Below are 57,671 nucleotides of genomic sequence, written 5' to 3' on the forward strand. Positions count from 1 at the left end.
GCGCGAATTTCTGCGCGGGCAGCACGGTTCATGGCATTGGCCTTTTCGGCCTGACGCAAACGCTTTTTGCAAGATTGATGTTGAGGCACCTTATATCTCCGGGTAAAACCTACTTAAAATTTTTTGTAGGGACAAAGATAGTAAAGAATGGGAATTTGTCAAGCCCCCAAATTGGGCGAATTTGCTAAATTTTAGCCATTATGATGCCATTCGTGAACCTGACAGCGCAAAGAGAGGCCTATCGAGAAGAACTCGAGACCGCAGAACGCGCCGTTCTGGACAGCGGATGCTACATCGGCGGGCCGGAAGTGGCAGCCCTCGAGAAGGAACTTGCGGATTATTGCAATTCCGGGAATTCGGACGCCGGAAGTGACGGCGCGAAACCCGGAAAGCAAGGCTTTTTTGGCGGAAAGGAAAAACATTTTACGGGAAAAGACCACGCGGAACCCGAAACCAGGGCCATCGCATGCGCAAGCGGCACCGACGCCCTCACCATCGCGCTCATGGCCCTCGGGATTAAACCAGGGGACGAGGTCATCGTACCCGACTTCACGTTCATTGCGCCGGCGGAATGCGTCGCTTTTTTGGGCGGCACACCGCGTTTCGCGGACATCGACCCCGAAACGCTCCTGATCGACCCGGAAAGCGTAAAGGCGCTGATCGGCCCCAAGACGCGCGGGATTATCGCCGTGGACCTGTTCGGGCAAGTTGCGGATTTCAACGAGCTATGGGAAATCGCCGTCGCGAACGACCTCTGGCTTTTAGAAGATGCAGCACAGGCATTCGGGGCGACATTCGCTCCGTGGGAAGGCATATCCCCAAACAAGCCCTGGCGCGCCGGCACCATCGGCAGCATCTCGATCACGAGTTTCTATCCCTCGAAGCCGCTGGGTTGCTACGGCGACGGCGGTGCGCTGTTCACCAGCGACCCGAAGTTGGAAGCAAAAATCCGGCAAATCGCGAACCACGGGAGCAGGGAACGCTACCTGCACGAGACCGTGGGCATGAACAGCAGGCTCGACGCATTGCAGGCCGCCATCTTGCGGGTCAAGCTCCGCCACCTCGAAGAAGAACTGAAGGTGCGCCGTGAGAATGCCCGCAAGTACGGCGAGTTTTTTGCGGAATACAATGCGGGTCTTCGCGCTTCCGGCGACATTGACGGCGCAAAGGTCGTGCCGCAGAAAATCGAATACGGATGCACGAGCACCTACGCACAGTACACCGTGCTGGCCGACGACCGCAAAGCATTTATCAAGAAGCTGGACAAAGCGGGAATCCCGCACTGTATCCACTACCCCATGCCGCTGCACAAACAGCCCTGCTTCAGGGGGCTCGCACAGGGCAGCGAAAACAGGAACGCCATCATGGCGAGCCAGAAGGCAGTAAGCCTCCCCGTCTGCGCCTTTACCGATGTAGATTTCATCATAAACAAGCTGAGGTCCGTCCTATGAGAAACACAGGCCTGATACCCGGAATCGCCAACGACAAGACTCCCCGCAAGGTCTCTGAGTCCGCGCTGGAATCGCACGCCATCGTGCACCCCGTCGACACGAACGCGCTGAACAACGCCTTCGGGGGCTACCTGATGAGCCTCATGGACGAAGCCGCCTGCATCGTCGCCTTCAAGCACGCAGGCCGCAAGGTGAACACCGTCTCCATCGACGGCGTGCGGTTCTTCCGCCCGACGGCGGTCGGCACCATCCTCAATATCCACGCGAGCATGAACCGCGTGTTCAACACCTCCATGGAAATCGGGCTCAAGATAACCGAAACCGACCCCGAGAACGGAGCCGAACTCCCGGTCGCGCACGCCTACTTCACGTTCGTCGCCATCGACGACAACGGCAGGCCCACCGCCACTGCCCCCGTGGAACCCGATTCCGACGAAGCCCGCCGCCGCTACGAACAGGCGCTTGTCCGCCGCGAAGCAAGGATTGAATTGGGGAAGAAACTCCAGTAAAAGATCCTCGCCTTCGCGAGGATGACATTCCAGTGAGCGAGGATGACGTTTTAAACTGTATACAGGCGGAACCATTATTTATGTTCGGGGCTCTTTCGCGGGCCCCTTCCCATTTCTAAAATTGTGCCATGCGCGGACCCCAAAAAGACGTCAAAGACCGCTCCCTGATAAGCCTTTCCTGGCCGCTTATCCTCACGTTCGCCGTGGGCATGATCCAGCCCATGATGGACAGCTGGTTCCTCTCGCGCACTTCCGAAACTGCAGCCGCCGGCGTCGGCGCCATGCTCCCGATTCTCGGGGCGCTCTTTACCGCACTCCACGCCTTCGCGCAGTCCGGCGCAAGCATCGTCTCGCAGTACATCGGCGCAAAGCAGAATAGCCACGCAAACAGCACGCAGACGATGGTCCTCTTCGGGAGCATCTTGCTCGGGGTCGCGCTCACGCTCGTCATCTTCCCGCTTTCGGGCCATATCCCGCAATGGATGGGCCTCACCGAGGAACCCGCGAAATACGCGATGATGTTCCTGAGCGTCGTCTCGTTCGGGTTCGCCTTCCGTGCATTGCAGACAATCCTCACCGCGCTCATCGCTACGCACGGCCTTACCGTATGGAACCTCGTGGGCAACACGCTCACCATCGCGAGTAACGCCGGCCTGAACGTCGTGTTCCTCGAAGGGTATTTCGGGCTTCCCAAGATGGGTGTTTACGGCGTGGCCCTCGCGACAGCGCTCTCGTGGCTGATATCTTCGGGCATCTTGTGGATGGTGCTCAAGTTCAAGGTAAAGCACCAGAGCAGGGCCCGCGACTGGAAGCGCTCCCGCATACTCCTCCCCGACTGGATCCGCATCGGCCTCCCCGCCGCCGCGGAGCCCATCAGTTTCCAGCTTTTCCAGGTATTCATCACCGCGATGGTCGTGTACGTGGGCACCACCGCGATGACTGCCCGCGTGTTCGCGGGTAACTTCGCCGCCCTTTCCGTGATTCTCGGGGTTGGCCTCGGCAGCGGAAACCAGATTCTCGTGGCGCATCTCGTGGGCGCGCACGATTTTGTGAAGGCGAACCGCCGCGTTTACCAGACGCTCGCCGTGGGCATCACAAGCGGGCTCTTGCTCTCGATAATCGTCGCGCTTTTGGGCGAACACCTGCTACGGCTCTACACCGACAATCCCGAAGTTCTCAGGCTCGGCAAGATTTGCCTCTGGTGCGACGTGGCCGTACAGCCGTTCAAGGCGGTGAACTTCATCCTCACCACATCGCTGCGTGCCGCGGGCGATTCCAAGTTCCCCGCAATTGTCGGAAGCGGCATGATGTGGACGCTCGGGCTTGCGACTTCGCTTATCCTCGCGTTTGTCGTGGGGCTAGGCCTCCCCGGCCTCTGGCTCGGCATGGCGAGCGACGAATTCTACCGCTCGTTTGCCAACATCTGGCGCTGGCGCAGCGGCCGCTGGAAAAGCAAGGCCGTGGTTTAGTCCCTTACGCAGCGGACAGACATTGCACCGCTTTTATAATAATCGCTCCTTTGCGCGCCCATATAATTAAAGCCCAATTCAATATTATATGCGTCAGTACGCAAGATAGCAATATCTCCCAAGACTTCAGAAGCACTCCAATAAAAGGCAAAGCGCCCCACCCCATCAAATTTATCAAAGTTATCCCTTCTACCCGAAGGCCATCCTGAAAAGGCATAGGCATCTATACCAACTATGTTATCATCGTAAACAAACCATTCTGTAGTGGTCTTTAGCATTCGACCCGCATAATAGTCACCACCGACATAAGCAACCATATCGTCCCATTCACCTATACTAGGCAGGTGCCAGCCTTTGGGGCAAACGCCTCGCACGGGATATGTCGATGAACAAATACTCTTATAGCCACATTCAGCCCCATCTGCACTAAATACCGCAACACTATCCATTGCAGCACTCCATATGTACAGCCGACCATATCTTTCACAATACTCGGCAGAATCGTTATAGCAAAAACTACTTGAATCCAGCTCAGTTGTTGGTTGCAAATATGCGTAATTCAAGTTCTCCGCCATCCACCACTGGTCACCAATTTTTACCGTCTTGTATGTCTGACCATCACGGTCATCCACCAACTCGCCGTATTCGCAGTTGTCTTCCGTTTCTGTTTTGCAGCCTATTCGTGAACTAGACGAAGACTCCACAGAACTGCTGCTGGATTTAGTACTGCTACTGGACCCTTCGACAGGCTCAGGGACCTTTGAGGAACTGCTCGACTTCGGTGTGACGCTGGACGAAGACCCGTCATCGCAGTCCTCGCACACGCTCGACGACGACCCGTCCGAAGGCCGAGTCGCGAAACTGCTATCGTCGTCGCCACAGGCGACAAAGAAAAGCGCCAAGAAAAGCGCAAATACAAGATGCATGGATCCTCGCCGGAGCCTGTCCTGAGCTTGCCGAACGGGCGAGGATGACCGCAATCCAGGATGACACCACAAATTCTTCATAATTTCTCCTAATCCTTGACGCAACGGACCGCAACCCCGAAGCTCTTAAAGTGGCTGTTCAGGTCCGCAATGTCTTTGTCGTAAAGCAAGCTCATAAACAACGCATTGTTGGGGTCGTTTTCAGAAGAACTCCAAAAAAATGCGTTATTGCCCTCACGAAAGTGGTAATTCATATCGTAGTCCATGATGCCAGTAGAGATTGCAGAAAACCCGAAATCATCCGTGCCGTTGCCACCATCATACCAACTGGACGTAGCCTTTAATTTCAAGCCTCCAGTTGAAGAACCCCCGACCGCCGTGAACAGGTTTTCGAATTCGGTTACACTAGGCAAGTGCCAGCCACTAGGGCAAGCGGATGACGCCGCAGCCCAAGTGTAGAGGCGACCATACATGGTACAATTGCGTTCCTCATGGTCGAAGCAAAAACTAGAGTCCGTTCTGAAGTTGAGATTCTCTGCCATCCACCACTGGTCACCAATTTTCACTGTCTTGTAAGCCTGACCATCGCGCACATCCACCAACTCGCCGTATTCGCAAGTGTCCGTGCTATCGGTTTTGCATGGAGTCGCCAAAATGACCGAACTAGACGAAGACGGCTCCACCAGACTGCTGCTGGACTCTTCGACAGGCTCAGGGACCTTTGAGGAACTGCTTGACTGCGGGGTAACGCTAGACGAAGACTTTGAAGCATCGTCCTTGATACAACGGACCGAAACAGGATAGTCCTTACTGCCGGTAAACTTGGACATTTCCGCCTTGTCCCATTGGTTGCACAAGAACACTTCATACGCATCAAGGCTCCTGCGCTGTACAGAACTCCAGAAATACGCGGCTTCGCCTTCGTCGTAATACCCATCGTCACCCAAAAGGCCTGCAGGGAGCGCCGAGAACCCAAAATCATCCGTGCCGCCGCCTTTTTCACCTTTGTAATCATACCAACCAGACATGGACTTGAGTTTTTTACCAGCGATTTCTCTACCGCCAACCGCGGCAAGTAAGGTTCCCCATTCCGTTGTGTCCGGCAGGTGCCAACCGTTAGGGCATATCCCGCGCACGGGATAAATCGGCGAGCAATCCTTCCCAAAACGGCCACAACCCTTGCCGTTCGTGCTCCATGTCCCTGCACTATCCATTGCATCACCCCAAGCATAAAGGCGCCCGTACTTGACGCAATTGGGATTTCCATAACTGAAGCAATCGCTACTTCCAGTTTCGTAGTTCAAGTTCTCCGCCATCCACCACTGGTCACCAATCTTTACCGTCTTGTATTTTTTGCCATCGCGGTCGTCAGTTAATTCGCCGTATTCGCAGTTGTCTTCTGTCTCTGTTTTGCAGGGCGTTGCCAAAGTGACCGAACTGCTGCTGGATATAGTACTGCTACTGGACCCTTCGACAGGCTCAGGGACCTTTGAGGAACTGCTCGACTGCGGTGTAACGCTGGACGAGGAACCATCTTCGCAGTCATTGCACACGCTCGATGAAGAATCGCCCGAAGGCGGGGTCGTAACATCGCTATCGTTGTCGCTACAGGCGACAAAGAATGCAGCCAAGATAAGCGAAAGTACAAGATGTATGGATCCTCGCCAGAGCCTGTCCTGAGCTTGCCGAACGGGCGAGGATGACCGCAATCCAGGATGATACCACAAATTCGTCATATTTCCTCCTTTTTCCATTATCTGCATAAAATATAAGATATCCTTTTACGCTCAAAATACCGAAGTGGCGGTGAAATCGGAACTTTTTTGCTATTTTCACCGCCATTTTGTTAGTTTATTTGCAAACATTCGGCAAAAAATGAAGTTCTTCCGCAAATATTGGCGGTGAAATTCGCATTTTCTACCCCATTTCACCGCCGTCAACACCCTCCGCGACAAGAAAAAGATACATTTCAATACACACAAGTTAATTTCTGGCGGTGAAATCGACACTTTTTACTCCATTTCACCGCCACTTTCACATTTTTTCATATTTTTCTGATTGTGTGAGCATGCGAAGCGCCCCTCGTAGCAAACATTACCTGAATAAAAGCAGTTTAATCTTTCCCCTGCAGTTTAAAGGAAATTCGAAGTGACTAACAGTCACGAGGATTTCCTCCCGCCGCTCATTCCCTACATGCGCCATAGCAATAAACTATTCCCAAACAGAGACTTTATCGTTTTTTTTTGCGGAGAGGGGCAATTCGCAAAGCGAACACTGGAACGAAGTGATTGTGTGAGCGTGCGAAGTGCCCCTCGTAGCAAACATTAATCAAACAAAAAAACTATCTTTGGCGCATGCCCTTTTACCCGGAAGATGTCATTCAGCAGCTGAAATCGCAAGCGGACATTTCGCTTGTGATTCAGCAGTTCTTGCCGCTGAAACGCTCCGGCACAAACCGCTTCGTGGGCGTATGCCCCTTCCACGACGACCACTCCCCCTCCATGACAGTAAACCCGACGCTCGGCATCTACAAGTGCTTTGCCTGCGGTGCGGGCGGCGACGTCTTTAAGTTCGTGCAGGAACACGAGAAAATCGACTTCAATGGCGCCGTCGAGTGGGTCGCGAACTTCGTCGGGTTCAGCCTTCCCAAGTTCGCATCAAAAGAAAACGCGGAAGTGCAAGAAGAAAAGGGCATGATCCGCAAGCTGAACGAACTTGCCTGCAACTGGTTCGAGCAGCAGCTCTCGCTGAGCGAGAAAGCCCTCGAATATCTCGCAAAGCGCAACATTTCGGAACAGACGCGCAAGCAGTTCCACATCGGCTACGCCCCCGACAAGCGCGAAGGTCTCATCGCCTATGCGGCAAAGAACGGCTTTTCGCCCAAGGACTGCCTCAGGGCGGGCCTCGCCGTCGAAAAGAAGAACGGCGGAATCGACGACAAGTTCCGCGACCGTCTGATGATTGCCATCCAGAACCAGTCGGGGACAGTCGTCGCATTCGGGGGCCGCGACCTCGCGCCCAAGCAGGAAGGCTTCGAACGCCCGAAGTACATGAACAGCCCGGAAACGCCCCTCTACAACAAGAGCGAAATCCTCTTCGGGCTCAACCACAGCCGCACTGCCATCGCAAAGGAGAATGCGGTCATCATCGTGGAAGGCTACTTCGACCTCATCAGCCTCTATCAGGGCGGCGTGCAGAACGTGGTCGCGGCATCGGGCACCGCCCTCACCGAATTTCACGCGAATATCCTCGCCCGCTACGCGAAAACCGCATACCTCGTGTTCGACGGCGATGAGGCGGGGCGCAAGGCAACACACCGCACCATCGAGATTGTGCTCCCGAAGGGAATCGTACCGCGAATTTTCGCGCTCTCCCGCCCCGACGGCACAAAGATTGACCCGGACAACTTCGTGAACGAGCAGGGCGCCGAAGCGTTCCACGAGCAACTAAAGGGCGCAGAGGACTGGCTCAGTTACCTTTCGCACAACAGCGACCTCCAGGGCATCGAGGACCGCGCGAAATTTATCACTTACGTGAAATCCGTCGTCAAGAGCATCCAGGACAAGGAACTCCAGAACCAGTACGTAGAACTCATCGCCGAACGTTTCAACACGAAGCCCACGCTGGAAGGCATCCAGGGAATCCGCCCACAAAAGAAACCCAAGACAGCCGCACCCCAAGCCCCGCAAGATATCGCGGAATACGCGGAGTACGGCGACGTGCCGCAACAGTCTGCCGAACCCGAACGCGTCCCGTGGGAACTCCTCTCTCCGCTCGAGGTGCGCTTTGCAAACCTGCTCGTACGCAACCCCACGCTTTTGGACCGCGCCTGTGAATACTTTGACGTGGAACTCGCCGCAAGTGGCATACAGTTCTTCGAATCGAGCATCATCGACGAGTTCGTGAACACGGTCATCGCGGGCTACACCGAAACAGGTTATTTTTCGCCCCAGACGCTCTACGAGCAACTTTCCCCGCTGCTCAAGCAGTTCATGGAAAACCTGCCCGAAGAAACGTGGACCAGCCCGAAAGAAATCTACGAATTCTACGAAAGCCTCATGGTGTTGAACCTGCGGCTCTGCGACCGGTTCCGCAAGGGTATTGCGCTCGACACGCCCGAAGGCGTGCAGAAAAGGCTCGACCTGAACAAGTTCATGCAGAACATGGAAAAACTCTACAGCCTCTACAAGCAGGGCAAGCTTTCGCTCGACGCACTCGCCGACCAGCTTATAAAAAGTAAACAACCGCTATTACATATTCTAGCCGCCACGCAAGGATAGCCCTATGTTATCAATCAAGAATCTCAAAGCAAGCATCGAAGACGGTACACAGATCCTCAAGGGAATCAACCTCGAGGTGAAACCGGGCGAAGTCCACGCCATCATGGGCCCGAACGGCTCGGGAAAGAGCACGCTCTCGAAGGTCATCATGGGCCACCCCGCCTACCACCTGGACGAGGGCAGCGTAGAACTCGACGGAAAGAACCTGCTCGAGATGGACATCAGCGACCGCGCAAACTCCGGGCTGTTCATCAGCACGCAGTACCCGACCGAAATCCCAGGCGTGAACAACGTGGAATTCCTGAAGATGGCGCTCAACAGCAAGCGCGCGTACCTCGGCCAGCCCGAGATAAACGACAACGACTTCAAGAAGCTTTGCGAAGAAAAAATGCAGTTGCTCGAAATGGACGAGCGTTACCGTGAACGCGGCGTGAACGACGGCATGAGCGGCGGCGAAAAGAAGAGGAACGAAATCCTCCAGATGGCGATTCTCGACCCGAAGGTGAGCTTCCTCGACGAGACGGACTCCGGCCTGGATATCGACGCACTCCGCATCGTGGCAAACGGAATCAACCACATCATGAGCCCCGAAAAGGCGGTTATCCTGGTGACGCACTACCAGAGGCTCCTGGACTACATCAAGCCCACCTACGTGCACGTACTGCGCCACGGCAAAATCATCCTGAGCGGCGGGCCCGAACTCGCCCTCAAGCTCGAAGAACAGGGCTACGACTGGATCGAGGAATAACGATGGACGCCATTACCCGCATAAAGCAACTGGGAATGCCCCGCAGGAACAACGAACTGTGGACGTTCTTCCCCGTGGCAAAGATTCCCGCGCCCGAATTCCCCGACGCGTGCACCTGCAGTGACGACTTTGCAGAAGAAAACGACTTCGCGGCACTCCTCCCGGTGGCGCAGAACGCCCGCACGATGGTCCAGAACATCGCCGACGGTTCCGAAGAGATGGCGATGCTCAAGTGCAACAACGACTTCGGGCATACCGTGCTGAACATCGGCAAGAACGCAAAAGTGAGCATCGAGATTCTCGACAACAAGGTGATGCACCCGATTTGCGCGGAACGGTTCGACGTGAACGTGGGCGAAGGCGCCGACGTGGAGATATTCTTTGCGAACCCCGCGAACGACCTGCCGCTCACCTTCAGGCATTTCCGTATTACGCAGGCAGCCGGCAGCAACGTGCGCTTTTCGGCCATCGAGCGCGGGAACGGCATTACCCGCGTGAGCATCGACGCCTTCCTGAACGCAGCAGGGGCAAGCTTTGACGCACGCACGCTGAATATCCTCGGCGGGGAATCGTCGAGCCACCACAGGCTCCACATCTACCACAACGCCCCCGAAACCACGAGCACGCAGCTTTCGCGCAACCTGCTCGACGGCAACGCAAACGCCAGTTACGACGGAAGCGTCATTGTGAATGCGGACTGCACCAAGGCCTTCTCGAGCCAGCTCGTGAACACCATCCTGCTTTCCGAAAACAGCAGCGTTTCCGTGAAGCCGGTGCTGAAAATCTACCACGACGACGTGGAATGCACGCACGGCAATACCGTGGGCGAACTCGACGCCGAGCAGATGTTCTACCTGGTAAGCCGAGGAATCCCCGAAAAGGCGGCCCGCAAGATGCTCATGAACGCCTTTGCGTTCGACACCTTTGCGCCCCTGCCCGAAGGCCCCGCAAAAAAGCGCCTTTTACAGGAAATCTAAGCGAAAACTTCGGCAAAAAAGTTTGCCTCGCGCCGAAATTCTCACAAAAAAAGGCCACCTCTCACGCAAGAGGCGGTCTTTTTTAGGAGTCGATTGGAAATTTTATGAGAGAGTATTAAGAAGGTAGAGTGTTACGCCCATGAAGGCAACCATGAAGTTCGCGAAGAACGTTCTAGACGCGAGATCTTTGAGAATTGTTGTCATCATTTTATCCATCCCTTATCCTTACGCTCCATAATATAAAATGTAATATTCCATTTTCAAAGTAATGAAAATCACACTGCGATTTGCGTCACGCGAAATGCGAACGATCCTTGACAAGCGGGAACCAAGTTCCCAATTTTTCGCTACTTCTTCTCGTTCTCGATAATCTTGATGGGTTCGTCCATCATCTTCTCGGCAATAACTTCGGGCGTCTCTTCGGCAATCGCGGCGTTGGATTCCTCGGGCATCCAGGGCTTGTCGAGGCTCTTTTCCCAAGAAACGGTGGGCGCCTGCGGAACCTCGTGCGAGGCATCCACCACAGGCAGGCCAAGCAGTTCACGCGCACGGTTGAGCGCCGCGTCGATGTTCCCGAGGGCATTTTCTTCACCGAGTTGCTTGAGCACGCCGGCACGCGTCAAGGCCACCACGGGCTGGGCATGCACGCCACTGAGCAGGAGCTGCGTCCCTTCGCGGTTGCAGCGGTTCAGCAGGTCCTCGATCATCTGGATGCCTGCGGCATCGATGCTCGACACGCTACGCATGCGCAGAATAAGAATCTTCGGCTTGTCCGAGATGCGGGCCATCGTGTCCTTGAACTTGTCGACCGCGCCAAAGAACAGCGAACCGGCCAACTCATAAACCACCACGCCCTTCGGCACCTGGCGGCTGAGCTCGTTGTGCGCGGCCTCCTCGTCGTCATCCTTGAGGGCCTCGGTCACCGTTTCCATCTCGGACACATCGCTCATGCGCTTGATAAACAACACCGCCGCAAGCAACACGCCCACTTCGATTGCCACAGTGAGGTCGATAATCACCGTGAGGGAGAACGCCACGAGCATCACGATAATATCGCTCTTGGGCGCCTTGAACATCTTGATGAAGCTCCGGTAGCCGCACATGTTGAACGCCACCTGGAAAAGCACTGCAGCAAGCGCCGCCATCGGGATCATTTCGGCATACTTGCCGAGCACGAGCATAATGAGCAGGAGCACGACCGCATGCACCAGGCCCGAAACCGGGCTCACCGCGCCGTTACGGATGTTTGTCGCGGTACGGGCAATCGCGCCCGTCGCGGGGATACCGCCAAAAATCGGGGAAAGGATATTCGCCACGCCCTGGCCGAAAAGTTCAGTATTGGAGCGGTGCTTGGTGCTGGTCATACCGTCGGCAACGACCGCACTTAGCAGGGACTCAATGGCACCGAGGATGGCAATCGTCAAAGCCGGCTGGAACACCTTCTGCATCATCTCGATGCTTATGTTGGGCAGGTGCGGCACCGGGAACCCGCTCGGGATATGGTTCTTCATGCCGATGGTCACCACGCCGTGGCCCGTAAGCGGGTCATCCCAGCCAAGCACCTTCACCATCACGGTCGCGACGACAATCGCGACAAGCGAGCCCGGAATCTTCGTGGTGATCTTCGGCCACAGGATGCAGACCGCAAGCGCCACGAGACCCACAATTACCGCATACATGTTCACGGTATCGAACGAAGTCGCATACAGCTTGATTTTCCCGATGGCATCGGCCGGGTCCTTCGCGAGGAAGCGGAGCCCGAAGAAGTTCGGGACCTGGCCGAGCGCGATGATGATGGCGATACCCGCGGTAAAGCCCACGGTTACCGGGTACGGAATGAACTTGATTATTGCACCGAACTTCGCGATGCCAAAGATAATGAGCAGGATACCCGCGAGGAGCGTCGCGGAAGCCAGGCCGTCGTAGCCGTACTGGCTTACGATACCGTAGACAATCACGATGAAGGCACCCGTGGGGCCGCCAATCTGGAAACGGCTACCGCCCAGCAGGGAAATTGTAAAACCCGCTATAATCGCGGTGTACAGGCCCTGTTCGGGGCCCACGCCCGAGGCGATGGCGAATGCGATGGCGAGCGGGAGCGCGAGGATTCCCACGATAAGGCCCGACATCAGGTCGCTCACGAAGTTTTTCTTGGTGTAACCCCGGCGGAGTACCCGGACAGATTCAGGGGTTACGGTCGCTTTTACGCCCAGTAGGAAGTTCTTGAACGATTCCTTGGCGTGAATATTGGTCATCTGGCACTCCGTGATTTAAAGACGGCGCCAAATTTAGAAAAATTTACACGTTTTGTGTAGGGGGATTTTACCCGCAATTTTTTTGTACTAACGACTGTTCAGGTACTCGAGCACCTTGTTGGTCAGGTCGTTTTCCTTCTTCCAGAAGAGTACCGCACCCGTCGCGCGGTCCACGACCATATCGTAGCCTTCCTGCAGGGCAATCTCGTTCACCGCCTTGCGGATAAGCTGGATAATGGGCGCGCTCACCTTCTCGTTCTGGGTCACAAGTTCGCCCTTACGGCCATACACGCGGTCGATAAACGTCTTGAGCTCGATATCCTTCTTGTTGTATTCCGCCTCGAGTTCGCGCTTCTTTTCGTCGCTGAGCATCAGCAACTGCTTGTCGAGTTTTTCCTTGATGGCGGAAAGTTCCTTCTGCAAGAGGTTCGCCTGCTGTTCCCACTTGGCCACCTGGCGGTCGTATTCTTCCTGCGCCTTCTTCGTGCCCTTGTAGCCGTCGAAGATGAGCTTGGAATCCACGTGAGCGATGCGCAGGCCGTCTTCGGCGAAACTCGCGCACGCGAAAACCATCATCAAAGCGATTAGAACCTTGCGAATCATAGAGCCTCCCGATTCCTTAGAATCCCTGACCGATGACAAAGTTGAATTCCATGTCGCCCACCTTGCTGCGCTGCAGGCCCGTGTAAGTTTCGCCCACATCGAGCGGCCAGGCGAAGTCAAACCCGATAATACCGAGCATCGGCACCACCACGCGGAACCCGAAACCGATATCCTTCTTGAGGCTCGTCGGGTCCCATTCGCTGAGCGGGTTCCTGCTCGGCTTTGCGACCTTCGTCTTGGGGTCATAGCGTTCACCGAACACGTTACCCGCGTCAAAGAAGAACGGCAACAGGTAGAACACCTGCGGCACAATGCCGAGCTGGAGTTCTGCACCCGTGTACTGGTAGCTGCGGCCCAGGCGGCGGTAACCAATGGAGCCCGAGCTGTAACCGCGCATGTTGCCTTCGTAGCCCATCACGCCACCCATCGTGAACAGCGTGCGGTACTGCAGCTGGTCGCCGAACATAACACCGTACTCGTTGGTAAGCGCAATCGCGAGGCGGTCGCGGAACAGCGGGAACCACCACTTGATGGTGAGTTCCGTCTTGATGAACTCGAAGTCGCTGAACAGCGCGCCATCTGCCACCTGGATATCAAGCTGGTAGCGGGAACCTTCCGTCGGGAACTGCGGCAGGTTCTTGTCGTCGCGCACCAGTCGGAAGTTGATGGCAGATTCGATACCGGTGTAAACCACGTAGCTGCCGTCGATGTTGGGGCCCTGCTTGTTCATGAGCCAGCTGTAGCCGACCTGGCCGTAGAAGTAGTCGTCGGGCCACTTGAGGCGCTTGCCCAGGTACACGGAACCGCCGTAGCGGGTAATGTTCGGGTCGCCGTAATCTTCCATGTTCCACCAGGAGTAGCTGAGGCTTGCACCGAGCGTAATCGGCTTGTCGAGCAGCCAGGGTTCCTGGAAGCTGATGGAGGCGCTCTTCTTGTCGGCACCGTATTCCACGCTCAGGCTTGCGGCCTGGCCGTCACCCATACAGCAGTTCGGGATAGAGATGCTCGCCGTACCCACAAGGCCGTCGCTCTCGCTGTACGATACACCCAGGCTGAACTGGCCGGTACCCGCTTCCTTCTCCTGCACGGTGAAGTCGAGGTCCACTTCATGCTCGCCGTAAATCTTGATATCGGGCACGACCATGTCGAAGTAGTTGAGCTGCATGATTTCGCGGAAGCTGCGTTCCAGCAGGGACTGGCGGTACGTATCGCCCGGGTACAGGCGCACCTCGCGGCGGATAACCTTCTCGTTGGTCTTCGTGTTGCCGTGGATATAAACCTTGTGGATGCTCGCGGGCAGGCCTTCGCGCATGCGGTACGTGAGATTCACCACGGAATCGTTCACGAACGTGCGTTCCTCGTCGAACTGAGCAAACAGGTAGCCATCTTCGCGGTAAACTTCAAGCAGAGCCTTCCTGGAGGCATCGTAGAGGTACTGGTCGAACACCGCACCGCTATCCAGGCGGAACGCATACCCGAGCACCTTGTCGTTCAGGACTTCGTTCCCCGAGAAGTGCACGTTGCCCATGTAGTAACGGCGGCCTTCCACCATGCCGATATGGATGCATATATCGCTCGAAGTGTGGATGTTGTCGTACTTGTTCAACAGCGGGAACATGTCCTCTATCATGTAGCGCACGAGCAACTTTTCCTCGTATTCCGAGAGTTTCTTGATTTTCTTGAGCGAATCGATTTTCGGGTTGTTGAACTTGCGGCCTTCCACAATCTTGAGCCATTCCTTGCGGGAATCCTCGTAGCGGATAATGTCGTTTATGAGCTTGAGGGCGTCTTCCTCTTCCTTGACCTGGGGGAGCGGACGGGTCACGTACCCGTGGTGCGACATTTCCTTGGAGGCACGGAAGAAGTGCGAGACCTGCATCGTGGGCTTGCCCGCCATCTTGTACATGGCAGTCGCCGGGTCGCCCATCGCGCGGTTCAACTGGTCGTAGAGCGGCTGCAGACGTTCGCCCACCGGCACCATGCGTCCCAGGTAGAACAGGCAGCTGGAATCCGGCAGGTATTCGGCACGGTATTCGGTCAGTTCCGCATCCAGGTAGCCAAAGTGGCGGATGGCGTTCAACACCGTGTCGCGGTCGGCCTCAAATACAGTCTCCTTGAACTCGCCACCACCGTACCACTGGTCCACCTTCGTGAGCATGTGGTCGGTAATGTCTATCGCGGGCACGTTGTCGTTACCCGTAATCTTGATATCGCGCACCTTCACCTTCTCGCCCTCGCGGATAATGAAGGTCACCATGTTCTTGTTGTCGTCTACGGGAGTCTCGCGGTAGCCCACCTCGGCAAGCAAAAAGCCTTCGGAATGGTAGTAGTCGATCATCGCCTGGCGGTCACGTTCCAGCTGGCTCTTGCTGTACACCTGGCCCGGAATCAGGCGCATCTTGAGGCGCAAGTCGTCCTCGGAAATCTCGTCGTTACCGTCCAGCACCGCCGTATCGAGGGCGGGCAGTTCCTTAATCTTGAATATGAGGTCCACCTCGGTGCTGTTGTCGATGTAGTCGACCCATGCAGAAACGTCGTCGAAGAGGCCCGACTTGTAGAGGGCGGACACCGCCTCCTGGACCTTGTCAGAAAGGATCGTGGGCGAAAAAGTCTGGCCGTCGCGGATGCCGATTCGACTCAACACCGCACGCTGGTCCATGTTCACGTTACCTTCGACCTTGACCTTCCTCACCTTGTTTTCGGCCATATAGTCCACAGGCATCTGGGACATGTCCAACAGCTGGGCCTGCACAAGACCAACAATACACAGAATCAATAAAAACAGACGGGTACGCAGAATAAACCTACCTATAGATTCAAAAAAACTTAAAATACCGCACAAAAATACAAAAATTGAAACTTTCTGCCCAACCGGATTTGCCGAAAAACGCACTTTGTTCGTCAACTTTTCACGTAATGTAAAGAAAGCGGTGCCAAGCGCAAGAAAAGCGGCGTCACAGAAAATATTTTCAAAAAATTTTCTTTTTCTCAGCCATAAAAAGACTAAATTACTTTCCGTAAAAATTTAAACCACTCTTTATTGAGGATTATATGCGTTCAACCGCCTGGAATGACGAAGAAAACAAGGTCCTGCCCGAAATGGCGCTGGATTTTATGCCCGAAGAAAAATTGCGCGACCTGCAGCTGCAGCGTATGCGCGCCACCGTGAAACTTGCCTACGAGAAGGTCCCGCTCTTCCGTGAACGCATGGACGAGAAGGGATTAAAGCCCGAAGATATCAAGACCCTCAAGGACGTGGCCAAGCTCCCCTTCACCATGAAGAAGGACTTGCGCGACACCTACCCGTATGGCCTGTTCGCCGTAGACCTGAGCGAAGTCGTGCGCCTGCACGCAAGTTCGGGCACCACGGGTAAGCCCATCGTGGTCGGCTACACCAAGGAAGACATGGACGTGTGGGCCCAGGTCGTCAAACGCGGCCTCCTCGCCTGCGGCTTCCGCAGCACCGACATTGTGCAGAACTTCTTCGGCTACGGCCTGTTCACCGGCGGTCTCGGCATCCACGGCGGTTTCGAAGCCCTCGGTGCAACCGTCATCCCCATCAGCGGCGGCAATACCGAACGCCAGGTGATGCTCATGAAGGATTTCGGGGTCACCGCGGTGGGCGGAACCCCGAGTTACTTTGTCCGCATCATCGACGTCGCCGAAAAGATGGGTGTCGACATCCGTGACCTGAAGGTCAAGCGCGGCATCTTCGGTGCAGAACCGTGGAGCGACGGCATGCGCGACTACATCGAAGAAAAGACCGGCATCAAGGCGTACGACATCTACGGCCTTTCCGAAATCGTGGGCCCGGGCGTGGGCTGCGAATGCGAGTGCCGCGACGGCATCCACATCTTCGAAGACCACTTCTACCCCGAAATCGTCGACCCCGAAACGCTTGAACCGCTGCCAGACGGCGAAGAGGGAGAGCTCGTGCTTTCTACGCTCAGCAAGAAGGCCATGCCCATCATCCGCTACCGCACCCGCGACATCACCGCCATCGAGAAGACCAAGTGCAAGTGCGGCCGCACCATCCGCCGCATCCGCCGCATTGGCCGCCGCAGCGACGACATGATTATCATGCGCGGCGTGAACGTGTTCCCGAGCCAGATCGAGACGGCACTCCTCCGCGCAGAGAAGGCACTGCCGCACTACCAGATTGTGCTCGACACCAAGAACAACATGGACACGCTCGAAGTGAAGGTGGAAGTCTCCCGCGACATGGTGAGCGACTCCATGAGCGATATGGAACAGCTGAACAAGAAGTTCAAGCACTCCATTGAACAGATTCTCGGCATTTCCGTCATCGTCACGCTGTGCGAACCCGATTCGCTGCCGCGTAGCGAAGGCAAGGCCAAGAGAGTTATCGACAACAGGAAGAAGATGTAAGGAGGTACAACATGAAGATTCCGCAAGTATCCGTATTCGTTTCCAACCGTCCGGGCCGTCTCCAGGCGGTGTGCAAGTCCCTTGCCGACGCCGGCGTGAACCTCCTTTCGCTCACGCTTGCCGACTCCGGCGAGTTCGGGCTTATCCGCCTTATCGTGAGTGACCCGGAAAAGGCCGTAGACGTGCTCGCCAAGGCAGGCCTCAGCGCCACCATCACCGACGTGGTCGCCTGCCCCGTGAACGCCGCCATCGGTGGCCTCGCCGAACTGCTCTCCACTGCGGTCGGCAGCCAGCAGATCGACTACATGTACGCCTACCCCTCCACCCTGAACGGCTCTAACATCATGATTCTCCGCTTCCAGGACGTGGATAAGGCTATCGAAGCCCTGAAGGCCACGAACTTCAAGGCCATCAGCAAGGAAGAACTGCTGGGGTAACGAGCTGCACCGAAAAAGCCCAACGTTGTCATCCCCGCGAAGGCGGGGATCTTTTTTTGCAAAAAAGCCTCCCGAGGGAGGCTTCAGTTTTTCAGATATCCTAGGTGCGCACAGGGCGCTACGCGCTAGTTGTCCTGGATGCAGCGGACGGAGTTAGCCGTTTCATCTCCAACCGCAGAAACATATCCGTCATCAGCAATATTCATAAAGTGCAATGCATAATAACTAAGTGCAGAAGAAGTCGTTGTAGACCAAAACCATGTATCGTAATTTACTTTAGCATAACTTCCGTCATTCTTTCTTTGACCTGCAGGCAAAGCCCTGAAAGAATAACGATCTGAGCCATTCCCACTCATTCTTTCTTCAACCCAACGTGTCGTCGACTTCAGTAAATATCCAGCATAGTCGGAACCGCCTACTGAACTAACCAGCGTACTAAATTCTGTTTGATCTGGCAAATGCCATCCTTTGGGGCAAACTTGACTTGCTGCACCATGTGTATAAAGGCGACCATATATATCGCAGTTTGCAGCATTTTCCTCATAGCAATAACTACCATCTGTTACGCGATTCATATTTTCCGCCATCCAAAGTTGGTTCCCTATTGCTACAGTCTTATAGCTATGTCCATCAGTATCCTTAAGCACCCCCGTTACATACTGCGGATCAAACGATTTCCATTCCGAATTAACACATTTTTTGAAACTCCCTTTTACTTTATAAATACTATTTTCAATATAGCCAACACAAACTCGGCCAAAATCAATTTCGCCACTATTTGCCGGCCTAAACAATCCATCTTCACACACATACTTATTTTGTGTATTCACTCGACCGATAAGAATATTACCATAGCCATATTCACCAAATTCCTTACATTCACCCTGCATTTCCCAAGTATCATTGAATATATCAGAAGCAACGACCCACTTGCGCACGGTATCCGACGCAACCTGGTTCGTACACACATAATACAAGCCATCGTACTTGGCAGGCGTAGAATAATCACCATCTGTAATACAAGCCTTCCCTAGCAGGCTATCCAAGGCTGTTCCGTAACGCCAACCTTTATCCTGGTATACATAGTACATGTTCGGATTCAGCGGTCCCCTGCGAACAGTCGCTTCATCAGGATTCTTGGGTAACTTCGTGACATCCTTCTCTATATCGGTCGCCTCGCGCCAAGCACAGGGTAACAGTTTATTATTCATTAAAACAACTTGGTCAGAGGCGCAAGTGTACCAGACTTGGGTTTTGCCAACCGTAACACTCCTAGTCTTGTTCAAGTTATTTTTTGTGCAGGGACCCAGGCTATCCAACATATCCAGATTCGTTCCGCGGCGCCATGCATAACCGCCCTTTCCCGAAGTATCTTCATAAACGTAAACATGGGATTCGTTCACATTGCCGATTTTTGCAACTTCCCCATCGGGGGTGCCGAAGAGCGCCGTGTCGGCCTCGGCGGTAGTCGCCTTGCGCCAAGCAGTGGGCACCAAAGCGTCATCACTATCATCGCAGATGTACCACGTCGTATCGTGCTTCACGATTACGCTATCGGTTTCGCCCCTATTGGCGAATACGCAGGCCTTGATTCTTGCATCGAGTTCGGTGCCGCGGCGCCAGCTGCCGTTCTCCTTCACGTAGACGTTCGTCGTGTCGATGGAACCGTGCTTTACAGTGTCTTCATCCGCGGCGTTAAAGGCGGCAACGTCCTTCTCGAGGTCGGTTGCGAATCGCCATGCACCAGAAGCGTCACAAATCAGGCGCGCCAGGCTGCTGTCGCCTTCGGTATATGCAGAGTCGTTCGCTGCATAGTAGGCGGAGTACGCGTTCTTCGTGGCGAAGATAGCGCCTTCGTTACCCTTTGTACAGGCGGGAACATCCAGTTCCTTCATCCAGAAATTGGTTACATGGCCTTCGAATGCGGGGGCCTTGCTATCGGCGAGTTTCCAGCCCTCGATATTCGCACGGATAGTGGCTAGACGGCCATCAAGGTCAGCCTTCATCGCCCAGTCGGCAATCTGAGCGCGGCGCAGGGAATCGTCCCACACGCCATTGTCGCCCAGGTCCACACTCAATGCTGCAAGTAGGGCGGTAAGTTCGGACTCGTTGCGATCGCCCTGGAGCATCGCAGAAATAGCAAGCAGTGCGGCGTTGCCGTCACCTTCCTCAAGGATATTGAGGTCTTCGGCATAGTCGTCGAAGCCAGAATTGTCTATGCAAAACGCTGCAAAGAGGGAAGTTTCTGCATCGCGTTTCGCTTCAAACACAGACTTATTCCCCTTGGTAACAAGGCGCTGCACGCGGTCGTATTCCAAATGGGTCACCAGGTTGATGTTCGCCGTGCTTCGGCCGTCCAGGTTCGTGAGGGCACGAAGTTTGATGGTTGACGCACTGTTCTTGCCCGTCACCTCGTTGCGGTAGAAACCATCGGCAACAAGGTACGTGTAGGTACTCCTGAGCTTTACAGTCCTGATGTTGAAGGAGCCATCCTTATTCTCAATCTTGCCGCCGAATGTCTTACCCGTCTGCTTGAGGGACTTACCATTTTCCAATTCATAAGCCGTGACGTCGGTACCGCTAACGAACGGTCCTTTCTGCGAAACGCCGCTGAGTTCCACGTCGTCCATGGGAGTGCACGCTTCATCATCCGGGTCACATTCTTCAGAGACACTTGCGGAACCCGTAAGGTCCATCGTGAAGGTTTCCGAACCGCAGGCGATTGTGGCAGTAAGCGCCGTAGATTCCTGAATCTTACAGCCGACGCCGTCCTTGCCATTTGTTCCATTTGTGCCGTTGGTGCCATTAGTACCATTCGTGCCGTTATCGCCCTTGTCACCTTTCTCGCCGGTATCGCCCTTTGCACCAGGTGCGCCATCGGCGCCGTCTTTTCCGTTACGCACCGTACCGATGGATTCCCCGTTACAGAAAATCTCGAAGCCTGAGTCGTCGCTGAGGCTCTTCGACATACATACGTTGTCACCCACGCTCACAGTGCTTGCACTCAGTGATAGCCATTCCTTGCCGTCGCAGCCCAGGAACTCGTGTGTTTCGGAGATAAATGCGGTTTGCCCCGCAATTTCCTTGGTGCACTCGGGCAAATCCTTGCTCGTTTCCACCGCACCAACGTTCGCGTTTATCTGCTCGGTGATGTCGTCACCGCACGCCGCGAGAAGGAAAGCCGCAGGGATTGCAATTCGGGTTAAACACTTCATAGAATAGTCCTCATAAGGATGCTAACTTTCATTTTACATACAAATGTAGTAAAAAACGCCGAGCGATGCCCGGCGTCTTTTTTGTTACTAAGTGCTAGTTGTCCTGGATGCAGCGGACGGACATGGCATAGCCCTCAGGATAATCTCCCTGACTTACACTTGAGGCAAGGCCAAATCCTACATAATATGCTTTATCACCAGTGTACTTCTCTGTAGAAGTCCAGAAGAAAGCTCCATCGCTACCGTCAATATAGTGGGTTCCGTCGGGTTTCCAGTAACCACCAGGGAGTACCGTAAAGTTGTACACATCGGTTCCGTTTCCGTCGGAACCATACAAATTAATCCAATCACTCTTGGCCTTTAGAACCTTCCCAGCAACATCATTTCCTCCTACAGCAGCAAACAATTCACTCCACTCGCTACTGCTCGGCAGATGCCAGCCAATAGGGCATACAGTCATAGCCGTTTCCCAGACATACAAATGACCACGACCCTTGTTACAGTAATTACTATAAGTCTCAATATAGCAAGAACTGCCATCCGTTACATAATCCATGTTTTCCTTCATCCATTGCTGCGCTCCAATTACAACTGTCTTGTATTCACGTCCAGCCTTGTCCCTCATTATCCCGGTGGTATCCTTATTGTAAACAGAATACCATTTATTATTAGAGCACTTACGGAATGAGTCATTCACTTTAAATGTCAGCCCCTGGAGGTAACCCACACAGACCCTGTCATACATCAATTCCGTACTTGTTACCAGCCTGAACTTGCCGTTTTCGCACACATAGCTATATCCGGTGCTTACATCCAGACCTTTCACTATATTACCAAAGCCGTACGCACCTAATTCTCTACACTCGCTACGAAGATCCTTGGTCGTATTGTAGATATCCGGAGCAACCACCCACTTGCGGTTGACAAACATTCCGGCAATGTTCTCGAAAGTACATACGTAATACAGCTTGTTAACCTTGTTTTTCGATGTATCCCCTTCTACTACACAGCCCTGCTTTAGCAGGCTATCCAAGGCCGTTCCCACGCGCCAGGCGCCATCCTGGAATACGTAGGGCTGTTCCGTATTCACCTTTCCGTTGCGGACGTCACCCTTCTTCCACCCTCCGATGGCCGCCCAGCCGACAGTATCCTTCTCTATGTCGGTCGCCGAACGCCAAGAGAAAGCCACACGGAACGTATCGATAACGGTGCTGATATCGTTCGAGCACTTGTACCAGCTTTCACCAGCCCCAACAGTAATTTTTTTGACAGCATCATTTTGGGCTTCGGTGCACGCACCAAGTTCAGTCCTTTCCAAATCCGTCGCAGGTCTCCAATAACCATTTTCCTTCACATAGTACAGATTCTTATTTACATTGCCTTGCTGGTAATCGCCTAGCGTTCCTTCAAGGCCATATGTATCCTTTTCGTAGTTAGTCGCCTCGCGCCATTCCGTAGGCACAGGCTCGCCTTCTACGAGCGTGTTCCCGTCATTGACACACTTGAACCACATATTTTTAGAAGATCTGACAACACCGTCAACCTTATCCGACGTGCAAGGGCCCAAATCGCTGTCAAGGTCCAAGACCGTGCCGTAGCGCCACTTGGCATTACCGTTTCCGTCAACATCTTCAAACACATATACGAGCGACTTGTTCACGTTTCCAAGCTTTACAATCGCATCGCCCTCGCCGGGGGTGCCGAAGAGTGCAGTGTCGGCCTCGGCGGTAGTAGCCTTGCGCCAAGCAAAGGAATCGGACGCGTCATCGTTTTTGTCGCAGATGTACCACACAGGCTCGCGCTCTACTATAAGGCTGTCGGTCATGCCCTTGTTATCAGCAACGCAGGCGGCGTCAAGGGAGGCATCCAGTTCGGTGCCGCGGCGCCAAGCGCCATTTTCCTTCACGTAGACGTTCGTCGTATCGACGGAGCCTCGTTTTACAGCACCATCATCCGCAGCGGTAAATGCGGCGACATCCTTCTCGATGTCAGTTGCGAAGCGCCATGCGAACGAATCGCCGGAAGCCGCGCAAATCAAACGCACCAGGCTGCTGTCGCCGTCGGTATATGTGGAATCGTTCGCTGCGTAGTAGGCGGATTTCTTGTTCTTCGTTGCGAAGAGCGCACCTGCGTTACTGGAGTCGCACTTATCCACGCCGAGTTCCTGCATCCAGAAGTTCGTCACGTGCTGTTCGAATGCAGGGGCCTTGCTGTCGACGAGTTTCCAGCCCTCGATATTCGCACGGACGGTGGCAAGTCTGCCTTCGATGTCCGCCTTCATCGCCCAGTCGGCAACCTGAGCTCGGCGCAGGGAATCGTCCCATTCGCCGTTGTCGCCGAGGTCAACACTCAATGCAGCCAGGAGTGCCGTGAGTTCAGACTCGTTGCGATCGCCTTGGAGGAGAACGGAGACCGCGAGGAGCGCAGCATTACTGTCGCCTTCCTGGAGGATATTGTAGTCTTCGGCGAAGCCACGGAAATTAGAATTGTCGATACCGAACGCTTTGAAGAGCGACTTTTCAGCGGCACGCTTCGCCACGATCACGGACTTGTTCTCCTTGGTGACGAGGCGCTGCACGCGGTCGTATTCCAGATGGGTCACCAGGTTAATGTTCGCCACGCTACGGCCGTCCAGATTTGTGAGAGCACGTAGCTTGATCGTAGCCGCACTGTTCTTGCCCGTCACCTCGTTGCGGTAGAAACCGTCGGCAACAAGGTACGTGTACGTACTCCTGAGCTTTACAGTCCTGATGTTGAAGGAGCCGTCCTTATTCTCGATCTTGCCGCCGAATGTCTTACCCGTCTGCTTGAGCGACTTGCCGTTTTCCAATTCATAAGCAGTAACGTCCGTACCGCTCACAAACGGGCCCTTCTGGCTCACGCCGCTGAGTTCCACATCACCCGAGGGCACTGTGCAGGCATCATCAGTGGCGTCGCATTCTTCGGGCACGTCTACATAGCCAGTCAAGTCCATCGTGAAGGTCTCGGAGCCGCAGGCGATAGTCGCCGTAAGCTCGGTAGATTCCTGAATCTTACAGCCGGCGCCGTCCTTGCCATTCGTTCCGTTCGTACCAGGTGCGCCATCCTTGCCGTTCGTACCGTTAGTGCCCGGCGCGCCGTCCTTGCCATTTGTGCCGTTGGTACCCGGAGCGCCATCCGCGCCCTTGTCACCGGTATCACCTTTGTCTCCCTTTTCACCGTCCTTGCCATTCTTGACCGTACCGATGGATTCCCCGTTACAGAAAATCTCGAAGCCCGAGCCGTCGCTGAGGCTCGTGGAGGTACACACGTTGTCGCCCACGTTCACCGTGTTGGCGCTCAGCGTCTGCCATTCCTTGCCGTCGCAGCCCAGGAACTCGTGAGTCTCCTTGATGTATGCCGTCTGCCCGGCAATGTCTTCGGTACAAGCCGGCAGGTCGTCACTGGACTTAACCGCGCCAACGTTCGCGTTGATTTCAGTGATGTCGTCACCGCACGCCGCAAGAAGGAATGCCGCAGGGATTGCAATTCGGGTTAAACACTTCATAGAACAGTCCTCATAAAGATGCGAACTTATATTTTACATACAAATGTAGTAAAAAGGCGATATTTATGACAAATTCGCTTATTTCACGGTATAAATCGTGAGGGTCTTGCTGTATTCGTAACCGACAACAAGAAGAGCTGTGCCGTTCGGGCTCTTTTCGGCGGGGATAAACAGCACGCCTTCGGGGCCACGGTCGCTCGGGTCAAGGTAATAGTCCACAAGTCTTGGCGAGGGGTTGCTTGTCTTGCCGAAATCGGTAATGTCGAATACGGCAATACCGCTCGTGCGTTCAAGCCCCACGAAGGCATATCGTTTACCCGCGACCTCGCCCACGGTCACATTTTCGGGTTCGCAGCCCTTGTCTTCGCTGCGGGAATCCATCTTGACCTTGTTCTTTTTCGCGTTCCAGTTAAAGTAATCGGGAGCGACCTTCGCAATCATCCGTTCGAGCATATCGCCGCTATCCCAGACAAGCGCGCCTGTCGCACCGTCGAAGATGCTCACGCTGCGGGAACCGAACGTGTATGCGTACGGGCAACGGCCACCGGGCGCCATATCGGGCACGGCATCGCAACGTTCCAGGTTGCTCACGGAAATCCCGCCCAAATCCCTGACCAGCTCCGGAGTAAACACCTTCGGGTCCAAACGCCCCTGCTGCGAAAGCATCACGAGGCTCGTCACATCGGTCCAGGCCTTGTAATCGTTCACGGGAGCGCCCTCGTTCGCCGTAACCACAAAAGGCCTGCCGTTTACAACAAACGAAGAAATGCCATCGGGTTGGCGCAGTCCACGTAACGGGTAGTTCGCAATTTCAACTTTCGAATTCTTCTTGGCGTCGAGCCCGAACCCGGGAACGGAATGGTCGACAAACCCGAGCGGGTACACGTTCGTGATTTTCTTTGCGGCAATGTCCACGACCGCTATAGCATTGTTCTCTTGCAGGCTCACCCACGCCGTCTTGGAATTCGGCGAAACGGTGATGTACTCGGGCTCGAGCGACTTCACGAACCCCTGTGCTCCGGTCCTACGGACCCCCTGCGCCATCAGCGACGCGGTATCGAGCCCGTCAAAGCCCGCAACCGCAATCTCGAGGCGTGACCACGGACCACTCTTCGGGGCGGTTACAATCGCGACACCGCCCTCGGGATCTTCGTGGAAATTCATGTCGGGAGAGCCCTCGCAGGCAACCAGGAGTGCCGAGCCATCGGGCGTAAACGTGAGCATGTCGGGCTGGTGGCAAACCTCGAAGAACCCGAGAACCTCGAGGCTGTCGGTATAGCGCATCACCTGCACATGGCCCTTTTTCCATTCAGGTGCGTTCAGCAAGCTCACTGCGAAAAGGTTCCCGTTCACAGTCACGCTCGAGGCATCGCCCCCCAGCGAAACTGTCCTTACGACCCTCGGCTTCGCCACGTCGGAAAGGTCGACAATTTCGAGAAGGTTATCGCCACCCACGACAAACAACTTCTTCTTTTCGGGCATGTACGCCGATATTTCCGCAGACTTCATGGGAATTGTCGCGAGCGGCTGCAGCGTAGCCCCCAACTGGAACTGGCCCGCAGGCGCATCGCCACCCTTCGCAAGGCATAGCCCCGCACCCAGCAACACCCCCATAACAGCACACAGTCCAAGTCTCATACGGCCTCCGTCAGTCAAAAATCAGCCAGAACAGGAGCGCCCCGACAAGCAGGCCTCCCATAAACGAAGACGAGCTCATCACGGCCGCCTTGCGGCGTTCCTCGTCGGCACGGTCCTTATCCTTCTCGCTCGCCTCGATAGCAATCCCGAGAGCCTTCGCGCAAACCTCGTTGTTCTGCTTCATGGTCTGGTAGCTCTGTTCCCAGTTGGCGCACTTGGCCTCTTCCACGACAACCGTCTTGCGGAGCGAATCCTTTTCCACCATGCACAGGCTGTCGCGCACCTGCATCACACTATCGCGCAGGGCGAGTTCCTCTTGCATCACGTCTACCGGGACCATTTCTGCAGGGGCGGCGGCGGGCGATTCACCCGCAGGCTGTGCGGGCACGGCTTGAGAATTCGCAACTTGCGCATTGCCTGCATTAGACGGCGCATTGCCTGCATTAGACGGCGCGGCAAACGCGAACGTAACTGCAAAAAGTAGAACAGCGAAAGACTTCACGAACATCGGTTACAACCTACCTGGGCAACACGGCAGTCTTGTGCCACTTGCCGTCGGAATATTTCATGTAGTAAACGCCCGGAGCGAGCGTAGCGGAATTCTTCACGATGGAGCCGTCGAGGGTACGGACCTGCACCACGCGGGCCGTTGCACCCTGGGCGGGAGCGGTCACGAGACGCGTAGAACCCTCGGAAGAACTGGACGCAGGTTCGGTTCCCGAAGAAGAACTTGCGGGTGCATCGCCGGACGAAGACGTTCCCGGTTCTGCAGAGGACGATGTCTCGGGCTTCGTAGAAGAGGACGTGCCGACCACGCTCGAAGAGGATGCATCCAACCCGTGGCTGGACGAGGATTTTTCTTCGGAAGAGGTCGGCCCCGGAGTCCCGCTGGACGACGAAACAACAGGTGTCTCGCTCGAAGAAGACTTGCCTTCGGAAGAGGAACTTGCAGGCGGATTGCTCGAAGAAGATTCGGGCAAGAGCGGCTTTCGGGAATCGACAAGCACTACCTTGAGAGCCTGGACGCGGACATATTCCGAGCGTATAGTCCTTGTCGGCTGGGAAAAATCCATAGCGTTACGAGCAACCTCGAAAACATGCAAGGAATCCATGCCAATAGAAGAGGAATAGGACCTGCCCGTCGCTCCGTAAGTATTACCATTAATAACCGTATCGAAAACGAACTCGTGGGTAAGCCCGACAAACCACCATTCAAAGGCGAATTCGAACGTCTTGGAAGCCAGCATGTAACCAGAATTGTAGCTATTGTCTTCAGGAATCTTTGCGGGAGCCATACCCAGCAAATTGTACGTATTCGTAGAATCGTAGCCATCCAGTTTCATGTTGTGAATATCAAAAATGTATGTAGCAATGCCATCTTCCGAATTCTCTTTCCTCTGCTTGCTATTATTCCATGTCGCATACTTGAACTCCGTACCTCGCCTTTCGCGACACTCCGCACTTATCGAAAGCGGAAGCTTGTTTGCGAACGATTTTGCACTGACCGTCACCGTCCTATACGATTCATGCCGCGTGGAGTTAGAGGAATCCTTCGCCCAGGTGTGCGGATTGCCGTACCAGTTCGATTCTTCAATATAGGCAGGCACAAGTTCAATCACAGGCTGTTCGCCAAGCGAAAGGGAATCGCAGACGTTCCGATACGGCGTATCATCTGCCGCATAGAGGGCGGGCACCATCGCGAGTGCCACAAGAGCAAGGAAAAACTTCTTCATAAAACCTCCCTTTTCTCCTAAATATATATCGTTTTCGCGCGAATCGTTAGCAGGCAGGGCTCGCCGGCAACCAAATCTGCAGGCATACTACCCGCGGGCAGCCAGAATGCGCTTCCAGCCGTCTTCGGGAATCTGCGCGCCCATTACCTGCACCACCTCGTTGGAGACGACGCTCCCGAGGTTGCCGCTGCGTTCCATATCCCAGCCGTTCATGTAACCGTACAGGAATCCCGATGCCCACAGGTCGCCGGCACCAGTCGTATCGATGGCCTTCGCGGGGCCAGCCTGCACGCGGGTAACCTTGCCGTCCTTCGCAATGAGGGCGCCACGCTTGCCAATCTTCACCACGGCAACCTTCGCCTTCTGTGCAAGAACATCAAGTGCAGCCTCTTCCTTCACGCCCGCATACGCATACGCCTCGTCCTCGTTCGCGATGATGATATCAATCATCTTATCGGCAAAGAGTTCATCGAACAGCTTGCGGCAGGCTTCCACCACGCCAAAGCTGCTAAAGTCGAGCGCGGTTTCCACGCCCAGGCTACGCGCCAGCGTAAACGACTTCTTGAAGCAATCCGCATTGAAAGCGCGGTAGCCTTCCGCATACAAGAGGCCCACGCCGTCGTAGAGTGCAGGCACAAAGTCCTCGCTCACAAGGAAGTCAGAAGCGCCGAGGTACGTCCACATGGAGCGCTGGGCATCGGGCGTTACCGCTGAGAACACGCAACCCGTAGCCGCATCGCTCATCCCGAGTTTCGATTCCACGCCGTTGCGTTCCAGGTGCTCACGGAAAATCTTCCCGAGTTCGTCATCGCCGACCTTCGAGATAAACGCAGCCTTGCCGCCCAGGCGCGAGAGCCCGACCATCGTATTGCAGGTAGAGCCACCCGGCACGTGCAGCGGGTTCTTGAGCGCCGCAAGGAACTTTTCCATCTGCGGCCAGTCCACCATGTTCATGCCGCCCTTCTGCACGCCCTGAGATTCAATCCATGCGTCATCCACGTTCGCGAGAATATCAACGAGGGCAGCGCCCATACCAAGAACTTTCTTCATAACATTTCCTCTAAAATTGCCCTGAACTAAAAGCCTCCCCTACGGCGGCGCAACTTTTCGCCCGCGCGCAGCAGGAACTGCCGTTCGGATTCGGTCAGCGAGTTGATTCCCTCGCTATTGACCTTCTTCAAGATTTCGTCCATGCGCTTCTGCTCATCGACGTAAAAGACCTCGCCCTCGATAGGCTCGTCACTGCGGGCAGGGCCATTGCGGTAAACGGTACCCTCGCCATCGTTACGGCCACCCTCGTGAACCTTAAAGCGGCTGCTGCGGATTTTTTCTTCCATACTGCGGCGCATACCCGCAAGCGTGTTCCCGAAACCCTTCTCGTAAAGGAACATGTACAGGAAACCGCCCACGACACCGCCCAGGTGGGCAAAGTGCGCCACGCCATCGCTCGAATGCGCCATGAACACGTCTACCGCGACCATGAACCACATCGCATACTTGATGCGCATCGGGAAAAAGAAGAACATGAGTAGCATACGGTCAGGGAAGAACTTGTAGTAGGCAACGAATATGCCCATCAACGCGCCCGAGGCGCCGATAATCGGGGCGTTCGTCATGCCGAGCCAGTACATCGCGAGGCTGAACACTGCGGCAAAAATCCCGCAGAAGAAATACATCCCCGTAAAGTGCTTCGCGCCCATCATATCGGCAACATCGCTACCAAACATCCAAAGCATGAGCATGTTGAAAAGGAAGTGCCAGAAGTCGACATGCACGAACATGTAGGTCACAAATCGCCACGCCTGTTCCGGAGCGAACGGCCAGAAGGCGCCAAAGTACGCGATGTAATCGGCAAGGCTACCATAGCCGAGGCCAGGCAGGTTCAGGTGCAAGCCAAGCAACTTGCCGCCTACGAAGGCAAGCAAAAAGACAACCGCATTTACAATCAGCAGTGTCCGCAGGACTTTAGGCAAAAACTGGAAAGGTCTCATATAATTAAACGCCCGCCAAGATCATTGGCACAATACTTTCAGGTACATACTTCGCGAGTAGTTTGCGGCCCTCTTCATCCTTCGCGATTCCCGCCTTCAAAAGTTCTCGCACCACCGTGCTCGAAATCATCAGGTGCTCGGGAGCGCTGGAAAGGAAAACCGTCTCGCATTCCGGGTAAAGCATCTTGTTGTTCCACGCAAAGGACTGTTCAAAATCCAGGTCGGCAGCGTTGCGGATTCCGCGCACCATGTATTCCACGCCGACTTCCTTCATGAATTCGGTCGTGAGCCCGTCGAACGCATCCACGTACACATTCGGGATTCCCTCGACAGCCTTCTTGATCATCTCCACACGCTGCGATTCGGAGAACATGTAGTTCTTGGAAACGTTCTTCGCCACAAGCACGTACACGTCACCAAAGCACTCGGAAGCACGCCTCACGATATCAAGGTGCCCGAGGGTAAACGGGTCGAACGACCCCGCGAATACGACATTTCTCTGCATGCCGTAAATATAGAAATTTTGCGATTATTTTCTTTTAGCTTGTATCTCAGCGTTGTTAGTCCAGAACATACGTATAACACTCGCCGAGTGAACCTAGTTTCTGAATAAGAATATCGCCCGTAGTTCCGGCCTCGCCCTCAAACTTCAGCTTGATTGCGGCGACCTTTTTTAAGACATCCTCTATAGAAGGGCCAGGACCCCAGCCACTCTTGAACTTCGCCCAAGGAAAGTCAACAGCGGTTATAGTACTTGACGCAGAAACCGAGGCACGATAATTGACGTATCCAGTCAATGTAGCCTCGTCTTCCACACCGAGTTCAATAACGAACGGAATCGTAGACTGATAACTGATGCACAAGCCTCCCCATTCCGAAACATCTACACCTTCCTGATTCTCGCTCCATACATTGAAACCGAGCCCCACATAGGGGTACTCATAGCCCTCGTCCAGGATCACGCTCGCCTTGATTCCGGCATACGCCTCGATAAGCGGGCCAAAGAAATTGTCGTAAGCGTTCGGTTCCACATCCGGTGGGAAAATAAACCTGGATGTCCCACCTTCATAGTCATCGCTGTAATTAAACCAGTAACCGGCCGTTTCTTCCGGGGAGCCGGTTTCAACTTTACCTTCGGTATCGGTGGTCCCATCCCATAAGAAACGGCTGTAAACATTCTTCCCGCTAGAAGAAGATTTAATTGCAGAACTCGATGACGATGTTACCGAAGAACTCGATGCAGCAACAGTATCCGCAGCAACGCTGCTACTGGATTCCGAAGAGTTTGATTCTTCAACAGGCACAGGTGCAACACTACTACTAGAATCCATGACGACATCGAACATTGCCGAAGACACATCGTCATTACAGGCAGAGCAGAAAAAGGCAATAGCGCCTAGTCCTAGTAGCAGAAACTTTATCATCGCAAGATTCCTCACAAGTAATATACACTATTCCTTGCGAAATTGCAAACCAGTTTTTCAGATATTAAGAGTAGATCCCCGCCTACGCGGGGATGACATTGCGGTATATCACGAGCGAGGATTCGCCGTAGCGGCGGACCTGCACAGTTCCGGCCTCGTCGGCCTCTTTCACCCATGCGGGGAGGTTCTTGCTCGGGGCCTCGAACACGGCGACACCCCCCGGGTTGAGCCATTCCCAGTACTTGCGCAGGTCAGGGTATTCCCTATCCTTGAACGGAGGGTCCGCATAGATAAGGTCAAAGCCCTCCGTTGCGCAGAGCGATTCCTTCTCGAGCATGAGGGCGTTCTTTTCTAACAAAGTAACTTTTTCGGAAAGGCCGAGCGCCTTGTACGCCTGGTACACGAGCCTCGCCTGCGAATGCACGAGTTCTACCGCTACAACGCTTGCGGCCCCGCGGCTTATCGCCTCGATGCCCATGATTCCTGAACCCGCAAACAGGTCGAGCATGCGGAAGTTCTCCACTCCCTGCAGAATGTTAAAGAGGGCTTCCCTCGTGCGGGAAGCCGTCGGCCTGGTCTTGTTGCCCTCCGGAGAAGGAACGTTCCTTCCGCGAAGAGCACCTCCGGTAATGCGGATAGACATGCTTACGGGGTGACAAACATCACCAGCGTGAATGCCGATGCGATTGCGCGCTTGGCGAACTTCATTTCGGCCTTCGTGACACCGATGCGAATCGGGGATGCATCGAGGGCGCTCATCAGGGACTGCAGTTCCGGGAAATCGGAGTTCGATGTCACCTGGTAGGTAAAGCGCTTGTACACGCCGAATTCCTCGACGGCAGGCTTGTCGAAACCGTTGAGCGTTACTTTGTTCGCAGCAGCGAGAGCCTTGAAGGCCTTGACTTCATCGGCAACCTCACCCACGTTCACGAACTTCGAAACGGCAGCCTTGTTTATGTTGTTCACATTGAACAGGCCAAACGCAGTAATGTCGGTCGCGGGAGCGTTTTCGGGCAGGGGCGGAGTCCTGAAATCGGAACTCACCTGCTTGATACGTTCAAGGAAGCTACGCTGCGACGTGGGCTTGACCGACACGCCACGCACGTAGAAGTAGTTGGGCGACTGGAACACGCAGTCCGAGAACCCGACATCGTCCGGGGTAGCCGTCGTGAGGAACGTAAAGAACTGGTTGATGGCGGCGCGCTGGAACGAAATCTTTTCCATCGGGAGGAACGAGCTGTAGTCTTCGCGCTTGTTGTTGAACAGCACCTGCGGCTTGACCTCGCCCACGACCTGCTTCACGGTCAGGGAATTCCTGTGCTTGATGGCCTCCTCGGCTGCAGCGTTCTGTGCCGCGAGCGAACCACCGGCGGAGGTCTGCTGTCCGCTGCTCAGGGTAAGTGCGGTACGGCTCGGGTCCTCGGCGCCAATGAGCGAGAGGTACGGGCCTGGCAGAACACCCTGCAACGGCTTGGGAAAGCCGAACACGCTGATAAAGCAGCTGAAGGCAACAAACACGAACAAGGCGGCAAGCAGCCCGACCAAGGTTTTCTTCTTGGAGGTCTTTACCTGCGCCGAAACGTCGGTCACGCGGACCGGGGTAACGATATCGACGGTGGCCGCGCGTTCGGCGGCTTCCATCAAGTTCAAGCGAATCATACACCCTCCATCACGCTGAGTGCAGTCCCGATAGCGCCGGCGCAGTTAAGTACCGCGGCAGAATCGGCCTCGTCGACCGGGAGCCTTAAGTTGGAGAACGAATCCATCAGAATGAGCAGGCAGCTGTCCGTAAGCTTTTCGCGGAGTTTCTGGACGAACAGCGGTTCCATAGCCATTTCGCCGCAGATATTCACCTGCTTCACTTCGGGCACGGAGTTCTGTTCCTTCGCAAGCTTCATCTGTTCACAAATGCCGTTGGCAAGAATCTCGGCAGCCTCTTCCATCGAGGCGTTCACGAGCGAAAGCGTAGACACGCAGCGGAGCGCATGCAGGTTGTCCTTGCTGAGCCAGAGCATAGTCACGCCAAAGTAGTCGGCCTTGATGACGCACTCGACCTGGTTTATGCCGTCGGCCACGTCCATGAGGTTCATGAGCGAAAGCACGTCCACTTCCATGCTCTTCGGCACGAGGCTCTTGCTGCGGAAGCCCTTGCGGAGCGCCTCGGCCCATTCACGCCGGACCGCGATAAGCAGAACGGTCTCGCCCACGGAGGCGTCGCCGCTCAAGACCTTGTAGTCGAGGATATAAGAATCCTTGTCGCCGTTGGTGATGAGGCCCAGGTACCACTGGACGTAGTCGTCGATGTTCGCGACGGCCTCGGCAGGCACGCAGATCTGGCGGACTATCGACCTGAAGGCGGGGACAGTCACCGAGATGGCCTCGACATCTTCCAGACCGTTTTCTTCCATCCAGCCCTGGAGGACGGTCTCGAAAGTGAAAATGTCATCGATGGGGCTCGTTTCCGTCTGGAGCACGGCAGTCTTCAAGACGCGCTTTTCGGCAGCGTCCAAGAGGGCGACTTTCAGGGAAACATCACCGACCTCAATACCTAGGTACAATTTCGTATCACTCATATACTCAACGACTTATGAAGATTTTGACACCCTAAAACTAATCAAAAATCACCCACGGGAGAATGCCCTCCAGCTTTTTTTTACCGATTCCGGGTACTTTTTGCAGGGAGGACGGCCCTCCGAAGGGTCCGTTCGCCTCCCGGAAGGCGATAATCTTGTCGGCGAGCTTGGGGCCGACCCCCTTCAGGGCGCAAAGTTCATCTGCCGTGGCATCGTTGATACGCAAGGGAAAGCGGACGACCGCCTTCTTTTTCTTGCCCCTTTTCGGGGGAGATTTCGCCTGCGGGTCGCCGGCGCTCTCGGCCACGGCGGGCACGTCCGGGGCACTCTCCCCCGCATATTCCAACCTGGACTGTGCCACGCCCGAAACTTTGCTCGTTTGAGCATACTTCTGACGGTCTGCAATGTCCACGTTCTCGATGGCGGGCAGCCCCCAGGGGGCAAACCTCACCAGCGTACCCACCGCAAACAGGAATATTGCGATGCGCACGACTTTCTTTTCGGCAGCATTCATCGGACCCCTCCAATTTTAATTTATCTGCTTCCGCGGTTCAACATCTCTTTTTCTATCAGCGCCTCCACCGTGCCCGCGTCAGATGGGACATCCACCGACACCGACGGGTAAGGGCTCTGCACTATGCGTATCGGGCGCCTGCCCAGAATGCGCATCTGCTCCAGCGAGCGCTCCTTCTCCACGGCGTTCTGCGGGAGGGAGGCGAACTCGTCCCGCGACACGCGGGAATACGCGTATATTCCCTGGTGCTGGAACCAGCGGGGAGCATCCGCCGGAGCCACGTTGCGGGTAAAATCTACGGCAAGGTCACCTTCCACGCGGACCTTGACTACAGTTTCCAGAGTCGATTCCGCAGGGTTCAGCGGGCAGGCGACGGTCACCCAGCAATCGGGGTGCAGGGCAAGTTCCTGCGCGACATCGGAAAGCACGGAAGGTTCCACAAGGGGCTCGTCGCCCTGAAGGTTCACCACAAGGTCCAGGCCCAGCATGCGGGCGGCCTCGGCGACGCGGTCGGAACCCGTCGCTGCGGGGCCGGTCATCACGAAGTCGAAACCCGCGTTAGATACCACCTCCGCAATCTGCTCGCTGTCGGTCGCGCATACGATACGCCCGAAACAGTCCGCAAGGAGCGCGCGTTCCAGCGTCCTTACAATCATTTCCTTGCCGCACAATTTAAAAAGAGGCTTCCCGGGAAACCGAGAAGACCCAATGCGTGCGGGTACAATGCAGTGTACATCCGTCATAATTCTAATAACGCCACTTAGGGCAAAAAGGTGCGACTAGCCGCCGATGACCTTCGGGATGGCGAAGTGGTCGTTTTCCACGGCGGGAGCGTTCGCGAAAGCCTGGTCAAGGGTAAAGCCCTGCACCGGGACGTCTTCGCGGAGAATCGTGGCGCCGTTTTCGACCGCAGTCATCGGTTCGACATTCGAAAGGTCAAGAGCCTTCAGAGCCTCGAGATGGCCGAGCATCTTGTCCAGATGCCCCTTTACCGCAGGGATATCCTCTTCTGCGATACTCAGGCGCGAAAGCTTCGCCAGTTTCAGTACTTCATCATTCTCTAACATATAACCTCGTTACTTACAGGCAGTAAAATAGCAAATTATTTTCGCAGGGACAAGTAGCTAGTAAAAGATCCCCGCCTTGGTTCGGCGACGCTCACCACAGGTCGCGGGGATGACATAACGCGGGAATGACGTGACGCAGGGACAACCGCTAGCCGATAATCTGGAGGGCGGCGTACTTGAGGACGATGGTCCTCGTGGTCCCATCACTGTTGAACCGCACGTCCACGCGGGCGTTATCGCCGGTGCCGTAGCACTTGACGATGGTCCCGATGCCATACTTCGCGTGACGCACGCGCACTCCTGGGTGGAACGGGTTCTCGCTGAACTCGTCGTAGACGACCCGCGGGCCACTCGGCACAGCGGGCTTGGGCACGTTGTTTACCTTGATGGGGTTACGGTAGACGATACGCTGGTCGTTCTTGCGGACAGAAGAGGGTACGGACGGTTTGGAGAACGTGCCCCGCGACATTCCGCCTCCAAACGAAGAACCGCGCGATGCCCCCGGGAAACGGCTTGCACCCGGGAACTGTCCGGAGCGCGGGTAAGGCGCACCCGAGGAGAACCCCTGCGACATGCCGCCGATGCAGGGCGTGAACTCCACCACCGACGGGTCGAGTTCCTTCAGGAATCTCGACGGCAAGAACGGGCGGATAGTCCCCTGGAAAAAGCGTCGCTCCGCATGGTACAGATAAAGTTTCTTTTCGGCGCGGGTGCAGCCCACGTAGAACAGTCGGCGTTCCTCTTCCATCTGTTCACGCATTTCCTTATCCGTCGCAAACGAGGAACCGCGGACCAGCGGGAAAATTTCCTCATCACAGCCCGCGATATGCACCGTATTGAACTCCAGGCCCTTCGCCATGTGGATAGTCATGAGCGTCACCGCGCCCTTGGAGGTATCTACCTTCTTGTCGGCATCGGTCAAGAGCGATATATCCTGCAGGAAGGCGTCGAGGGTCGCATTCGGGTGTTCTTCGTCAAATTCGCGGATGGCGTTCACCATTTCGTCGATGTTCGCGATGCGCTCGTCCGCCGTAAGTTCGTCGTCCTTGCGCAAGAACTCCTTGTAGCCCGTATCGGCAATAATCGTTTCGGCAAGGATGGGGAGCGGCGTCTCGCCCGCCTTAACCAGTTCCTTCCATTTCAGAATCATGTCGGCAAAGCCCTTGAGTTTCGGGGCGCCACGGCCTGCGCCGTTAGCCTCCGCCACGAGCATCTGCCAGAAGGTTCCTTCGCCCCTGCGCACGCGTTCGAGAATCGACTCTACGGTAGTTTTCCCGATGGCGCGGGACGGGGTGTTGATTACGCGCAGGTGTGCGGCATCGTCCTTCTCGTTGGCAAGGAGCCTGAGGTACGCGAGAATGTCCTTGATTTCCTTGCGGTCCCAGAAGCGCGTGCCCCCGAAAATAACCGAAGGAATGCGCATGTCGTTGAGCGCCTTCTCTATCACGCGGGACTGCGCGTTGGTGCGGTAGAAAATCGCCGTCTTCGAGAAGTTGCTCATGCCCGCGGCGCTGATGTTTTCTGCAATCTGCTGCGCCTCGGAGCGGTCATCCATCATGTGTCGCACGCGGATCGGGTCGCCCGCCTCTTCCTTGGAGAACACGTTCTTCTGCATTTCGACAGGGCGGATGTTATGCGCAATTACGGAACCCGCGCCCTTCACGATGTTGCTCGTGGAGCGGTAGTTGCGTTCGAGTTTCACGATGGTCACCGGGGCGAAGTCGCGGTGGAAGTTGCGAATAATCTTGATGTTCGCGCCACGCCAGCCGTAAATACTCTGGTCGTCGTCGCCCACCACGGTCACGTTCTTGTTTTCGTTTATCAGGAGCTTCAGCAGTTCGTACTGCACGTCGTTCGTATCCTGGTATTCGTCGACCACGACAAAATCGAAATGATTCTTTAACTGGTTGGCAAGTCCCGGAACCTTCTGCAGCATCAGGACCGTGTTGAACAGCAGGTCATCGAAGTCCATCGCGTTCGATTCACGCAGGCGCTTCTGGTATTCGGCATAATAGCGCGCGCGCTTTTCTTCGTCGGCAAACTCCGCATGCGCCATCGCCACCTCGGGCGTCTGGAGGACCGCGGAACCAAACTCGTAGAGCACCGTATTCTTGTAGCGCGAAATGGCCCCGTGCACGCGCTTGATTTCGGCGGCATCGCAGTCGTCGCCTAGATCTTCCTTCAATATCTGCTTCAGCAGGCGTTTCTGGTCGTCGTCATCGTATATCGAAAAATTGCCGTCGTACCAGGTACCACCAAATGCCTGGAGAGCCTGGCTCGTGTTGAGGCATTTCTTGAGCAAGCGCAGGCACACGGAATGGAATGTTCCCATCCACGAAAAGCGCAACGGGGCATCGAGCAACTTCTGGATACGCGCGGTCATCTCGCGGGCAGCCTTGTTCGTGAACGTCACTGCCAAGATCCTGTCGGATTCCACGTTGTGGTACGACACCAGGTGCGCAATCTTGTACGTGATGGCACGGGTCTTTCCCGAACCTGCACCCGCCAAAATCAGCATAGGGCCTTCAATTTTCTTCGCGGCAGCCGCCTGTTCCGGATTCAGCTCGCTATCCAACACACTCGCATCGACAACACGTGCCATTAAAAACTCCCAAAAGACTCAAAATATCGTTTAATCTATAGCGCGCAAAATATAAAACAATGTCACCTTCTTTGTAGAAGAAGGCGATTAAAATTCAGGTATAAAATTCACGCGGGAGGGGCCCCAGCTCAGAGTTGCGAAGGCCGCACGGGCCCCTCCCTGCACCCTTCCCATCATGGCGCAAGCGCCAACCTTACGGCTCGGCCATAGCCATACAAGTATGGCTGCGGCACTCGCCTTGACAGGTGGTGGCCGACGCTTATGCATACATTAAATACGTTTATTTCAAAATAAAAAGCGTTTCTTTCAATAAAGAAACGCTTATTTCAGGAATTTAGAACAGCATCATCGGGGGCCAGTGCCCGGACTTGGGGCGTTCCTTGAACGTCGCCTTCGGCAGGAACTCCTTGAGTTTCAATGTCATCGCGGGCGTCACGTCCTGGTCCATGCGGCCGTAGAGCACCTGGATGTCGTCGCCGTTTTCAATCACGCGGTCAATCCTGTTCTGCACCATGAACCTGAGCCCTTCGGCAAGGCTGTCCGGGTCCATTTTCTGTGCGGCCTCGAGCCATTCGTCGGGCCAGTCGCTGAACTCCTCGCCGAACTGATCCTTGAACGCATCCAGGGCGACATTCTTCGAGCCGTGCATCTCGCGCGCCTTGAAGAGAATGTTCTCGGAATTCCACGGGCCGTCCTCGTCGCAAAAGTCGGCGAACGGCGAAAGCAGAATCCACTTCTGCAACTTGGGGCGCTTGGACTGCGCACACATGAGCAGGAGCGCGCCCAGCCCCCAGCCTACAACGGTTTCCGCCTTCGGCATGCCGTCGATGGCGTAGACGTTGCCGAGGTTAGCGGCCATAGTTTCGTAGGGCACAAAGACATGGTCGGCAGAAGCATCCGCATCTGTCAGGTCGTCTTCCCAGAGGGAAAGATCCGAGGCCCAGTCGGGCAACCATATCCATTTTTTACTCATACCACAAATGTATATATGCAAATTCAAAAAAGAAAACTTTTTTCAAAAAAAAATTAATTTTTTTACAGATACTATATTTTGGAATAAGCAAATTGTAATTTTTTTGAACAGAACAGCAAAAAATAATATAGATAGGCCACCCATGCGACACCTTGCAATCACTGCAGCTTTCCCGATTATACTCGCCGCCTGCGCCGGCGCACCCGAAGTCGAAACTGAACCCGCAACCGACACCGCGGCCCCTTCGGCAAGCTCAGGGACCTTATCAGTAACCGACGAAACCGCAGCACCCCCCGAACCGGCGAAGCAGCTCCCGGACAATTCCTCACTCCCGAGCATCCTCGTGACCCCCGCCCAGAACGGGAAGGGTATCTCGGAACTGCAGGTAGTACAGAACAACCCGATGGCACGCGCCATGATGGAAGCGGTAAACGAGTACCTGACCAAAAAACTCTACGACGTGAAGTCGCTCGAGGGGGACGCAAACCTCAACTCCGTGGTGCAGATGCAGAACGACATCGCCGAGACGGACGAAGACCTCTCCTACCTCGCGAGCCTCGCCCTCGGTGCGGACGTTTACATCAAGTTTTCCGGCAACGTGAAGCCCGGTGCCATCTCCGTCGACCTGAACGCCTACGAATCTTCCACCGCAAGGCTCCTCGGGAGTGAATCCGCCATGGATGACGACTGCGGCGGCAACGACCAGACCGCTATCGCCGAATGCCTCCACAAGGCAGCAAGGCGCGCCATGCCCCTGCTCGAAAAGAAAATCAAGGCATACTGGCAGAAAGATTTAGAACAGGGAATTCAGTACAAAGTAATAATGAATATCAAGGGAGAATTCGACGAGGAAGAAATCGAGGACCTGCACGACGATATCGCCTCGGGGCTCAAGAAGGCGTTCAAGCGCGTAAACGTGAACGTGATGACCGCAAAGACCATCGACGCCATCATCTACGCCGACGGGAACGAGTTCCCGGATTCGCAGAGCGTGTACAGCGCCATCCGCGGTATGCTCAAGGGCAAGACCAAGAAAATCAACCTCACGAGAAAACTCATCCTGATGGATATCGAGTAGGTGACCCCGAACCTGAAAAACATTCTCGCGGCAACGCTCGTACTGTGCGCAATCGCGCAGGCGCTCCCCTCGCGGCCCGAAAACAGCCATATATACGACGAGAACCGCCTGGTCCCGGCGCAGCAGCTTGAATTTTTTGACCGGATCTCGGACGAAGTCGCGAACGAGACGGGAATCAGCATCGATGCCGTGCTGCTGAACGACATCGGGGAGCGCGTCGCTGCAAAATACGCCGAGGAGATTGCGGAAAAATGGCAGGCGGACGCCGGCCGTGAAGGCGAAGTCCTGATATTCGTCGCCCAGAAGCAGAGGCGCAAGCTGGTAGTGACCCGGGGAACCGCAAGCAGTATCATTGACGAGGCAAAAATCCGCAAGGCCGAGCAGGAATTCCTTGTGCCGAACTTCCGCCAGGAACGCTACGGTGACGGCATACTTTCGCTTGCCGGGTGGCTCACATTCGCCATCAGCGACAGCACAGGGAAAAAATTTGACATCGACATGCAGGAAGCACCCGCCGAGGAAGGCATGACCGTGCGCGGGTGGCTTTTCGTCGCGGTCGTGTTCGGCCTGCTCATCGCCTTCGGGAGAAAGGGCCGGAGGTTCGGGTTCTTCGACAACATGAAGAAGTTGCTATGCGTTAGCGAAATTGAAAAGTCGCAGTGGCCGGGAATCTTCCGGGACGCCTTCGGCGACAACCTCGTTTCGGCGTTCATCTCGGGCAGGTGCCTCGTGGAAGGTTTCGACGCGCTCGCAACGCCCTGGACTATAGACTTTATCCTCAGGGACAATTCGCCCGAGGTAATCACGAAGCTTGACGCCTTCCGGGAAAAGGCCCGCAGGGAGAACATCGCGTTCGGGCACTTCTACACCCCGGCAGAAATCGCGCAAATCCGCGACCCGCAGGAACTTGAATACCTACAAATCGCAAGCAGGAACGCGCCCCTCTGCGGCGTTCAAGATTTCGGCGTTCAAGATTTCGGGGTTCAGGATTTGGGGGCTCAAGATTTGGGGGTTCAAGATTTCAAAAATTTCTGAAAAGTAGGACTAAGTGGGCGATTTTTTGAGGTTTAGTCCTATCGGCCTGTGCAAAGCCCAGCCGACAATAGGACTAAATCGCGGCAAATGTGAGGTTTAGTCCTATTTTGCTTGGCGTTCAGTCCTATTTTGCTTGGAGTTCTTGAACATTTACCAGTAATTTGGGGAAATTTTTTGCACGATGCAGAATTAAAATAGGACTAAACGTGCGAAACTTTGGGGTTTAGTCCTATCGGCCTGTGCAAAGCCCAGCCGACAATAGGACTAAATCGCGACAAATGTGAAGTTTAGTCCTATCTTGTTTGGCGTTCTGTCCTATTTTGCTTAGCGATCTCGACCATTTACCAGTAATTTGGGGAAATTTTTTGCACAATGCAGAATTAAAATAGGACTAAACGTGCGAAACTTTTGGGTTTAGTCCTATCGGCCTGTGCAAAGCCCAGCCGACAATAGGACTAAATCGCGGCAAATGTGAGGTTTAGTCCTATTTTAGCGCTTGATTACATCACGCGCACCCTAATCGCGGAGCCTTCCCTAATCTCATTACCTCCGGCGGATTGCGCCGCCGAAGCCGCCACGCGAAGACCCGCGGTCATCGCGGTCCTGGTCGTCCCTGCGCGTTGAAGGTGGCGGCGGAGGCGGCGTGGACGAAGAGCCCGAAGACTGCCTGCGATTGTTCGCGATATCCATCGGGTCGTAATCGCTTCCCCGACCGTTATCCCAGCGGTCGTCCCGCGGGCTCTGCGCCCTCGGTGGAGGCGGAGCCGCCTGCATGTTCCTGCGGGTAACGTCGTTACGCGAGGTTTCGCGATACACCTGCGACTCGCGGGAATTCAAGTCCACAGGGCGCGTTGCCCCCGAATGGCGCGACACCGCTGCCGCAGGCCTTGAGGCCTGCGGGGCAGGCCCCGCCGAAGAACGGCGATTCAGGTCCGGCCCGACGGTATGCCTGTGGCGAGGAGGAGGCGCATAGCGGTGCGGGTGCCTGGGCCCGCGCCTGGGCGCGTGCCAGCGGTGGTCGCGCATGTATATTGCGCGCGCATTCCAGTCAAACCAGCAGGAACCCCACCCCCAGTACCCGTAATGCGTGCCGAGCCATACTCCCGGAGCGTAGCTTACACGCACGTACCCGTCGTAATAATTGTAATAAACGACATACGGATTGTACACGGGAACGTAGACGTATTCCGTACGTACCGGCATAATCGTGATGTTCTCGCCAGTCGTGACCTTCACGTAGTCGTCATTCCGCAAGTGCCCGCGCTCGTTTGCCGCCCTACGCAAGCGCTGCACCGCCTGCATAACGTCTTCCTTCTGGATAAACACGGCATCGCCAAGCTGGTCGGTCCATGCGGCATACCTATTCATCATCGAGAGCACGCGCGGGAACGGGATAAGCGCCTGGACGCTCGCATCGTAAGGCAGTTCTGCGGCCGCAATCGCATTCGAAAGCGCGTCGCCCTTCAGGTGCTTGTGCGCATTCGCCCATTCGCTCGCGGGGGCAATCTGTTCGCCGTAAGTTGAAGCGGCCAGCACCTGCACCAGTAGCGGGTCCGGGTAAAGCGCGATATTCGCCACCAGCGTGTCCAGTTCCGAAGCGCTGAAGTAAGCCTGCGCGCGGCCAACCCCCGGCAGGCAGAAAACCGCCGCCAGCAAGAGAATAGGCCAAATTTCGGAACGTTTTGTCTCATTTCTAGACATAGGAACCTCCTTCCCTATCAATATACAACTATTTGATGAACGGGAAAACCCTTCGGTTTCAAAAAAAATCGCCATTTTTCGCTTTTTTTTGAGTTGTAAGCAAAAACAACGCGTAAACGACAATTAACATAGAGTTTAAACATATATCATATACTTTTAGTCTAGACAAATGAACAGGTTTGGTTGGAGGTCTCATGTCAAGCCTAAAAAAACTCTCTCTCGCTGTCGGATTCGGCCTAGCAGGCGCTTTCGCGCAGACATACGATTTGCCCATCGTGTTCATTGACACCAAGGGCAAATGCCTAGACAACACTGTGAACGACAAGATGCCCGCCACGATGAGCGTGCTGGACGCGGCAACGAACAACGTAGCCGACAGCGCCAAGGGTACGCACTACGACATCGGCATCAAAGTGCGCGGTCAATCTTCGGCCAAGTTCCCCAAGCCCGGCTACAGCGTGGAAGTCCGCGACAACCAGGGCGAAGGCATAGACGTGAGCATGCTCGGGCTCCCTCCTGCAGACGACTGGGTGTTCCACGGCCCGTACGTTGACAAGAGCCTGATGCGTAACGCGCTCGCCCACTGGCTCTTTAGGCAGGCTGGCCACTACAGCCCCCGTACCAAGCACTTTGACCTCTACATCAACGGCGTGTACCGTGGCGTGTACGTGCTTATCGAAAAAATCAAGCGCGGCAAATATCGCGTGAATGTAAGCAAGCTCAAAGAAACCGACATCAGCGGCGACGACGTGACCGGCGGCTACATCTGGGCATTCGACAAGACCGGCACCAATACCGGCGGCATGGGCAACGAAGACATCAACAAGGAAGGCTTCAAGACCGCCGACGGCCTGAACGTCATCATGCACTACCCCAAGAAGGAGAACCTCCAGCAACAGCAACAGGCCTACTTGAAAAAGTACCTGGAAGATCTCGAGAACCTGTTCAAGAACGGCAAGAACGGCAGCGGGTACGAAAACTATGTGGACATGACTTCCGCGCTCGACTACGTGCTGCACGAAGAAGTGACCAACAACTCTGACTCCTACTGGTGCAGTTTCTTCTTGCACAAGCCCAAGGATAGCAAGGGCGGCAAGGTGACGCTTGGCCCGGCTTGGGACTTTAACCTCGCCATGAGCAACGGAAGCCAGCCCGAGAACGGCGGTAACAATAACGGCGGCAACAACGGCTTCAACTGGAATATGTGGGGCGGTGGCGGAATGGGCGGTGGCGGAATGGGAAGTTCCGGCACCACCGGCTGGCAAATCGAGAGCAGCATGAAAACCGGCATGAGCGGGCTCAAGATTCCCAACTGGCTGCTTGGCATGTGGAAAGACAGCCATTACCAGAGCGAACTGAAAAAACGCTGGGCGGAACTCCGCAGCGGCGTATGGCACTCCAAGACCATGGACGTGTATCTCGACTCCATGAAGACGTACCTGACGAAGGCTGCCGACAGGAACTTCAAGCGCTGGCCGAACTTGGGCAAGTCTAGCGGACAGGGCGACAGCGACCCGCAGCCGATGAAATACTGCAACCAGGGCGGTGGTCAGCAAGGCATGTGGGGCATGAACATGCCCATGGGCGGCTACAATGCCGACACCTGGGACGGCGAGTTCGAGCATCTCCGCAAGAAGATGAAGGAACGCATGGCCTGGATGGACCAGCAGCTCGGATTTACCGAACCTGCGCAGCCCATCGTCACCGAGCCCGTAATCCACGTTCCCGACTGGGCGAAGGATACCGTATCTAAAGTCGAGCCCCCGGAGCCCCCGACCATTGCCCTGGACGATTTCAGCAGGCTCTCGCCGACAAACTTCTTCAACGTGAACGGCGACAAGATCGAAATCATGACAGACCTGGGCGGAACCTTCGCGCTAGTCGACCTGAACGGCACAACGCTGTTCAAGACCAGAATCAAGAAGGGTGTTACGACCCTGAAGGTGCCGGAAAGCGCTCAGGACAAGCACTGGATTGCAACGCTCAACGGGAAGATGCTAAGCCGCTAAAGTTTTTACCGCGGCGCACGCCCCAGAAATTGTCGTGAACTTGGTGAAGTGTATTTTTACCGTTCACGACGATTTTTATTTCTAGGCGCGAGATGTAGACGCCAGTCCCGACCAGGCGGCCGCTATTGGAACGCATGTTCCATGCAAGGAAGATATTTCCCTTGTTCTTGAGGCAGCCCTCTTCGCCGTACACGCCCTTGTCGGAGCACCTTATCGTATTGGACGTTCCGCCCACGTACTCGCCGAACTGACTGTAATAGAACGTGCGGTAGTGCAGTTCCACGGCATCGTCAGATACAATCGTCCTTTCGCCGCTACGGTACTCTTCGAGATTGAATTCGGTCACCTCGCCCGCCTTTACGGCATCGACAAGTTCACGCGCAACGCCTGCTTCTGCAAGTTCCGCATCTAGCCTGCCGCTACGGATGGCATCGAAGAGGTCGGCCTGCGTCACGGTCTGGACATTCCCTATGGTGATTACCGTATCGCGGCTCGCCTCGATATTCGCCTCCGCCATTTTCGCGAAGAGCTCCAGGTCGCCCTCGCCGACAACGGACCTGTAGTTGTCCTCGGTAATGGAACCGTCCAAAATCCCGTTGATGGCCTGCTCGCTAAAACCATACGAGGTATCCACCAGGTTCACGCGAATGTCGTTGAACAGCTGCGTCAAGGCTTCCTGCTCGCTGATGCCGACAATCGTCGTGTCGTAATCCGTCTCGCTCCCGACACGCGACTTCACGAAGGCGTCGAACTTCTCGACCGCATCCTTCGTCTGTTCAACCATAATCTTCGCGATATCGAAATCGACAAGCGAGCCCTGCACGCCGAGCGAATCCGCTATCTGCTGGGCGCTCTGGCTTATATCCGTAACAAGCTTCACCTGCGTAACCGTGTCGTTCCTGACAATGCCATAAGGGTCTTCTCCCAGCGAGACTACGCCCGGGTTCTCTACACCGAGTTCCTGGTCGCCCGTAATGGCAACCCACGGATTGTCCCTGTGCGGTACATTCCCGGCAAGGTCCTGCGCACCGCCCTTGGGCGCGAACCTTACCAGATCGCCGTCCGTCGGCAGTACAGCCCCGTTCCCGCCCGAGGTATAGATGAGCGTCATGCGCGCTCCCGTTCCGCCCTGCTGCAGAGGCCTTTCGGGCTTCTCGTTTATCCCCGAGCGCATGCAGGTGTATTCAAAAATCTCAGTAAACAGGTGCCGGGACTCTTCAGAAATCGCCTCGCTGAAGGTAATGTCTATAAGCCTGCTCCCGTCCTTGCTTATCTTTTTCGAGGCCGAAAGCACGATGGGCCCGACTCCGTCGGCAACCTGCTCGTTCTCGATAAAGAAGTTGCTGACCTCGCCCTCATTTTCGTAGGTAAACCAGTTGTTCAGGCTTCCAGAATAGATTCCCGACGCATCTCCGGTAAACTGCCTACTGCCAAAACCGCAAACCTTCCCGGTACATTCCGCGCCAAGGTCTTCGGCAGTAAGCACGATGTCGGTCTCGTTCACAATCTTGAATTTCGACGTCGCCACGAACGTTTCTCCGAAAGTCAACTGGATAGAATCCAGACGGCTCTTGCCATTGACGGCGCGTTCAAAGTGAACGTACAGGCTGTCGGCACGCCCGTCCCCGTTCCGGTCCATCGCAATAGCCTTCTCCACGCGCGGTGCGGGAGGTTCGGCAAACTTCAGGTCGGTCCATACCGAAACGCCCGCCGCGGCGCCTTTCGCCGTGAGCACGGCTCCGGACACGGGAGCATTCGCATGTACGTAGAATGTCGCACGCCCATCCTCGTCCAGGTTCACCGCGCTGATTTTCTTTCCGCCCGGCGCATCCAAGATATCTATCGCCGCATTCGAGAACGATAGGTTTATCTTGCGGTTGTAATTGTTGACGACGGCCCATTCCTCGAAGAACGTGATATTCACCTGGTAAGTCGCATACGCCCAGGGGCCAATCTGCGCCGTATCGCCAGAGACCTGCGTACCGAGGACAGTCCAGTCTTCCTTCGCGAACGCGACGCTCGGCACGGAATAGGACGGCACGGTAATTTCCACCTTCGTCACCTGGCTCGGGTCAGCCTTCAGGGTAATTTCCAGGAAGTAGTGCCCGGGAGCAAGCGCATAGTTCGAAACAATCGCTGCAGAATCTATCGAGAACGTGGAATCGCTCGTAATCTTGATTCCCTCGTAATGGGTACCGACCCCGAGTATCTCGGGCCCCGCGAGATTACCGCCGGTAAGCTTGAAGGTCGACGCGCCACCGGTCGTATCGCGCTCGGCAGAATTCGCGTCGAAATTGCAGGAAAGCTTGCTCTTCTTGTTGATCTGCCATACCTCGTAACTCATTCCGGAGCCGCGCCTGTCCGAAGTCAGGAACAACGACGCCTCGACCTGCAGGTCAATAGAAGTGCGCATGCGGAAATTCGACGAACCGGTATGGCGCTCCACGTAAAAGATATGGAAGTCGTACGTCTTTCCCGGAACAAGCATGTCGCCGGTATTCTGCCCGATGGTATCGAGATCTACAGCACCCGCCACCTGGCCATGCTGCCCACCGATATCCACCGCAAGGCGATTGTCGATAAACACCCAAACATCGTCGTCGCCGTAAAAGTCGAAGTACTGGCCCGGGACATACTCGAACGTCGCCTGTATTTTTGCGGCATACCCGAAGTTGTGCTTCCCTATCTTCGTTCCCTTCAGCTGGTCGTAGTAAGGGTTCGGCACCTTCTCCGCATCGTCGAGAAACTCGAAATCGTCCAGCAGGAACATTCCGTCCGAATTGGCCTCGTTGCCTTTCGATATCTGGTCCTTCGAAACTTCCGCAAGCCAAAAGCCCTCGTCGTCCATAGATACATACAGGTCGCGGCAGGTCATGTTCGTGTATTCGTTGCCCGCACTGTCCTTGGCGACGACCTCGGGCAGGAACCAGCTGTCAAGATGCTCCGTAATCTTGCACTTTTCCGGGAAGGGGTCCGCACGCACGGGAACCCCGTTCGCACCGAGCCTGTATTCGACCATACCCGTAATAGCCTTGTCCTTGCCGGAGCACCCGCCCGAACCGAAGTCCGCGCTGACGCCGTTTGCGGGGTCACCGTTTTTTCCGCTTCCGTCGCCATCGCCATCGGTACCGTGCAGCCAGTCGTAGACGGTCACGGGAATCTTCTTGAGCGGGCAGTCGCCAAGCACGCCGGGGTAACCGGAAAACAGCGCGGGAACATCGGCCTTGTACCCCTGCACCCAGACCGTATCGGAGAGGGCGGCAACGGAATCCAGCAATATCTCGCTTGATTCCGTAGGTTCCTCGGCGACCATGCCCTCGGCACCCACGTAGTTGAGGCCGACAGTCTGCTTGAAGTAGACCCCGAAGCCCTCGGCGGGCGCATCCACCGTCGCCTTGAACCAGCCGCAGTAATTTTCGAGAGGCGTCATCGTGGCTACGGAATCGCCCCCTACGAACAGCACCGCGTTTGTGTTCGACCACGGCGTAAAGAAAACGACCGTCTTTTCGGCATGAGCCGTTCCGAGCGCCAAGACGGCAGCCACGGCCAGCATCCTGCCCTTTTCTACCCAATTCACCATAACATCCATCCCTGAGATCATCTACAATGTTCTCAAATTTTAGAAACAAATATAACATCTTTACAATAAGATATATTGTTTTTAAACAAAATTTTACCATTATTTAATAAAGAATGTTCTCACTTTTTACAAAATGTTCTCATTTTCCCTCAGAAACGACTGAATAAAAAAAAGGCGGCGCAAGGCCACCTTATTCTCCACATCTTGCTAAAAGCAAAAGGGACGTCCGATGGACGCCCCTTATTTGTTACTTCTGATTTGACCAGATGACGTAATCCCCGAGGGCTTCTATCTGCTTTTTATCCAGGTAGTAAGCCAGCGAGGGTTTATTCGGAAGAATGATTTCGTACATGATAAAGGAATTGATCTTCCCTGCCGAAAGGGCCTTGTCCAGGCGGGTAAGAGTCTTTGAATTCGCCTTGCGTTCATCAATTTTCGGCAACAGGCCGGCAAGGCATTCCTTGATCATCGCCTCGCCCATGTCCTTGTTTGCCTCGGCACGCTTCTTGTACTCGGGTTCGAACTTCCACGCGGCCTCGATAAACGCGTAATACATCCAGAGGGTATCGGCCTCCACCACCACGGAACCATCGGGTGTCTGGAGGACACGTGCCTGCGGGTTGAACGCCCAGTGGCTTGAATCGAGCCCGTTGGCCGCATAGATTTTCTGGCGCAGGGATTCGAGCCGCGGGTTGTTGCGGTTCAGCACCTTAGCGATAGAAATCTCTTCGAGGGCCTTTTTCTGGTCGCCCTTGTTGCGGTAAACGTCAGCAAGCAGCCAGTGCGCAAGGTAATCGATGTAGTTTGCCTCAATCGCCTTCTTGTACCAGGACTCAGCCATGTCCCAGTTCTGCTCTATACCGAAGGTCTGCGCGATGTAGGCCATCACGATGGTCGCATTCGGGTCAAGCAGCAGCACGCGCTTGTAAGCATCGCGGGCTTTCGCGTATTCCTTCTTGGAAAAGAGGGCCTCCGCCTTGTCTAAAGCCTTCTTCACGTCACCCTTGAACTCGAATGCGGTCACCTTGTAACCTCCATCCACAAACCTGCGGTAGGCGGGCATGTTCAGCAAGTTGCTGCGGTCCGGTTCCGGGAAAGGTTTCTTGAGTTCCTTCACGGAATAGGGAATCTTGGAAACGTTCAATGTCTCCATCGCGCGCTTCAAGGGGTTGTCGTTTTCCGCAAAGGCAACTGCGGCAGATATGCAAAGAATGAGAAGCGTCTTGAATTTCATACTGTAAGTATAAAAAAGTTAATCCTTTACGCAGCGAACGTAGCAACCGAATAGTTTCTCGTTCTTACTCATGCTCGCATAATCACTGCCAACATACAAATAATAGGCAAAACGCGGAGAAACGTCGTAAGAAGCCCAAAGACATGTGGAACTGCCTGTTTGCTGATTATTGAAGACGGGTGGCAGAACCATCCCGCCAGGCATCAGCGAAAATCCGTATTTATCACGGAAAGCACTTTCAACGGTTCTAGAATCATTCTGCCACAAGTTAGACGCCTTCAAGTTGCTATTCCCGGAATGCCGTTCATTGACTGCGTAGAGCATAGTCTGGAATTCAGCCAAATCCGGCAAATGCCAGCCTTCCGGGCAAATTCCGCGAACATCTCTCGCTCTTGTGCAATATGAATCATTGCCACAGCCGACCGCATCATCGGAAAACTTGCCCAGGTAGTCCATGGCCGCAGCCCAGGTATATCCATATCCGTACTTGGCACAGGAATCCTTGTCATCCTTGATGCATCCTGCCCCTTCCGGATAATCAAGCCTCAGATTTTCCGCCATCCATGTTTGATCACCGATCACGACAGTCTTGTATTCACGGTTGTCGCGACTATCCTTGAGTGTCCCGTATTCGCAGTTGTCCTCTTCTTGCGTCTTGCACGGTTCCAGTTGCGCGACATCCGCAGAATCGGGTATCACCTTATAGAAATCGTCATCCTTCACGCACCTTACGGCCATATAGCAGCCACCACTATTGTCTTTCCATTCCACCGGTTTTTCTGCTTCCAAGTTAAAGGAATACAGGCTACCGTACTGGGCATAGTCTGCCGACATGTATATGGCTTTCGTATTGGACCCTCCGCTACATCTCATTCCCGTGGGAGTCGCGGCAAAACCATAAATGTCCGTATCGCCCTGCCTATCGTACCAGGCGTCGACAGACCGCAGCAACTTGCCTGCGGAATCCGGGCCGCCAACAGTCGTCACCAGCTTGCTGAAATCCATAAATCTCGGAAGATGCCAACCCGCGGGGCACGATACTTTCGCATCCATGTCCCAATAGTAGCGCCATACATCAGTGTCGGCAATGTCCGGGGTATAATTATATGAATATTTCGTGGCAGTATCCGTATAGTTCAGGTTCTGCGCCATCCAGGTCTGTTCCCCGATGACCACGTACCGGTAAGCCTGCCCGTCGCGTTCGTCGATAAACACCTGCACGCTGCTCGAACTCTCGGGTTTCTGCGAACTGCTGGATTCTTCTACCGAGCTACTCGATACAGAACTGCTAGACACAGAACTGCTCGATTCCTCGATAGAACTGCTAGAAGCTTCTTCGGAAGAACTTTCCACGGAACTGCTAGATTCCGGTTCCGGGTAATCGAGCGACGACGAGCCGTCATCGGAACACGCCGCCATCGCCAGCGCAACAAAAACACCCGTCACACATTTCTTGAAATTCATTTGCCTCTTCATTGAGGAACCTCCTATTCAATCTTTTCCAAAGATATATTAAAAGGCGGCACTAGGCCACCCTTTAGTTTGTTTTTAACACGCAGTATCGCGATGCGTTATAATTCGAATTACTTCGCGACAGTTTTTGCGAAAGAATCCTTCAAATCGACAGTCCTATTAAAGACAAGATGGCCCGGCTTGGAATCTTCGCTATCGAGGCAGAAGTAGCCCTGGCGCATGAACTGGAAGCGGTCTTCCAGCTTGGCGTTCGCGAGGCTCGGTTCCACCTTGGCCTGCTTGATGACCATGGATTCCGGGTTCAGGTAGTCGTGCCAGTCTTCGCCCTCGGGAACCTGTGCCGGGTCTTCCAGCGTAAACAGGTTGTTGATGAGGCGCACTTCGGCGTCCACGGCATGTGCTGCAGAAACCCAGTGGATGGTGCCCTTGACCTTGCGGCCATCGGGAGTCTCGCCGCCCTGGCTCTGCGGGTCGTATTCGCAGTGGATCACCGTCACCTTGCCGTTTGCATCCTTCTCGACGCTCTTGCAGGTCACGAAGTAGGCGCCCTTCAGGCGGACTTCGCCATCCGGCTTGAGGCGGAAGTACTTCTTCGGCGGTTCTTCCATGAAGTCGTCGGCCTCGATGTAGAGTTCCTTACCGAAGGGGACTTCGCGGGTACCGGCGGCGGGGTCGTTGGGGTTGTTTTCCACCTTGATCATCTCCACCTTGCCGTCTTCCCAGTTATCAATCACGAGCTTCACCGGGTCAATCACCGCCATCACGCGGTTCGCCGTCTTGTTCAGTTCTTCGCGGATGCAGAAGTACAAGAGGTTCACGTCAACCATGGAATCGGCCTTCGACACGCCGATGCGGTCACAGAACTCGCGGATGGAACTCGGGGTAAAGCCACGGCGGCGGTAACCGCAGACCGTCGGCATACGCGGGTCGTTCCAGCCCATCACGGCCTTCGTCTCCACCAGTTCAAGGAGCTTGCGCTTGCTCATCATGGTGTAGGTCAGGTTCAGGCGGGCAAATTCAATCTGCTGCGGGCGGTTGTCCAGGCCGAGCTCAATCAGGAACCAGTCGTACAGCGGGCGGTGCGCCTCGAATTCCAGCGTACAGATGGAGTGGGTAATGCCCTCAATCCAGTCGCTAAGCGGGTGGGCAAAGTCATACATCGGGTAGATGCACCACTTGTCGCCGGTGCGGTGGTGGGTGCAATGCTTGATGCGGTAGATGACCGGGTCGCGCATGTTCATGTTCGGGCTAGCGAGGTCCACCTTTGCGCGGAGACACTTCTCGCCATCGGCGTACTTGCCGTCGCGCATCTCGCGGAACAGCTTCATGTTCTCTTCGATGCTGCGGTCGCGGTAGGGGCTCGGGCGGCTGGGCTTGCCGGCGTCGTTGCCGCGGTATTCCTGCATTTCGTCGCGAGTCAGGTCTTCCACGTAGGCCTTGCCCATCTCGATAAGCTTTTCGGCAAAGGCGTAAATCTGGTCGTAGTAGTCGCTCGCGAAGTATTCGCCGCCCTTCCATTCAAAACCGAGCCACTTCACGTCTTCGCGGATGGAGTCCACGTATTCCACGTCTTCCTTGGAGGGGTTCGTGTCGTCAAAGCGCAGGTTCGTGATGCCGCCGAAGTCCTTGTACTTGATAGCGGTACCGAAATTCAGGCAGATGGACTTCGCGTGCCCGATGTGGATGTAGCCGTTGGGTTCGGGCGGGAAACGGGTATGCACCTTGGTGCGCTTGCCCGTCTTGAGGTCGTTGACGATGATGTCCTGTACAAAATTCGAAGATTCGGGAATATCCATTGTGGCATCCTTTAAAAAATTACGGGGAAAATTTAGTAAAAAAACGCCCTAGTCCTTGAGGCAACGAACAGAGAGACCGTAATACTTATAATGATCTCCTAGATACACATACGCTTCCCAATATCTCAAGCGCGCATAAGACGCACTTTCACTATTAAATTCGTCGGCCATCCAAAAACTAGCTTCATCTTCACGATTATTAAAATAACCTTGATCATAGTTGCCAGCAGGAAGCACCGAGAACCCGAAATTATCCGATCCATTGCCATTACCATACCAACCGGATGTAGCCCTGAGAACCGGACCAGCAGTCGATGCACCCCCAACTGCAGTGAATAGGGTATTCCACTCATCATAGCTAGGCAAATGCCATCCACTCGGGCAAGCGGATACCGCCGCAGTCCACGTATAAAGCCGCCCGTACGTGGTACAATTGGTTTCATTGTTGCTATAACAGAAGCTTGAATCCGTTTTGAAGTTGAGATTTTCCGCCATCCATGTCTGCGAACCAATTTTAACCGTCTTGTACGTTTGGCCGTCGCGAGAATCTGTCATAGTTCCGGTCGTCACTTCGGCAGGCTCAGTGACCTTACTCGATGAAGATTCAACTTTTTTTGAACTGCTCGACTGCTGTGTGACGCTAGAAGAGGATTGTACAGTCTCGCCTTCGTCCTTGAGGCAACGGACAGAAAACCCGTAGTTCTTGCCGTCGTTGCACAGGTACGCACCGCTGTCGTCACAGTGCAAGTACATGTCGTATGCGTCGTCGCTACCGCCCTCTGTAGAACTCCAGAAGCCCACGCGAATGCCCTCGCCGCTGTATTCCCCGTAGCTGAGCCTGAGGCCGGCAGGGAGCGCGGAGAAGGCGAAGGCATCCGAGCCATTGCAACTACTATCCCATCCGGAAGTGGACTTGAGCACCTTGCCTGCTGTTGATTGACCGCCGACTGCCGTGAACAAAGTTTCGAATTCCTCTTCTGTTGGCAGATGCCAGCCCTCAGGGCAAGCCGTTGTCGCGGCAGCCCAGGTGTAAAGGCGGCCGTACTTGGTGCAGTTGCTTGCACTGTCTTTGTAGCAGTAGCTGTTCGCAGTTTCGTAGTTGAGGTTCTGGGCCATCCAGGTCTGAATGCCGATGGTGACAGTCTTGTACGTCTGGCCATCGCGGGAGTCTGTCATAGTTCCGGTCGTCACTTCGGCTGGTTCGACAGGCTCACCAACCTTTGAAGAACTGCTCGACTGCTGTGTGACGCTAGAAGAGGATTGTACAGTCTCGCCTTCGTCCCTGAGGCAACGAACCGAGCGCCAGTCGACACCATCGTAGTAATCCAGACGAGCAGAGTCAGCAGAGTAGTAACCCAAAGCAGAGGCGTAGTAGTCATCCAAACTAAGGAAATACGCGCCACTGCTACCGTACTCAGTAGAACTCCAGAAGTACGCGGAGTAGCCGTTGCCGTATTCCTCTTTGTTGCCATCCCTGTAGCCTGTTGGAATCGCCGAGAACCCAAAGGCATCCGTGCAGTTACCACTCTTACGCCAACCGGATGCAGACTTAATAGCCTTGCCCGCTGTTGATGCTCCCCCAACTGCAGTTAATAGAGTATTCCACTCGTCCTTACTGGGCAGATGCCAACCTGCGGGGCACACGGTTTTCGCAGTATTCCAGTTGTAGAGGCGACCATACGTAGAGCAGTTTTCCGATTTTCCATCGGGGCAGTAGGTATCATCTGTTTCGTAGTTGAGATTTTCCGCCATCCAAGTCTGCGAGCCAATTTTTACAGACTTGTATGTATGGCCATCGCGGGAATCGAGCAATTCTCCATATTTAATATCAGGATTAAACTGATTAGAACTGCTACTTAATTCTTCTCTGCTCGAAGATGACTGGAGATCACTTCTAGATGTCTGCGCAGAATCGGAGGATTCCCTAGCCTGTTCAGCCTTCCAGTCCTCAAAATCGCCTTCCATCTGGTCGACATAGTCTGTACAGGCGGCAAGGAAAACGAGAGCGAAAAATAATGCTATGGATCCTATCGCCCCTACGGGGCTCCAGGATGACAATTTTGAGTGGTTCCAGGATGACATTTTTGAATTACTCATCTTTTCCTCCTAGAACGCGAAGCTTATCCCAATGCCGACGGCACCCGCAATTGCAAGCCCGATACCAATAGTGCGTAGTGTCTGCCCCGACTCGGCATCATCATGGTAGCGTTCATATTCACTTACTGTCGAGTACTTCTTCTCGGACGCGTCCTTCGCCTGGCTATTGCCCACTACAGCAAGAACCGCACCCGTCACAGCAGTAGCGACGCTTATACCAAGCACCACCCAGCGGGCAACGTGGCTTTCCTTTTCGCTTTCCACGTTAGCAGGCACGCTCTCGCCCACCTGCGGGCCAGACTTGCCGTCAAGTTCATCGTAAGCCGCAGCAGCCTTTACGCGGGTCGTATCTTCTGCCGGTGCAGCAACCTCTGCAAGGGCAGATTCTTCCACAAGAGCAGAATTTTCCACAGAAGCAACTTCCGCAACAGCAGCGTCCGGCTGCGCCTGAGGTTCAGCGGGTTCTGCGGGAACAGGCTCCGGTGCAGGAGCAGGAGTTTCCATATTTTTCACCACCATGAAGAAATCCGGGGACTTCTGCTCAATAAGCGCAAGCAACTCCTTCAAGTTCGTTCCGTGCCCGTTGAAACTGGCAATGAGTTTATTCCCCGCCGTCTCGTACAGTTCCACCGAAAGAGTGAGGTCACCGGCAAAACTTCCGATACGCGCCTGACAGATGTAATCAGCAGCAATGTTCTTGCCGGTTTCCACAAGGCAACTGCCCTCGCAATCCTCGATGGCCTTCCCGGGTGGCAGCATCTGCTGGATATTCTCACGGGTCATAATCGTGTAGTTCTCTGACGCAGGGAGTTGCTTCACGGCCTCCTCGCGCAACACGTTCGTGAGGTACTGACGGTCCGTGGCTGGCACCATCTCCTTCGCTACACCATCGGCACCCGTCTCGAGCACGGCAACATGCGTCGCCGACGCCCACGCCACAAGGCAAAACAAAAAGGTAAAAGCAGATTTCAAGTATTTCATGTATCCCGCCACGTTGCAACCAGTTCAATATTAACAAAAATATACAATAAAAAAAACGGGAGGTCAGAAAAAAAAAGCGCCGTTTTGGCTCATTTCCGCCGCGAAACCGTTTTATAGTATAGATGGGGGCATTTTTCCTGTTCGCGAACGCCGACGCTCTTCGGTACGGAAAAAAGAAATGACAAGAAAAGAATTCGCGAAGTTCATCGACAAACTCAAGGAAGCCGAGAATCGCGGCGATGACCTCGACGCCATCGTCAAGGAACACGAAAACGAGAACGTCTACGTCTATAACGACGCCTGTTTCAAGAAGATTTTTGCAAGCGAGAAGAACACCGCGCTTACGGCCGACCTCGTGAATGCGGCCCTCGACTTGCACGGGGACGACCGCATCGAAAACCCGCAACTCGTAAATCCCTTCATCCCAGGCGAGGTGGGGTACCGCAACTCCGAACCCGATTTGTTGCTGACGAACGAACGCGGCGGAAAGCGTCCCCGCGACCGCATCTCTATCGAAATTCAGCACGAGGACCGGACGCTTTTCAAGAACCGCGTCGTGCTTTACGTGGCGCGCCTCACTAGCAATATGGTGAAGAAAAACGAACCGCCCGTCCTCGAGAACCTGAACCTGCTTGCGTTCCAGTTCTTCAACGCGTTCCCCTGGAAAAAGTCCCGCAAGTACCGCCACACGGTGCAGCTCCACAATCAGGACATGCAATTGTATTTCGACAAGCAGGCCATCACGATTGTCGAGGTGCAGAAGTTCTACCACCATGTCGAGGCCTTCGCAGATGACCATAGCCGCCTTGCCCAGTGGCTCCGTGCTATCGACACGCTCAATCGCGGGGCCGATTTCAGCGAGTTTGCGAACGACCCCGTATTCAGGATATTGCAAAACGAGGTGAAATTGTGTAATTTTAGTTCTAGGTACCTCATGATGGAGGGAATGAATATGGTTGACATGGCACTTGAACGCTTTGAAGCCAAAGTGGAAGTTGCGAAAAATCTCCTGAGAGACGGAGATCCCGCCGAGAGGGTTGCCCGGAATACCGGCATCCCGCTGTACACGGTCCTCGACCTGAAAAAGAAGATGCGGAGACGGCGCGCCACACGCTAGCCTTTTTTTTCAGGAAGTGTCTGACCACCACGTTTACGATGCCATTATGGCTGAGGCCCGCCTCGCCGCCCTTTCGTCGAAATAGTCCATAAATCTCTTTGTCGAACCCGACTGATAAGCGCATCTATAAACACACTTGCCTTGCTAACGCAAGGCAAGTGGTGACGAAGGAATGTGGCGCAGGCTATTTCGGCATCTGGGCGCCGTAGCCTTCCATGAGGCCAAACAGCAGGAGAGATTCTTCCATCGGGTACTTGTTCATGAACATGG

At 54.8% G+C, this 57,671-nt stretch carries 44 protein-coding genes (2 of these 44 cut by a window edge); 13 read left to right on the plus strand and 31 right to left on the minus strand.

All coding sequences use genetic code 11. From position 1 onward, the window contains the following. Positions 1–89 carry the 5' portion of a 30S ribosomal protein S20 gene (gene rpsT, locus BUA44_RS02415; RefSeq protein ID WP_072808151.1) on the minus strand. It extends 172 nt beyond the left edge of the window, so the window shows 89 of its 261 coding nt (coding positions 1–89); it begins with the start codon at positions 87–89; its stop codon lies off the left edge, out of view. Positions 90–200: 111 nt separating this feature from the next. Here rpsT and BUA44_RS02420 point away from each other — a divergent pair, with 111 nt between their 5' ends. From BUA44_RS02420 to BUA44_RS02430, 3 genes are all read left to right on the plus strand, one after another. Next, the gene (locus BUA44_RS02420; protein ID WP_072808154.1) at positions 201–1,451 is read left to right on the plus strand and encodes a DegT/DnrJ/EryC1/StrS family aminotransferase; all 1,251 of its coding nucleotides are present in this window, start codon (positions 201–203) and stop codon (positions 1,449–1,451) included. Beyond that, a complete protein-coding gene (locus BUA44_RS02425) occupies positions 1,448–1,960 on the plus strand; it encodes an acyl-CoA thioesterase (protein ID WP_072808157.1) in 513 nt (170 codons plus the stop codon). Before BUA44_RS02420 ends, BUA44_RS02425 begins: the two co-directional genes overlap by 4 nt. Before the next feature lie 128 nt (positions 1,961–2,088). Further along, positions 2,089–3,429 carry an MATE family efflux transporter gene (locus tag BUA44_RS02430; protein WP_072808160.1) on the plus strand — a complete coding sequence of 447 codons (1,341 nt, stop codon included), beginning with the start codon at positions 2,089–2,091 and terminating at the stop codon, positions 3,427–3,429. Here the strand turns inward: BUA44_RS02430 and BUA44_RS15530 are convergent. Further along, positions 3,426–4,061: a fibrobacter succinogenes major paralogous domain-containing protein gene (locus tag BUA44_RS15530; protein WP_178348726.1), complete on the minus strand. Its 636-nt coding sequence runs from the start codon at positions 4,059–4,061 to the stop codon at positions 3,426–3,428. The genes BUA44_RS02430 and BUA44_RS15530 overlap by 4 nt on opposite strands. Before the next feature lie 37 nt (positions 4,062–4,098). Between BUA44_RS15530 and BUA44_RS15535 the strand changes: the two genes are divergently transcribed. Beyond that, complete coding sequence (locus tag BUA44_RS15535; RefSeq protein ID WP_178348727.1) at positions 4,099–4,380, plus strand: hypothetical protein; 282 nt, start codon at positions 4,099–4,101, stop codon at positions 4,378–4,380. Positions 4,381–4,444: 64 nt separating this feature from the next. On the opposite strand, the gene BUA44_RS02440 is transcribed toward BUA44_RS15535, so the two are convergent. Further along, positions 4,445–6,091, minus strand: coding sequence for a fibrobacter succinogenes major paralogous domain-containing protein (locus BUA44_RS02440; protein WP_255370431.1), 1,647 nt, complete (start codon positions 6,089–6,091; stop codon positions 4,445–4,447). A 618-nt stretch (positions 6,092–6,709) separates the two neighbouring features. Between BUA44_RS02440 and dnaG the strand changes: the two genes are divergently transcribed. The 3 genes from dnaG to BUA44_RS02455 are packed head-to-tail and all read left to right on the plus strand — an operon-like array spanning position 6,710 to position 10,360. Then, the gene (dnaG, locus tag BUA44_RS02445; RefSeq protein ID WP_072808170.1) at positions 6,710–8,635 is read left to right on the plus strand and encodes a DNA primase; all 1,926 of its coding nucleotides are present in this window, start codon (positions 6,710–6,712) and stop codon (positions 8,633–8,635) included. A gap of 4 nt (positions 8,636–8,639) precedes the next feature. Then, positions 8,640–9,383: a Fe-S cluster assembly ATPase SufC gene (gene sufC, locus BUA44_RS02450; RefSeq protein WP_072808173.1), complete on the plus strand. Its 744-nt coding sequence runs from the start codon at positions 8,640–8,642 to the stop codon at positions 9,381–9,383. Positions 9,384–9,385: 2 nt separating this feature from the next. Continuing rightward, the gene (locus BUA44_RS02455; RefSeq protein ID WP_072808176.1) at positions 9,386–10,360 is read left to right on the plus strand and encodes a SufB/SufD family protein; all 975 of its coding nucleotides are present in this window, start codon (positions 9,386–9,388) and stop codon (positions 10,358–10,360) included. A gap of 347 nt (positions 10,361–10,707) precedes the next feature. Here BUA44_RS02455 and BUA44_RS02460 read toward each other — a convergent pair whose 3' ends face one another. The 3 genes from BUA44_RS02460 to BUA44_RS02470 form a co-directional block, all read right to left on the minus strand. Beyond that, the gene (locus BUA44_RS02460; RefSeq protein ID WP_072808179.1) at positions 10,708–12,615 is read right to left on the minus strand and encodes a SulP family inorganic anion transporter; all 1,908 of its coding nucleotides are present in this window, start codon (positions 12,613–12,615) and stop codon (positions 10,708–10,710) included. An 87-nt stretch (positions 12,616–12,702) separates the two neighbouring features. Continuing rightward, positions 12,703–13,218 (minus strand): OmpH/Skp family outer membrane protein, encoded by a 516-nt coding sequence (locus BUA44_RS02465; RefSeq protein ID WP_072808182.1) that lies wholly within the window; start codon positions 13,216–13,218, stop codon positions 12,703–12,705. Positions 13,219–13,234: 16 nt separating this feature from the next. Then, positions 13,235–15,970 (minus strand): BamA/OMP85 family outer membrane protein, encoded by a 2,736-nt coding sequence (locus BUA44_RS02470; protein WP_255370432.1) that lies wholly within the window; start codon positions 15,968–15,970, stop codon positions 13,235–13,237. Positions 15,971–16,269: 299 nt separating this feature from the next. Between BUA44_RS02470 and BUA44_RS02475 the strand changes: the two genes are divergently transcribed. Both BUA44_RS02475 and BUA44_RS02480 read left to right on the plus strand, forming a co-directional pair. Then, the gene (locus tag BUA44_RS02475) at positions 16,270–17,607 is read left to right on the plus strand and encodes a phenylacetate--CoA ligase family protein (protein WP_072808184.1); all 1,338 of its coding nucleotides are present in this window, start codon (positions 16,270–16,272) and stop codon (positions 17,605–17,607) included. A gap of 11 nt (positions 17,608–17,618) precedes the next feature. After that, positions 17,619–18,044 carry an ACT domain-containing protein gene (locus BUA44_RS02480; RefSeq protein ID WP_072808187.1) on the plus strand — a complete coding sequence of 142 codons (426 nt, stop codon included), beginning with the start codon at positions 17,619–17,621 and terminating at the stop codon, positions 18,042–18,044. A gap of 125 nt (positions 18,045–18,169) precedes the next feature. On the opposite strand, the gene BUA44_RS02485 is transcribed toward BUA44_RS02480, so the two are convergent. From BUA44_RS02485 to BUA44_RS02565, 17 genes are all read right to left on the minus strand, one after another. Then, on the minus strand, positions 18,170–21,259 hold the full coding sequence (locus BUA44_RS02485; protein ID WP_072808189.1) for an FISUMP domain-containing protein: 3,090 nt from the start codon (positions 21,257–21,259) through the stop codon (positions 18,170–18,172). A gap of 94 nt (positions 21,260–21,353) precedes the next feature. Then, positions 21,354–24,785, minus strand: coding sequence for an FISUMP domain-containing protein (locus BUA44_RS02490; protein WP_072808191.1), 3,432 nt, complete (start codon positions 24,783–24,785; stop codon positions 21,354–21,356). A gap of 78 nt (positions 24,786–24,863) precedes the next feature. After that, positions 24,864–26,423 (minus strand): choice-of-anchor I family protein, encoded by a 1,560-nt coding sequence (locus BUA44_RS02495; protein WP_255370433.1) that lies wholly within the window; start codon positions 26,421–26,423, stop codon positions 24,864–24,866. 10 nt (positions 26,424–26,433) lie between these two features. Further along, the gene (locus BUA44_RS02500) at positions 26,434–26,931 is read right to left on the minus strand and encodes a hypothetical protein (RefSeq protein WP_072808195.1); all 498 of its coding nucleotides are present in this window, start codon (positions 26,929–26,931) and stop codon (positions 26,434–26,436) included. Positions 26,932–26,941: 10 nt separating this feature from the next. Continuing rightward, positions 26,942–28,156 carry a hypothetical protein gene (locus tag BUA44_RS02505; protein WP_072808197.1) on the minus strand — a complete coding sequence of 405 codons (1,215 nt, stop codon included), beginning with the start codon at positions 28,154–28,156 and terminating at the stop codon, positions 26,942–26,944. Between the two features lie 87 nt (positions 28,157–28,243). After that, positions 28,244–29,206 carry an adenosine kinase gene (locus BUA44_RS02510; protein ID WP_072808199.1) on the minus strand — a complete coding sequence of 321 codons (963 nt, stop codon included), beginning with the start codon at positions 29,204–29,206 and terminating at the stop codon, positions 28,244–28,246. A 26-nt stretch (positions 29,207–29,232) separates the two neighbouring features. Next, the gene (locus BUA44_RS02515) at positions 29,233–30,129 is read right to left on the minus strand and encodes a rhomboid family protein (protein ID WP_255370434.1); all 897 of its coding nucleotides are present in this window, start codon (positions 30,127–30,129) and stop codon (positions 29,233–29,235) included. A gap of 22 nt (positions 30,130–30,151) precedes the next feature. Beyond that, positions 30,152–30,652, minus strand: coding sequence for a pantetheine-phosphate adenylyltransferase (gene coaD, locus BUA44_RS02520; protein WP_072808204.1), 501 nt, complete (start codon positions 30,650–30,652; stop codon positions 30,152–30,154). 55 nt (positions 30,653–30,707) lie between these two features. After that, positions 30,708–31,571 carry a hypothetical protein gene (locus BUA44_RS02525; protein WP_072808207.1) on the minus strand — a complete coding sequence of 288 codons (864 nt, stop codon included), beginning with the start codon at positions 31,569–31,571 and terminating at the stop codon, positions 30,708–30,710. A gap of 82 nt (positions 31,572–31,653) precedes the next feature. After that, complete coding sequence (gene rsmD / locus BUA44_RS02530; protein ID WP_072808210.1) at positions 31,654–32,214, minus strand: 16S rRNA (guanine(966)-N(2))-methyltransferase RsmD; 561 nt, start codon at positions 32,212–32,214, stop codon at positions 31,654–31,656. Positions 32,215–32,216: 2 nt separating this feature from the next. Further along, the gene (locus BUA44_RS02535) at positions 32,217–33,230 is read right to left on the minus strand and encodes a hypothetical protein (protein WP_072808213.1); all 1,014 of its coding nucleotides are present in this window, start codon (positions 33,228–33,230) and stop codon (positions 32,217–32,219) included. Then, positions 33,227–34,144 carry a type IV pilus biogenesis protein PilM gene (locus BUA44_RS02540; RefSeq protein WP_072808216.1) on the minus strand — a complete coding sequence of 306 codons (918 nt, stop codon included), beginning with the start codon at positions 34,142–34,144 and terminating at the stop codon, positions 33,227–33,229. Before BUA44_RS02540 ends, BUA44_RS02535 begins: the two co-directional genes overlap by 4 nt. Positions 34,145–34,181: 37 nt before the next feature. Then, the gene (locus BUA44_RS02545; RefSeq protein ID WP_083579439.1) at positions 34,182–34,658 is read right to left on the minus strand and encodes a ComEA family DNA-binding protein; all 477 of its coding nucleotides are present in this window, start codon (positions 34,656–34,658) and stop codon (positions 34,182–34,184) included. 20 nt (positions 34,659–34,678) lie between these two features. Continuing rightward, positions 34,679–35,401 (minus strand): 3-deoxy-manno-octulosonate cytidylyltransferase, encoded by a 723-nt coding sequence (locus BUA44_RS02550; protein ID WP_072808220.1) that lies wholly within the window; start codon positions 35,399–35,401, stop codon positions 34,679–34,681. Between the two features lie 36 nt (positions 35,402–35,437). Continuing rightward, positions 35,438–35,725, minus strand: a complete 288-nt coding sequence (gene gatC, locus BUA44_RS02555; RefSeq protein ID WP_072808223.1) for an Asp-tRNA(Asn)/Glu-tRNA(Gln) amidotransferase subunit GatC — start codon at positions 35,723–35,725, stop codon at positions 35,438–35,440. Between the two features lie 148 nt (positions 35,726–35,873). After that, positions 35,874–38,327, minus strand: coding sequence for an ATP-dependent helicase (locus BUA44_RS02560; protein ID WP_072808226.1), 2,454 nt, complete (start codon positions 38,325–38,327; stop codon positions 35,874–35,876). A gap of 334 nt (positions 38,328–38,661) precedes the next feature. Continuing rightward, the gene (locus BUA44_RS02565) at positions 38,662–39,300 is read right to left on the minus strand and encodes an alpha/beta fold hydrolase (RefSeq protein WP_072808862.1); all 639 of its coding nucleotides are present in this window, start codon (positions 39,298–39,300) and stop codon (positions 38,662–38,664) included. 142 nt (positions 39,301–39,442) lie between these two features. On the opposite strand from BUA44_RS02565, the gene BUA44_RS02570 reads away from it, so the two are divergent. Next, positions 39,443–40,378, plus strand: a complete 936-nt coding sequence (locus BUA44_RS02570) for a DUF6175 family protein (RefSeq protein WP_072808229.1) — start codon at positions 39,443–39,445, stop codon at positions 40,376–40,378. Then, positions 40,379–41,413, plus strand: a complete 1,035-nt coding sequence (locus tag BUA44_RS02575) for a TPM domain-containing protein (RefSeq protein WP_072808232.1) — start codon at positions 40,379–40,381, stop codon at positions 41,411–41,413. A gap of 543 nt (positions 41,414–41,956) precedes the next feature. Here BUA44_RS02575 and BUA44_RS02580 read toward each other — a convergent pair. Beyond that, positions 41,957–43,114 carry a DUF3300 domain-containing protein gene (locus tag BUA44_RS02580; protein ID WP_083579440.1) on the minus strand — a complete coding sequence of 386 codons (1,158 nt, stop codon included), beginning with the start codon at positions 43,112–43,114 and terminating at the stop codon, positions 41,957–41,959. A gap of 194 nt (positions 43,115–43,308) precedes the next feature. Between BUA44_RS02580 and BUA44_RS02585 the strand changes: the two genes are divergently transcribed. Continuing rightward, a complete protein-coding gene (locus tag BUA44_RS02585; protein ID WP_072808239.1) occupies positions 43,309–45,123 on the plus strand; it encodes a CotH kinase family protein in 1,815 nt (604 codons plus the stop codon). On the opposite strand, the gene BUA44_RS02590 is transcribed toward BUA44_RS02585, so the two are convergent. From BUA44_RS02590 to BUA44_RS02615, 6 genes are all read right to left on the minus strand, one after another. Next, positions 45,098–48,703, minus strand: coding sequence for a fibro-slime domain-containing protein (locus BUA44_RS02590; protein ID WP_072808864.1), 3,606 nt, complete (start codon positions 48,701–48,703; stop codon positions 45,098–45,100). The two genes, BUA44_RS02585 and BUA44_RS02590, sit on opposite strands and share 26 nt — an antisense overlap. A gap of 247 nt (positions 48,704–48,950) precedes the next feature. Beyond that, positions 48,951–49,937, minus strand: coding sequence for a tetratricopeptide repeat protein (locus tag BUA44_RS02595; RefSeq protein WP_072808242.1), 987 nt, complete (start codon positions 49,935–49,937; stop codon positions 48,951–48,953). Between the two features lie 18 nt (positions 49,938–49,955). Continuing rightward, positions 49,956–51,401 carry an FISUMP domain-containing protein gene (locus BUA44_RS02600; RefSeq protein ID WP_178348728.1) on the minus strand — a complete coding sequence of 482 codons (1,446 nt, stop codon included), beginning with the start codon at positions 51,399–51,401 and terminating at the stop codon, positions 49,956–49,958. Between the two features lie 119 nt (positions 51,402–51,520). Then, positions 51,521–53,206 (minus strand): glutamine--tRNA ligase/YqeY domain fusion protein, encoded by a 1,686-nt coding sequence (locus tag BUA44_RS02605; RefSeq protein ID WP_072808248.1) that lies wholly within the window; start codon positions 53,204–53,206, stop codon positions 51,521–51,523. A 48-nt stretch (positions 53,207–53,254) separates the two neighbouring features. Further along, positions 53,255–55,303 carry a fibrobacter succinogenes major paralogous domain-containing protein gene (locus BUA44_RS02610; RefSeq protein WP_083579441.1) on the minus strand — a complete coding sequence of 683 codons (2,049 nt, stop codon included), beginning with the start codon at positions 55,301–55,303 and terminating at the stop codon, positions 53,255–53,257. A gap of 9 nt (positions 55,304–55,312) precedes the next feature. Further along, the gene (locus tag BUA44_RS02615; protein ID WP_072808254.1) at positions 55,313–56,284 is read right to left on the minus strand and encodes a hypothetical protein; all 972 of its coding nucleotides are present in this window, start codon (positions 56,282–56,284) and stop codon (positions 55,313–55,315) included. Positions 56,285–56,462: 178 nt separating this feature from the next. Here BUA44_RS02615 and BUA44_RS02620 point away from each other — a divergent pair, with 178 nt between their 5' ends. Beyond that, a complete protein-coding gene (locus BUA44_RS02620) occupies positions 56,463–57,401 on the plus strand; it encodes a PD-(D/E)XK nuclease family transposase (protein ID WP_072808258.1) in 939 nt (312 codons plus the stop codon). Positions 57,402–57,585: 184 nt separating this feature from the next. On the opposite strand, the gene BUA44_RS02625 is transcribed toward BUA44_RS02620, so the two are convergent. Next, on the minus strand, positions 57,586–57,671 hold the final stretch of the coding sequence (locus BUA44_RS02625) for a DUF1565 domain-containing protein (RefSeq protein WP_072808261.1). It continues 1,213 nt past the right edge of the window; the window shows 86 of its 1,299 coding nt (coding positions 1,214–1,299); the start codon falls outside the window, past its right edge; it ends in the stop codon at positions 57,586–57,588.

Origin of the sequence: Fibrobacter sp. UWR3, from assembly GCF_900143055.1 — a bacterium.
GTDB lineage: Bacteria > Fibrobacterota > Fibrobacteria > Fibrobacterales > Fibrobacteraceae > Fibrobacter.

Excerpts from the sequence above, each read along its gene's own strand:
- BUA44_RS02420 (WP_072808154.1), top strand. The coding sequence starts at position 201 with ATGATGCCATTCGTGAACCTGACAGCGCAAAGAGAGGCCTATCGAGAA.
- BUA44_RS02425 (WP_072808157.1), top strand. The coding sequence starts at position 1,448 with ATGAGAAACACAGGCCTGATACCCGGAATCGCCAACGACAAGACTCCC.
- BUA44_RS02430 (WP_072808160.1), top strand. The coding sequence starts at position 2,089 with ATGCGCGGACCCCAAAAAGACGTCAAAGACCGCTCCCTGATAAGCCTT.
- BUA44_RS02440 (WP_255370431.1), bottom strand. The coding sequence starts at position 6,091 with ATGACGAATTTGTGGTATCATCCTGGATTGCGGTCATCCTCGCCCGTT.
- dnaG (WP_072808170.1), top strand. The coding sequence starts at position 6,710 with ATGCCCTTTTACCCGGAAGATGTCATTCAGCAGCTGAAATCGCAAGCG.
- sufC (WP_072808173.1), top strand. The coding sequence starts at position 8,640 with ATGTTATCAATCAAGAATCTCAAAGCAAGCATCGAAGACGGTACACAG.
- BUA44_RS02455 (WP_072808176.1), top strand. The coding sequence starts at position 9,386 with ATGGACGCCATTACCCGCATAAAGCAACTGGGAATGCCCCGCAGGAAC.
- BUA44_RS02460 (WP_072808179.1), bottom strand. The coding sequence starts at position 12,615 with ATGACCAATATTCACGCCAAGGAATCGTTCAAGAACTTCCTACTGGGC.
- BUA44_RS02465 (WP_072808182.1), bottom strand. The coding sequence starts at position 13,218 with ATGATTCGCAAGGTTCTAATCGCTTTGATGATGGTTTTCGCGTGCGCG.
- BUA44_RS02475 (WP_072808184.1), top strand. The coding sequence starts at position 16,270 with ATGCGTTCAACCGCCTGGAATGACGAAGAAAACAAGGTCCTGCCCGAA.
- BUA44_RS02480 (WP_072808187.1), top strand. The coding sequence starts at position 17,619 with ATGAAGATTCCGCAAGTATCCGTATTCGTTTCCAACCGTCCGGGCCGT.
- BUA44_RS02485 (WP_072808189.1), bottom strand. The coding sequence starts at position 21,259 with ATGAAGTGTTTAACCCGAATTGCAATCCCTGCGGCTTTCCTTCTCGCG.
- BUA44_RS02490 (WP_072808191.1), bottom strand. The coding sequence starts at position 24,785 with ATGAAGTGTTTAACCCGAATTGCAATCCCTGCGGCATTCCTTCTTGCG.
- BUA44_RS02495 (WP_255370433.1), bottom strand. The coding sequence starts at position 26,423 with ATGAGACTTGGACTGTGTGCTGTTATGGGGGTGTTGCTGGGTGCGGGG.
- BUA44_RS02500 (WP_072808195.1), bottom strand. The coding sequence starts at position 26,931 with ATGTTCGTGAAGTCTTTCGCTGTTCTACTTTTTGCAGTTACGTTCGCG.
- BUA44_RS02505 (WP_072808197.1), bottom strand. The coding sequence starts at position 28,156 with ATGAAGAAGTTTTTCCTTGCTCTTGTGGCACTCGCGATGGTGCCCGCC.
- BUA44_RS02510 (WP_072808199.1), bottom strand. The coding sequence starts at position 29,206 with ATGAAGAAAGTTCTTGGTATGGGCGCTGCCCTCGTTGATATTCTCGCG.
- coaD (WP_072808204.1), bottom strand. The coding sequence starts at position 30,652 with ATGCAGAGAAATGTCGTATTCGCGGGGTCGTTCGACCCGTTTACCCTC.
- BUA44_RS02525 (WP_072808207.1), bottom strand. The coding sequence starts at position 31,571 with ATGATAAAGTTTCTGCTACTAGGACTAGGCGCTATTGCCTTTTTCTGC.
- rsmD (WP_072808210.1), bottom strand. The coding sequence starts at position 32,214 with ATGTCTATCCGCATTACCGGAGGTGCTCTTCGCGGAAGGAACGTTCCT.
- BUA44_RS02535 (WP_072808213.1), bottom strand. The coding sequence starts at position 33,230 with ATGATTCGCTTGAACTTGATGGAAGCCGCCGAACGCGCGGCCACCGTC.
- BUA44_RS02540 (WP_072808216.1), bottom strand. The coding sequence starts at position 34,144 with ATGAGTGATACGAAATTGTACCTAGGTATTGAGGTCGGTGATGTTTCC.
- BUA44_RS02545 (WP_083579439.1), bottom strand. The coding sequence starts at position 34,658 with ATGAATGCTGCCGAAAAGAAAGTCGTGCGCATCGCAATATTCCTGTTT.
- BUA44_RS02550 (WP_072808220.1), bottom strand. The coding sequence starts at position 35,401 with ATGACGGATGTACACTGCATTGTACCCGCACGCATTGGGTCTTCTCGG.
- gatC (WP_072808223.1), bottom strand. The coding sequence starts at position 35,725 with ATGTTAGAGAATGATGAAGTACTGAAACTGGCGAAGCTTTCGCGCCTG.
- BUA44_RS02560 (WP_072808226.1), bottom strand. The coding sequence starts at position 38,327 with ATGGCACGTGTTGTCGATGCGAGTGTGTTGGATAGCGAGCTGAATCCG.
- BUA44_RS02565 (WP_072808862.1), bottom strand. The coding sequence starts at position 39,300 with ATGAGTAAAAAATGGATATGGTTGCCCGACTGGGCCTCGGATCTTTCC.
- BUA44_RS02570 (WP_072808229.1), top strand. The coding sequence starts at position 39,443 with ATGCGACACCTTGCAATCACTGCAGCTTTCCCGATTATACTCGCCGCC.
- BUA44_RS02580 (WP_083579440.1), bottom strand. The coding sequence starts at position 43,114 with ATGTCTAGAAATGAGACAAAACGTTCCGAAATTTGGCCTATTCTCTTG.
- BUA44_RS02585 (WP_072808239.1), top strand. The coding sequence starts at position 43,309 with ATGTCAAGCCTAAAAAAACTCTCTCTCGCTGTCGGATTCGGCCTAGCA.
- BUA44_RS02590 (WP_072808864.1), bottom strand. The coding sequence starts at position 48,703 with ATGGTGAATTGGGTAGAAAAGGGCAGGATGCTGGCCGTGGCTGCCGTC.
- BUA44_RS02595 (WP_072808242.1), bottom strand. The coding sequence starts at position 49,937 with ATGAAATTCAAGACGCTTCTCATTCTTTGCATATCTGCCGCAGTTGCC.
- BUA44_RS02600 (WP_178348728.1), bottom strand. The coding sequence starts at position 51,401 with ATGAATTTCAAGAAATGTGTGACGGGTGTTTTTGTTGCGCTGGCGATG.
- BUA44_RS02605 (WP_072808248.1), bottom strand. The coding sequence starts at position 53,206 with ATGGATATTCCCGAATCTTCGAATTTTGTACAGGACATCATCGTCAAC.
- BUA44_RS02610 (WP_083579441.1), bottom strand. The coding sequence starts at position 55,303 with ATGAGTAATTCAAAAATGTCATCCTGGAACCACTCAAAATTGTCATCC.
- BUA44_RS02615 (WP_072808254.1), bottom strand. The coding sequence starts at position 56,284 with ATGAAATACTTGAAATCTGCTTTTACCTTTTTGTTTTGCCTTGTGGCG.
- BUA44_RS02620 (WP_072808258.1), top strand. The coding sequence starts at position 56,463 with ATGACAAGAAAAGAATTCGCGAAGTTCATCGACAAACTCAAGGAAGCC.